This window comes from Streptomyces sp. NPDC050164, assembly GCF_044459945.1.
Taxonomy (GTDB): Bacteria; Actinomycetota; Actinomycetes; order Streptomycetales; family Streptomycetaceae; genus Streptomyces; species Streptomyces coeruleorubidus_A.
Genome location: NZ_JBITJK010000002.1, coordinates 1 through 57,538, shown reverse-complemented (window position 1 = coordinate 57,538; position 57,538 = coordinate 1). Strand labels below are relative to the sequence as shown.

General features: G+C 71.3%; 50 protein-coding genes (1 of these 50 cut by a window edge). 39 read left to right on the top strand and 11 right to left on the bottom strand.

Features of this window, described 5'->3' with window-relative positions:
• From ACIBNA_RS03040 to holA, 5 genes are all read left to right on the top strand, one after another.
• Window positions 1-2,296: the 3' portion of a ComEC/Rec2 family competence protein gene (locus ACIBNA_RS03040; protein ID WP_399163544.1), read on the top strand. The gene continues 548 nt to the left of window position 1, outside the view; 2,296 of the gene's 2,844 nt are visible here — the last part of the coding sequence; its start codon lies beyond the left edge, outside the window; it ends in the stop codon at window positions 2,294-2,296.
• Window positions 2,297-2,300: 4 nt separating this feature from the next.
• Window positions 2,301-3,140: an arylamine N-acetyltransferase gene (locus tag ACIBNA_RS03035; RefSeq protein ID WP_399163543.1), complete on the top strand. Its 840-nt coding sequence runs from the start codon at window positions 2,301-2,303 to the stop codon at window positions 3,138-3,140.
• A 256-nt stretch (window positions 3,141-3,396) separates the two neighbouring features.
• Window positions 3,397-4,278, top strand: a complete 882-nt coding sequence (locus ACIBNA_RS03030; RefSeq protein WP_399163542.1) for a YceI family protein — start codon at window positions 3,397-3,399, stop codon at window positions 4,276-4,278.
• A 42-nt stretch (window positions 4,279-4,320) separates the two neighbouring features.
• On the top strand, window positions 4,321-4,566 hold the full coding sequence (locus tag ACIBNA_RS03025; protein ID WP_399163541.1) for a hypothetical protein: 246 nt from the start codon (window positions 4,321-4,323) through the stop codon (window positions 4,564-4,566).
• Between the two features lie 45 nt (window positions 4,567-4,611).
• On the top strand, window positions 4,612-5,601 hold the full coding sequence (gene holA, locus ACIBNA_RS03020; RefSeq protein ID WP_399163540.1) for a DNA polymerase III subunit delta: 990 nt from the start codon (window positions 4,612-4,614) through the stop codon (window positions 5,599-5,601).
• A gap of 36 nt (window positions 5,602-5,637) precedes the next feature.
• Here holA and ACIBNA_RS03015 read toward each other — a convergent pair whose 3' ends face one another.
• On the bottom strand, window positions 5,638-6,063 hold the full coding sequence (locus ACIBNA_RS03015) for a VOC family protein (protein WP_399163539.1): 426 nt from the start codon (window positions 6,061-6,063) through the stop codon (window positions 5,638-5,640).
• A gap of 86 nt (window positions 6,064-6,149) precedes the next feature.
• Between ACIBNA_RS03015 and ACIBNA_RS03010 the strand changes: the two genes are divergently transcribed.
• A complete protein-coding gene (locus ACIBNA_RS03010; protein WP_399163538.1) occupies window positions 6,150-6,545 on the top strand; it encodes a nuclear transport factor 2 family protein in 396 nt (131 codons plus the stop codon).
• A 175-nt stretch (window positions 6,546-6,720) separates the two neighbouring features.
• Here ACIBNA_RS03010 and rpsT read toward each other — a convergent pair whose 3' ends face one another.
• Complete coding sequence (gene rpsT, locus ACIBNA_RS03005) at window positions 6,721-6,987, bottom strand: 30S ribosomal protein S20 (RefSeq protein WP_086849999.1); 267 nt, start codon at window positions 6,985-6,987, stop codon at window positions 6,721-6,723.
• A gap of 243 nt (window positions 6,988-7,230) precedes the next feature.
• On the opposite strand from rpsT, the gene lepA reads away from it, so the two are divergent.
• Together lepA and ACIBNA_RS02995 are read left to right on the top strand one after the other, a co-directional pair.
• Window positions 7,231-9,099, top strand: coding sequence for a translation elongation factor 4 (lepA, locus tag ACIBNA_RS03000; RefSeq protein WP_399163537.1), 1,869 nt, complete (start codon window positions 7,231-7,233; stop codon window positions 9,097-9,099).
• A 264-nt stretch (window positions 9,100-9,363) separates the two neighbouring features.
• A complete protein-coding gene (locus ACIBNA_RS02995) occupies window positions 9,364-11,238 on the top strand; it encodes an AMP-dependent synthetase/ligase (protein ID WP_399163536.1) in 1,875 nt (624 codons plus the stop codon).
• Between the two features lie 158 nt (window positions 11,239-11,396).
• On the opposite strand, the gene ACIBNA_RS02990 is transcribed toward ACIBNA_RS02995, so the two are convergent.
• Window positions 11,397-15,602 (bottom strand): HAMP domain-containing protein, encoded by a 4,206-nt coding sequence (locus tag ACIBNA_RS02990; protein WP_399163535.1) that lies wholly within the window; start codon window positions 15,600-15,602, stop codon window positions 11,397-11,399.
• A 177-nt stretch (window positions 15,603-15,779) separates the two neighbouring features.
• On the opposite strand from ACIBNA_RS02990, the gene ACIBNA_RS02985 reads away from it, so the two are divergent.
• Both ACIBNA_RS02985 and hemW read left to right on the top strand, forming a co-directional pair.
• On the top strand, window positions 15,780-18,035 hold the full coding sequence (locus tag ACIBNA_RS02985) for a SpoIIE family protein phosphatase (protein WP_399163913.1): 2,256 nt from the start codon (window positions 15,780-15,782) through the stop codon (window positions 18,033-18,035).
• Between the two features lie 27 nt (window positions 18,036-18,062).
• Window positions 18,063-19,295, top strand: a complete 1,233-nt coding sequence (hemW, locus tag ACIBNA_RS02980) for a radical SAM family heme chaperone HemW (RefSeq protein WP_399163534.1) — start codon at window positions 18,063-18,065, stop codon at window positions 19,293-19,295.
• A gap of 135 nt (window positions 19,296-19,430) precedes the next feature.
• On the opposite strand, the gene ACIBNA_RS02975 is transcribed toward hemW, so the two are convergent.
• Together ACIBNA_RS02975 and ACIBNA_RS02970 are read right to left on the bottom strand one after the other, a co-directional pair.
• Complete coding sequence (locus ACIBNA_RS02975; protein WP_399163533.1) at window positions 19,431-20,240, bottom strand: DUF3097 domain-containing protein; 810 nt, start codon at window positions 20,238-20,240, stop codon at window positions 19,431-19,433.
• Window positions 20,241-20,271: 31 nt separating this feature from the next.
• Window positions 20,272-21,003, bottom strand: coding sequence for an MBL fold metallo-hydrolase (locus tag ACIBNA_RS02970; protein ID WP_399163532.1), 732 nt, complete (start codon window positions 21,001-21,003; stop codon window positions 20,272-20,274).
• Window positions 21,004-21,174: 171 nt separating this feature from the next.
• Here ACIBNA_RS02970 and hrcA point away from each other — a divergent pair, with 171 nt between their 5' ends.
• The 10 genes from hrcA (at window position 21,175) to ACIBNA_RS02920 (ending at window position 31,968) form a co-directional block, all read left to right on the top strand.
• On the top strand, window positions 21,175-22,191 hold the full coding sequence (gene hrcA / locus ACIBNA_RS02965) for a heat-inducible transcriptional repressor HrcA (protein WP_010042039.1): 1,017 nt from the start codon (window positions 21,175-21,177) through the stop codon (window positions 22,189-22,191).
• A complete protein-coding gene (dnaJ, locus tag ACIBNA_RS02960) occupies window positions 22,191-23,327 on the top strand; it encodes a molecular chaperone DnaJ (RefSeq protein WP_274816221.1) in 1,137 nt (378 codons plus the stop codon). The genes hrcA and dnaJ overlap by 1 nt, the downstream gene beginning before the upstream one ends.
• A gap of 100 nt (window positions 23,328-23,427) precedes the next feature.
• Entirely contained in the window at window positions 23,428-24,504 is a 1,077-nt protein-coding gene (locus ACIBNA_RS02955; protein ID WP_399163531.1) for a nitronate monooxygenase, read from the top strand.
• Entirely contained in the window at window positions 24,501-25,241 is a 741-nt protein-coding gene (locus tag ACIBNA_RS02950; RefSeq protein WP_399163530.1) for a 16S rRNA (uracil(1498)-N(3))-methyltransferase, read from the top strand. Before ACIBNA_RS02955 ends, ACIBNA_RS02950 begins: the two co-directional genes overlap by 4 nt.
• A gap of 17 nt (window positions 25,242-25,258) precedes the next feature.
• Window positions 25,259-25,651, top strand: a complete 393-nt coding sequence (locus ACIBNA_RS02945) for a VOC family protein (RefSeq protein WP_399163529.1) — start codon at window positions 25,259-25,261, stop codon at window positions 25,649-25,651.
• A gap of 111 nt (window positions 25,652-25,762) precedes the next feature.
• The gene (locus ACIBNA_RS02940; RefSeq protein ID WP_399163528.1) at window positions 25,763-26,320 is read left to right on the top strand and encodes a hypothetical protein; all 558 of its coding nucleotides are present in this window, start codon (window positions 25,763-25,765) and stop codon (window positions 26,318-26,320) included.
• A 45-nt stretch (window positions 26,321-26,365) separates the two neighbouring features.
• A complete protein-coding gene (locus ACIBNA_RS02935; protein ID WP_399163527.1) occupies window positions 26,366-29,569 on the top strand; it encodes a S41 family peptidase in 3,204 nt (1,067 codons plus the stop codon).
• Window positions 29,570-29,689: 120 nt separating this feature from the next.
• A complete protein-coding gene (locus tag ACIBNA_RS02930) occupies window positions 29,690-30,043 on the top strand; it encodes a histidine triad nucleotide-binding protein (protein ID WP_399163526.1) in 354 nt (117 codons plus the stop codon).
• A 6-nt stretch (window positions 30,044-30,049) separates the two neighbouring features.
• Window positions 30,050-30,955, top strand: a complete 906-nt coding sequence (locus ACIBNA_RS02925; protein WP_399163525.1) for a ribonuclease Z — start codon at window positions 30,050-30,052, stop codon at window positions 30,953-30,955.
• 20 nt (window positions 30,956-30,975) lie between these two features.
• Window positions 30,976-31,968: an adenosine deaminase gene (locus tag ACIBNA_RS02920; protein ID WP_399163524.1), complete on the top strand. Its 993-nt coding sequence runs from the start codon at window positions 30,976-30,978 to the stop codon at window positions 31,966-31,968.
• Between the two features lie 13 nt (window positions 31,969-31,981).
• On the opposite strand, the gene ACIBNA_RS02915 is transcribed toward ACIBNA_RS02920, so the two are convergent.
• Window positions 31,982-33,295, bottom strand: a complete 1,314-nt coding sequence (locus tag ACIBNA_RS02915; protein ID WP_399163523.1) for an MFS transporter — start codon at window positions 33,293-33,295, stop codon at window positions 31,982-31,984.
• A 203-nt stretch (window positions 33,296-33,498) separates the two neighbouring features.
• Window positions 33,499-34,278: an IclR family transcriptional regulator gene (locus ACIBNA_RS02910; protein WP_399163522.1), complete on the bottom strand. Its 780-nt coding sequence runs from the start codon at window positions 34,276-34,278 to the stop codon at window positions 33,499-33,501.
• Between the two features lie 111 nt (window positions 34,279-34,389).
• Here ACIBNA_RS02910 and ACIBNA_RS02905 point away from each other — a divergent pair, with 111 nt between their 5' ends.
• The 10 genes from ACIBNA_RS02905 to era all read left to right on the top strand — a co-directional run bounded on the left by ACIBNA_RS02905 (window position 34,390) and on the right by era (window position 43,510).
• On the top strand, window positions 34,390-35,337 hold the full coding sequence (locus ACIBNA_RS02905; RefSeq protein ID WP_399163912.1) for a 5-dehydro-4-deoxyglucarate dehydratase: 948 nt from the start codon (window positions 34,390-34,392) through the stop codon (window positions 35,335-35,337).
• Window positions 35,334-36,632, top strand: a complete 1,299-nt coding sequence (locus ACIBNA_RS02900) for a glucarate dehydratase family protein (RefSeq protein WP_399163521.1) — start codon at window positions 35,334-35,336, stop codon at window positions 36,630-36,632. Before ACIBNA_RS02905 ends, ACIBNA_RS02900 begins: the two co-directional genes overlap by 4 nt.
• A gap of 139 nt (window positions 36,633-36,771) precedes the next feature.
• On the top strand, window positions 36,772-37,908 hold the full coding sequence (locus ACIBNA_RS02895; protein ID WP_399163520.1) for a carbohydrate kinase family protein: 1,137 nt from the start codon (window positions 36,772-36,774) through the stop codon (window positions 37,906-37,908).
• A gap of 220 nt (window positions 37,909-38,128) precedes the next feature.
• Window positions 38,129-39,196, top strand: coding sequence for a PhoH family protein (locus ACIBNA_RS02890; protein ID WP_399163519.1), 1,068 nt, complete (start codon window positions 38,129-38,131; stop codon window positions 39,194-39,196).
• Window positions 39,197-39,210: 14 nt separating this feature from the next.
• Window positions 39,211-39,708 carry an rRNA maturation RNase YbeY gene (gene ybeY, locus ACIBNA_RS02885; RefSeq protein ID WP_059414063.1) on the top strand — a complete coding sequence of 166 codons (498 nt, stop codon included), beginning with the start codon at window positions 39,211-39,213 and terminating at the stop codon, window positions 39,706-39,708.
• An 8-nt stretch (window positions 39,709-39,716) separates the two neighbouring features.
• On the top strand, window positions 39,717-41,027 hold the full coding sequence (locus tag ACIBNA_RS02880; RefSeq protein ID WP_399163518.1) for a hemolysin family protein: 1,311 nt from the start codon (window positions 39,717-39,719) through the stop codon (window positions 41,025-41,027).
• On the top strand, window positions 41,024-41,383 hold the full coding sequence (locus tag ACIBNA_RS02875) for an MmcQ/YjbR family DNA-binding protein (protein ID WP_399163517.1): 360 nt from the start codon (window positions 41,024-41,026) through the stop codon (window positions 41,381-41,383). The genes ACIBNA_RS02880 and ACIBNA_RS02875 overlap by 4 nt, the downstream gene beginning before the upstream one ends.
• Before the next feature lie 20 nt (window positions 41,384-41,403).
• Window positions 41,404-41,757: a cytidine deaminase gene (locus ACIBNA_RS02870; protein WP_399163516.1), complete on the top strand. Its 354-nt coding sequence runs from the start codon at window positions 41,404-41,406 to the stop codon at window positions 41,755-41,757.
• 172 nt (window positions 41,758-41,929) lie between these two features.
• On the top strand, window positions 41,930-42,406 hold the full coding sequence (locus tag ACIBNA_RS02865) for a hypothetical protein (protein WP_399163515.1): 477 nt from the start codon (window positions 41,930-41,932) through the stop codon (window positions 42,404-42,406).
• 141 nt (window positions 42,407-42,547) lie between these two features.
• On the top strand, window positions 42,548-43,510 hold the full coding sequence (gene era / locus ACIBNA_RS02860; RefSeq protein WP_399163514.1) for a GTPase Era: 963 nt from the start codon (window positions 42,548-42,550) through the stop codon (window positions 43,508-43,510).
• Between the two features lie 45 nt (window positions 43,511-43,555).
• On the opposite strand, the gene ACIBNA_RS02855 is transcribed toward era, so the two are convergent.
• Window positions 43,556-44,002, bottom strand: a complete 447-nt coding sequence (locus tag ACIBNA_RS02855; RefSeq protein WP_399163513.1) for an ATP-binding protein — start codon at window positions 44,000-44,002, stop codon at window positions 43,556-43,558.
• 249 nt (window positions 44,003-44,251) lie between these two features.
• Between ACIBNA_RS02855 and ACIBNA_RS02850 the strand changes: the two genes are divergently transcribed.
• From ACIBNA_RS02850 to ACIBNA_RS02840, 3 genes are all read left to right on the top strand, one after another.
• Window positions 44,252-45,124 (top strand): helix-turn-helix domain-containing protein, encoded by an 873-nt coding sequence (locus ACIBNA_RS02850; RefSeq protein WP_399163512.1) that lies wholly within the window; start codon window positions 44,252-44,254, stop codon window positions 45,122-45,124.
• Window positions 45,121-45,372: a DUF397 domain-containing protein gene (locus tag ACIBNA_RS02845; protein ID WP_399163511.1), complete on the top strand. Its 252-nt coding sequence runs from the start codon at window positions 45,121-45,123 to the stop codon at window positions 45,370-45,372. The genes ACIBNA_RS02850 and ACIBNA_RS02845 overlap by 4 nt, the downstream gene beginning before the upstream one ends.
• Before the next feature lie 133 nt (window positions 45,373-45,505).
• Window positions 45,506-46,318, top strand: a complete 813-nt coding sequence (locus ACIBNA_RS02840) for an SAM-dependent methyltransferase (RefSeq protein WP_399163510.1) — start codon at window positions 45,506-45,508, stop codon at window positions 46,316-46,318.
• Here the strand turns inward: ACIBNA_RS02840 and ACIBNA_RS02835 are convergent.
• Genes ACIBNA_RS02835 through ACIBNA_RS02825 form a run of 3 tightly spaced genes read right to left on the bottom strand, consistent with a single transcriptional unit; the run spans window position 46,308 to window position 49,046 of the window.
• A complete protein-coding gene (locus tag ACIBNA_RS02835; RefSeq protein WP_399163509.1) occupies window positions 46,308-47,630 on the bottom strand; it encodes a GH1 family beta-glucosidase in 1,323 nt (440 codons plus the stop codon). The two genes, ACIBNA_RS02840 and ACIBNA_RS02835, sit on opposite strands and share 11 nt — an antisense overlap.
• A gap of 58 nt (window positions 47,631-47,688) precedes the next feature.
• Window positions 47,689-47,955, bottom strand: coding sequence for a protealysin inhibitor emfourin (locus ACIBNA_RS02830; protein ID WP_399163508.1), 267 nt, complete (start codon window positions 47,953-47,955; stop codon window positions 47,689-47,691).
• A 20-nt stretch (window positions 47,956-47,975) separates the two neighbouring features.
• Entirely contained in the window at window positions 47,976-49,046 is a 1,071-nt protein-coding gene (locus tag ACIBNA_RS02825) for a M4 family metallopeptidase (RefSeq protein WP_399163507.1), read from the bottom strand.
• Window positions 49,047-49,367: 321 nt separating this feature from the next.
• On the opposite strand from ACIBNA_RS02825, the gene leuA reads away from it, so the two are divergent.
• From leuA to ACIBNA_RS02795, 6 genes are all read left to right on the top strand, one after another.
• Entirely contained in the window at window positions 49,368-51,089 is a 1,722-nt protein-coding gene (gene leuA, locus ACIBNA_RS02820; RefSeq protein ID WP_399163506.1) for a 2-isopropylmalate synthase, read from the top strand.
• Between the two features lie 186 nt (window positions 51,090-51,275).
• Window positions 51,276-51,974, top strand: a complete 699-nt coding sequence (locus tag ACIBNA_RS02815) for a TerB family tellurite resistance protein (RefSeq protein WP_399163505.1) — start codon at window positions 51,276-51,278, stop codon at window positions 51,972-51,974.
• A gap of 185 nt (window positions 51,975-52,159) precedes the next feature.
• Window positions 52,160-54,250, top strand: coding sequence for an MMPL family transporter (locus tag ACIBNA_RS02810; RefSeq protein ID WP_399163504.1), 2,091 nt, complete (start codon window positions 52,160-52,162; stop codon window positions 54,248-54,250).
• A 50-nt stretch (window positions 54,251-54,300) separates the two neighbouring features.
• Window positions 54,301-55,551, top strand: coding sequence for a sensor histidine kinase (locus ACIBNA_RS02805; protein ID WP_399163503.1), 1,251 nt, complete (start codon window positions 54,301-54,303; stop codon window positions 55,549-55,551).
• Window positions 55,548-56,210 carry a response regulator gene (locus tag ACIBNA_RS02800; RefSeq protein WP_399163502.1) on the top strand — a complete coding sequence of 221 codons (663 nt, stop codon included), beginning with the start codon at window positions 55,548-55,550 and terminating at the stop codon, window positions 56,208-56,210. The genes ACIBNA_RS02805 and ACIBNA_RS02800 overlap by 4 nt, the downstream gene beginning before the upstream one ends.
• A 53-nt stretch (window positions 56,211-56,263) precedes the next feature.
• A complete protein-coding gene (locus tag ACIBNA_RS02795) occupies window positions 56,264-57,448 on the top strand; it encodes an exo-alpha-sialidase (RefSeq protein WP_399163501.1) in 1,185 nt (394 codons plus the stop codon).
• Window positions 57,449-57,538 lie beyond the last annotated feature (90 nt).

Genomic DNA, 57,538 nt, shown 5'->3' with positions numbered 1-57,538 from the left:
CGCGACGGTGGCGACGCGGGCGCCGGTGCTGGTGATCGTCGACGTGGGGTCGGCCGGTCGTGCTGCCGACGGTGGGCGGTCGGTGTCTGCGGGTGGGGCGGCCGGGGCCGTCGGGGATGGGAGGCCCGCACCCGCGGGTGGGGCAACCGGGGCTGTCGGGGATGGGCCGTCGGTGCCCGCGGCTGGGGCGACCGGGGTTGTCCGGGATGGGAGACCTGAATCCGCGGGTGGGGCTCCCGGGGCCGTCGGGGATGGGCGGTCGTCATCCGCCACCGGGTCTGTCGAGGGTGGGAGGGCGGCCGCCGGTGGGCCCGTACGGTCGCCGTGGCTGGGGCTGCTGCCGTCGACGCGGCTGCGGGTCAGCGCGCGGCTGGCGCCCGCGATGACGGGCGGTGACCGGGTCGCGGCCGTGCTGCGGGTGCGGGGCCAGGACGAACCGGAGGTGGTGGGGGAACCCTCGGCCGCTCAGCGGGTCGCCGGGCGGTTGCGGGCCGGGCTGCGGGAGGCGACCGACGGGCTGCCGGCGGATGCCCGGGCGCTGTTGCCAGGGCTGGTCGTGGGGGACACCTCGCGGATCACCCCGGAGCTGGAGGAGGCGTTCAAGGAGACCGACCTCACGCACACGCTGGCCGTGTCCGGAGCCAACTTCACGATTCTGCTCGCCCTGCTGCTCGGGCCGCCGGGCCTGGCGCAGCACGTCGAGCGGCGGGGGCTCGCGCCCCGCCTCGGTGTCTCCCTGCGGGCGACCGCGGTGCTCGGAGGCGTGCTCTCACTCGGGTTCGTCGTCGTGTGCAGACCGGATCCGAGCGTGCTGCGGGCCGCGGCATGCGGAGCCGTCGCGCTGCTCGCCCTCGCGACCGGCCGCCGCAGGTCACTCATCCCGGCGCTGGCGACGGCGGTCCTGCTGCTGGTGCTGTACGACCCGTGGCTGGCGCGGAGTTACGGGTTTCTGCTCTCCGTCGTGGCCACCGGCGCCCTGCTCACGCTCGCGCCGCGCTGGAGCGCCGGGCTGCGTCGGCGCGGGGTGCCGCCGCGGCTCGCCGAGGCGCTGGCCGCCGCTGCCGCCGCGCAGGCCCTGTGCGCGCCCGTCGTCGCCGTGTTGTCGGCGCGGGTGAGCCTGGTGGCGGTGCCGTGCAATCTGATCGCGGAGTTCGCGATCGCGCCGGCCACCGTGCTGGGCTTCGCGGCACTGGCCACGGCACCGATGGCGATGCCGGTGGCCAAGGCCCTGGCGTGGTGCGCGCATTGGCCCGCCGAGTGGATCGCGGAGGTGGCCCGTACCGGGGCGGCACTGCCGGGAGCGGGAGTGGACTGGCCGGGCAGTTGGGCGGGTGCGGCGCTGCTCGCGGCCGTGACCCTGGTCGTGCTGCTCGTGGGGCGGCGGCTGCTCGGGCATCCCTGGTGGTGCGGGGTCTGCGGCCTGGCGCTGGTGCTGGCGGTGGTGCAGCCCCCGCCGCTGACCCGGGTGGTCACGGGCTGGCCGCCGCCCGGCTGGCGGCTGGTGATGTGCGACGTGGGGCAGGGTGACGCCATGGTGCTCGCGGCGGGCGAGGGCACCGGTGTGGTGGTGGACGCGGGACCCGATCCGCAGCTCGTCGACCACTGCCTGCGCTCACTCGGCATCACCAGGATTCCGCTGGTCGTGCTCACCCACTTCCACGCCGATCACGTGGCGGGCCTGCCCGGTGTGCTGCGCGGGCGGGCGGTGGGCGCGATCGAGACGACCGGCTTCGAAGAGCCGGCGGACCAGGCCGCGTTCGTACGGAGACAGGCGGCGGCCCGGAGGGTACCCGTGACGCGGGCCGCCGCCGGGGAGCAGCGCCGCACCGGAGAGCTGTCCTGGCAGGTGGTGTGGCCACCCCCGAGCCCGTCCCCGACCCCGCCACCGGGCTCGCATCCGCAGCTGCTCCCGGCCCACCCGGCGCCGGAGGGGCCGAACGACGCCAGCGTCGCCATGCTGGTCCGGTCGGCAGGACTGCGTCTTCTGCTCCTCGGGGACCTCGAACCCCCGGCCCAGCGGGCGCTGGCGAGATCACCGGCGGCCGAGGACCTGCAGAGCGTGGACGTGCTGAAGGTCGCCCACCACGGCTCGGCCTACCAGGACCCCGGCCTGATACGCCGGGCGGCCCCACGGCTGGCCCTGATCAGCTGCGGTGCGGACAACAGGTACGGGCATCCGGCGCCCGGCACGGTCGCGGCGCTGCGCGCCGGGGGTGCGGCGGTGCTGCGGACGGACCGGGACGGCGCACTGGCGGTCGTAGGAGGGGGCGGAGGGCTGAGGGTGGCGCGAGACTGAGGGTATGGACGCAGCACAGGTTGATGCCTATCTCCGCCGCCTGGGAGTCGAGCACCCGGCGTGGCCCACCGTCGACGTGCTCCGCGAACTGCACCTGTGCCACCTGCGGACCGTGCCGTTCGAGAACCTGTCGATCCATCTCGGCGAGGAGATCGTGCTGGAGGAGAAGCGGCTGCTGGACAAGGTGGTGGGTGCCCGGCGAGGCGGGTTCTGTTACGAACTCAACGGCGCCTTCGGGATGTTGCTCGCCGCGCTGGGGTACGACGTGGCGCTGCTCGCGGCGCGGGTGTACGGGGACGAGGAGCGGCTCGGGATCCCGTACGACCATCTCGTGCTGCGGGTGCGGACGGTGGACGGGGGTGACTGGCTGGCCGACGTCGGGTTCGGGGCGCACAGCCATCTGCCGCTGGCGTTCGGGGAGAGAGGAGAACAGCAGGACCCCGGGGGCACGTTCCGGATCGTGGAGGCGCAGCCGGACGCGGCCGGGGTGCGCGGTGGGCACGACACGGTGGAGGCGGCGGACCTGGACGTGATCCGCGACGGCAGACCGCAGTACCGCCTGGAGGTACGGCCGAGGGTGCTCGGGGACTTCGTGGCGGGTGTGTGGTGGCACAGCACGTCGCCGGTGTCGCACTTCACGCGGTCGCTGGTCTGTTCGCGGGTCACGGAGGACGGAGGGAGGATTACGCTCAGCGGCCGCAGGCTCACGGTCACCGCGGCCGACGGCAGCCGGGAGGAGCGGGAGCTGGGGACGGACGAGGAGGTGCTCGGGGTGTACCGGGAGCGGTTCGGTATCGAGCTCGGCTCGGTGCCGACGGTTCGGGGCACCGGCCGGGAGAGCTGATCCGGACAGAGGTGCAAGAGGCCGGACCAGAGGTGCAAGAGGGGAGAAAAAGGTCGATGGAGTAGCGAGGGGAGAAGGGGCAGAGGGGCCAGAAACCCCACTTGGCCCACATGGTGCTCCTCGTGCGTAGTCCCAGCACAAGTGCTGGATTCCCGTGATGTGGTCCCGTGTTGCCTCGAAAGCCTCATCGGTGGTCGAATGCCTCCTCGGTGAAGAGTGATCAAACAGCTGACTTCGAGTCGCGCGAGGTGTCCAGATGATCGGCCGCTGGCTGGGAAGCCGAACCAATCGGGTGCAACGGACGAGCCCCCTGGCGGCGGTGCCGATGCCGCCGAGCGCCGGGGTGCTGGCCTGCCGGGCGCTCGACCCCGTCAACGAACCGGTCAGACACGCGGAGTTCGCGCTCACCGACGCCATGGGGCGTCCGGTGGTCAGCGGGGGAGCGGATCCGTTCGGGTCGTTCGTGACGACGGTGCCCGCGGGGGAGTACCGGCTCGCCGTGTCGGCGGAGGGGTACACGCCGTACCGGGCGACCACGCAGGTCGCCGAGAGCTCGCTCGCGTCGCTCGGTGACGTGACGCTCCAGGTGGCCCGGCCGCCGGAGCTGCCGGAGCCCGGCGACTGGGATATCGAGTCGGCGCACTCCTCGATCGGCTTCACCGCACGGCACATCGGACTGGCACGGATCCACGGACAGTTCAAGTCCTTCGCGGGAGTCATACGGATCACCGAGCCGCTGGAGCAGTCGGCGATGCACGTGGTGATCGACGCGGCGTCCATCGACACCAACATGAGGATGCGCGACGACCACCTGCGGTCGGCGGACTTCCTGGACGTCGCGAAGTTCCCGACCCTCGAGTTCTACAGCGAACGGTTCGTGCACAAGGGCGGGAACCGGTGGGCCGTGACGGGGGCGCTGTCGCTGCACGGCGTGACGCGGACGGTCACGCTGGACACGGAGTACCTGGGGCTGGGCAACGGCATGGAGGGCGAGGTGCGGGCGGCCTGCCGGGCCACGACCGAGCTGCACCGGGACGACTTCACGGTGAGCTGGCAGACGATGCTGGCCCGTGGCATCGCGGTGGTGGGACCGAGCATCAAGGTCGACCTCGACGTGCAGGTCGTCCGCAAGAGCTGAGCCGGCGGTTCGGCCGTGGTGGGGTGTCGGACAATGACCGGCGTGAGTGATGTGCGACATGTGCTGGTGCTGCCCGACAGGGACGCGGCGGAAGAAGTGGTGCAGGCGCTCCCGGAGCGTTTCGGCGTCGTCGAGGAGCCGCAGCTCGTGCGGGACGCGCTGGCCGGCGAGGACGATGCCGAGGACGCGCAGTGGCTGGTCGTCCTGCGGGACGAGGAAGAGCGGCTGGATCCCGGGGAGCTGGACCGGTTCGCGGGGGAGTGGGACGGGTGGCGGGAGGAGCCGTAAGCCCTTCGGGACCCGTTGTCAGTGCCGCGTGGGATGCTTGTCGCGATGGCCAGGAAGACTGCGAATGACGACCCTCTCGCCCCGCTGACGCTTGCCGTGGGCCAGGAGGAGCTGCTGCTCGACCGTGCCGTGCGGGAGGTGGTGGCCGCCGCGAAGGCCGCCGACGCCGACACGGACGTACGGGACCTGTCCCCGGACCAGTTGCAGCCCGGCACGCTCGCCGAGCTGACGAGTCCCTCGCTCTTCGCGGAGCGCAAGGTCGTCGTCGTACGCAATGCGCAGGACCTGTCGGCCGACACGATCAAGGACGTGAAGGCGTATCTCGGGGCGCCCGCCGAGGAGATCACCCTGGTGCTGCTGCACGCGGGCGGGGCCAAGGGCAAGGGGCTGCTCGACGCGGCGCGCAAGGCGGGGGCGCGCGAGGTGGCCTGCCCGAAGATGACGAAGCCGGCGGACCGGCTGGCGTTCGTACGGCAGGAGTTCCGCGCGACGGGCAGGTCCGCCACTCCGGAGGCGTGCCAGGCGCTCGTCGACGCGATCGGGAGCGATCTGCGGGAGCTGGCGTCGGCGGTTTCGCAGCTGGTCGCGGATGTCGAGGGGACGATCGACGAGGCGATCGTCGGGCGGTACTACACGGGCCGGGCCGAGGCGTCGAGCTTCACGGTCGCCGACCGGGCGGTCGAGGGGCGGGCGGCGGAAGCGCTGGAGGCGTTGCGCTGGTCGCTGTCGACCGGGGTGGCGCCGGTGTTGATCACGAGTGCGCTGGCGCAGGGCGTCCGGGCGATCGGGAAGCTGTCGTCGGCGCGTGGCGGCCGGCCTGCCGATCTCGCCCGGGAGCTGGGCATGCCGCCGTGGAAGATCGACCGGGTGCGGCAGCAGATGCGGGGCTGGACTCCGGACGGGGTGGCCGTGGCGCTGCGGGCGGTGGCCGAGGCGGACGCGGGAGTGAAGGGCGGCGGGGACGATCCCGGGTACGCCCTGGAGAAGGCGGTGGTCACCATCGCGCGGGCGGCGCGGTCCAGGGGCCGGGGGTAATCCCGGCAGGACCCATAGCCCCCCATCACCCTCCGCTCACAAGACCGGCTCCCCGATCCCCAGCAGGTTCCCCTCGCTGTCATGGAACCAGGCGCCGCGTTCACCCCGGGCGCCCTTGCTCGGGTAGTTCCCCTCGATCTCGGCGATCCCGCCCTCCGTGCGGAAGCCGGGCACATCGACCTCCTCGAAGACCACGCCGCGCCGCTTCAGCTCCGCCACGGCGGCCTCGATGTCGCCGACCTCCAGTGCCATCTGGGTGAAGGTGCCGGGCGAGGCTCCCGTCGACCGGAACAGCACGAACTCCGCGCCGCCGCAGCGGTACAGCAGCCCACCGGGCCGTTCGTCGACCGGCTCCAGACCGAGTTTCTCGGAGTAGAAACGCCGCGCCCGCTCCAGATCCCGGGCGGGAAGCCTGGTCGCCACACGGGCCCCGGCCAGCACGTGCTTGTCGTCTGCGTCCATGTCTCCACTGTGCCGCCGAAGCCGTCCGGAGGGAGAATCGGGAGTGTCAGCCGTACTCGCCAAGAGACGGAGAGGTGGCGAAGGACATGGCTGAACACCCGCACGCAGCGCTGGTCCGCAAGGGATTCGAGGCCTTCTCGCGCGGTGACATGGATACCTTGCGCGGGCTGATCTCCGGGGACGCCACACACCACGTACCCGGAGATCACCCGTTGTCGGGCGACTTCAAAGGGGTGGACTCGATCATCGAGATGTACGAGCGGCTCGGCGCGGAGACCAACGGGACGGCGCGTGCCGAACTGATCGGCACCGCTGTCGACGGACGCGGCCACGCGGTCGGCATGACCCGCTTCACGGCCGAGCGCAACGGCAAGCGCCTGGACGACACCGGATGCCTCGTCTTCCGGATCGTCGGAGACAAGTTCACCGACATCGACGAGTGTGTCGAGGACATCGACAAGAACAACGAATTCTGGTCCTGAACAGGCCGAAGGCCGGGTGCCCTCCCATGGGGAACAGGAGGGCGCCCGGCCTTCGGTTCAAGCTGCTGGATCCGCGCCCGCGTGGCGAACGCAGGCCGCGCGCGGACCCGAGGGGTGCCGGACGGGAGCGGATGAGAGAGGGCCCGCTCGATTCCCTCCGGCGTCACATCAGATGTCAGCCCTTGAGCGCGGCGACCTTCTGAGCCAGCGCCGACTTCTTGTTGGCAGCCTGGTTCTTGTGGATGACGCCCTTCGAGACGGCCTTGTCGAGCTGACGCGCGGCAGCGCGCTGGTACTCGGTGGCCTTCTCGGCGTCACCCGCGGCAGCAGCCTCACGGGCCTTGCGGATCGCGGTCTTGAGGGAGGACTTGACGGCCTTGTTGCGCAGCCGCGCCTTCTCGTTGGTCTTGATCCGCTTGATCTGGGACTTGATGTTCGCCACGAATGAGCCTTCTCAGGTTCTGGCACGGGGCCGCACGGGTGCCGCACGGTCTGTACCGGGTGATTTCTTGAGGAGTGCCTCCTGCGAGAGGGCATGAGGCACAGCCCCCCACGGTACCAGCGGGCTCATTCATGGCCCAAACCCGTCCATGGTCCCCACCCGTGGGACCATGGAGGCTACGTATCGATCCGATCCGACCCGAGACCGCAGACACTGCGGACGCCTCAAGAATCAGGACCCTGCGTGCCCGCGATCCCTAGCCATGTGCCCGAGCCGAGCCGTACCGACCCGGCTCTGATCCGCAACTTCTGCATCATCGCGCACATCGACCACGGCAAGTCCACGCTCGCCGACCGGATGCTCCAGCTGACCGGAGTGGTCGAGCAGCGGCAGATGCGTGCTCAGTACCTCGACCGCATGGACATCGAGCGTGAGCGCGGCATCACGATCAAGTCCCAGGCGGTGCGGCTCCCGTGGGCCCCGTCCCACGACAAGAGCAACACGCACATCCTGAACATGATCGACACCCCGGGGCACGTCGACTTCACCTACGAGGTCTCGCGATCGCTCGCCGCCTGTGAGGGCACCATCCTCCTGGTCGACGCCGCCCAGGGCATCGAGGCGCAGACCCTCGCCAACCTGTACCTGGCGATGGAGAACGACCTCACGATCATCCCCGTGCTGAACAAGATCGACCTGCCGGCCGCGCAGCCGGAGAAGTTCGCCGAGGAGCTCGCCCACCTCATCGGGTGCGAGCCCGACGACGTGCTCAAGGTGTCCGCCAAGACCGGGCTCGGTGTCGAGGCGCTGCTGGACAAGGTCGTCGAGCAGGTCCCGGCCCCGGTCGGCGTGAAGGACGCCCCCGCGCGTGCCATGATCTTCGACTCCGTCTACGACTCCTACCGGGGCGTGGTGACGTACGTCCGTGTCATCGACGGGCAGCTCAACAAGCGCGAGCGCATCAAGATGATGTCCACGGGCGCCACGCACGAGCTGCTGGAGATCGGCACCAACTCGCCGGAGATGCTGTCGGCCGACGGCCTGGGCGTCGGCGAGGTGGGCTATCTGATCACCGGCGTGAAGGACGTCCGCCAGTCCAAGGTCGGTGACACCGTCACCAGCCAGCACAAGGGAGCCCAGGAGGCGCTCGGCGGGTACAAGGACCCCAAGCCGATGGTGTTCTCCGGCCTCTACCCCCTGGACGGCTCGGACTACCCGGAGCTGCGTGAGGCCCTCGACAAGCTCCAGCTCAACGACGCCGCGCTGGTCTACGAGCCGGAGACCTCCGCCGCCCTGGGCTTCGGCTTCCGCGTCGGTTTCCTCGGCCTGCTGCACCTGGACGTGATCCGGGAGCGGCTGGAGCGCGAGTTCGGCCTCGACCTGATCGCGACCGCCCCGAACGTGGTCTACCGCGTCCTCATGGAGGACGGCAGCGAGCACACGGTCACCAACCCGAGCGAGTTCCCCGAGGGCAAGATCTCGGAGGTCTACGAGCCGGTCGTGCGGGCCACCATCCTGGCGCCCAGCGAGTTCATCGGCTCGATCATGGAGCTGTGCCAGACCCGGCGCGGTGTCCTGCTCGGCATGGACTACCTCTCCGAGGAGCGGGTCGAGATCCGCTACACCCTCCCGCTCGCCGAGATCGTCTTCGACTTCTTCGACCAGCTGAAGTCCAAGACCCGCGGTTACGCCTCCCTCGACTACGAGCCCACCGGCGAGCAGACCTCCAGCCTGGTCAAGGTCGACATCCTGCTGCACGGCGACAAGGTCGACGCCTTCTCGGCGATCACCCACAAGGACCAGGCGTACGCCTATGGCGTGCGGCTCGTCGCCAAGCTCAAGGAGCTCATCCCGCGGCAGGCCTTCGAGGTGCCGGTCCAGGCCGCCATCGGCTCCCGGGTCATCGCCCGCGAGACCATCCGTGCCATCCGCAAGGACGTCCTCGCCAAGTGTTACGGCGGTGACATCTCCCGTAAGCGGAAGCTGCTGGAGAAGCAGAAGGAGGGCAAGAAGCGGATGAAGATGGTGGGTTCCGTGGAGGTTCCGCAAGAGGCGTTCATCGCCGTCCTGTCGAGCGATGACAGCGCGGGGTCGGGCAAGGGCAAGAAGTAGTCACGGGTTACCGCGGGTTACACCGCAAACCGGGTAGAACAGGGGCACGTCGTGCGAAAGTACGGCGGGCCCCTGTGCGTATGCGGGGTAGCTCTCTGTAGGAAGTGACAGGCCGCGGGCCCTTACGCAGCGGCCGGTCGACCTTTACTCTGATCCCTGCTCGATAGTTACTCGTGAGTTAAACAACAGCTCGCGAACAGCAGCTCGTGAGTGAAAACCAGCCGCACCTGAGCCAGCCGCACTGTCGCGGGCCCGGAGGATGTCGTGAGCGACACACAGACACTGATCGAGAACCGTCCGCCGTCCGTGGCGAGCCTCTTCCTGGAGCGCGTGGCGGCCACGCCGGACGCCGAGGCCTACCGCTATCCGGTGCCCGCGTCCTCCGGGCAGGGGCCGGACGAGTGGAAGTCACTGAGCTGGGCGCAGGCCGCCGAGCGGATCCACGCCATCGCGGCCGGGCTCATCGAGCTGGGCGTGCAGCCCGAGCAGCGCGTCGCCCTCGCTTCCAGCACCCGCATCGAGTGGATCCTCGCCGACCTCGGCATCATGTGCGCCGGCGCCGCGACGACCACGGTCTACCCGCAGACCAACGCCGAGGAATCGGCGTACATCCTGTCGGACTCCGAGAGCCGGGTGCTCATCGCGGAGAACGTCGAGCAGCTGGCCAAGGCGCAGGAGAAGCGCGCCGAGCTGACCGACCTGACCCACGTCGTGGTCGTCGACCCGGCCGGGGTCGAGACCGCCGACTGGATCCTCACCCTCGACGAGCTGGAGAAGCGCGGCGCGGCCCGGCTGGAGAAGGACCCCGACCTGATCAGGGAGCGGGTCGGCGCCATCACCAAGGACCAGCTGGCCACCCTCATCTACACCTCCGGCACCACCGGCCGCCCCAAGGGCGTGCGCCTCCCGCACGACAACTGGTCCTACATGGCGAAGGCGATCGCCGCGACCGGGCTGATCAGCAGCGAGGACGTGCAGTACCTGTGGCTGCCCCTCGCCCACGTCTTCGGCAAGGTCCTCACCTCCGGCCAGATCGAGGTCGGGCACGTCACCGCCGTGGACGGCCGCGTCGACAAGATCATCGAGAACCTGCCGGTGGTGCAGCCGACGTACATGGCGGCCGTGCCGCGCATCTTCGAGAAGGTCTACAACGGTGTCGCCGCGAAGGCCCGCGCGGGCGGCGGGGCCAAGTACAAGATCTTCCAGTGGGCCGCGGAGGTCGCCCGCGAGTACGCCAAGGTCGCCCAGGACAACTTCCGGCGTACCGGGACCGCGTCCGTGCCGTTCGGGCTGGGCGCGAAGCACAAGGTCGCGGACGCGCTGGTGTACGCCAAGATCCGGGAGGCCTTCGGGGGCAACCTGCGGGCGTGCGTCTCGGGTTCGGCGGCGCTGGCACCCGAGATCGGGTTCTTCTTCTCCGGCGCCGGCATCCACATCCTGGAGGGCTACGGCCTGACCGAGTCCTCGGCCGCGTCGTTCGTGAACCCGGGCGAGGCCTACCGCACCGGTACGGTCGGCAAGCCGCTGCCCGGCACGGAGGTGCGGATCGCCGACGACGGGGAGATCCTGCTGCGCGGCCCCGGCGTCATGGAGGGCTACCACAAGCTGCCCGAGAAGACCGCCGAGGTGCTGGAGCCGGACGGCTGGTTCCACACCGGGGACATCGGGGAGCTGTCGCCCGACGGGTATCTGCGGATCACCGACCGCAAGAAGGACCTGATCAAGACGTCGGGCGGCAAGTACATCGCGCCGGCCGAGGTCGAGGGGCAGTTCAAGGCGGTGTGCCCGTACGTGTCCAACATCCTCGTGCACGGGGCCGACCGGAACTTCTGCACGGCGCTCATCGCGCTCGACGAGGTCGCCATCACCGAGTGGGCCAAGGAGAACGGGCTGGAGGGGAAGTCGTACGCGGAGATCGTTTCCTCGCCGGTCACGGTGGAGATGGTCGACGGGTACGTGAAGCAGCTCAACGAGGGGCTTCAGCGGTGGCAGACGATCAAGAAGTTCCGGTTGCTGCCGCGGGATCTCGATGTGGAGCACGGTGAGATCACGCCGAGTCTGAAGCTGAAGCGGCCGGTCGTGGAGCGGGAGTACAAGCATCTGATCGAGGAGATGTACGAGGGGTCGCGCGAGGCGTAAGGAGGCGGCGCGGGGATTCGTCGGCGGCTGCGGGTTCGTTGTGGTTGCTCGCGCAGTTCCCCGCGCCCCCAAGAGCCTCCATCCACAGGGCGGTCAGGTTGTCCTCCATGTCGTCGACCAGGAGGATTCCGGCGCGTCCGGGTGGCCGGCCGCGCTGCTCATGTTTCCTCTTCCCCGTCCCCGGGGTTCAGCAGTTCGCAGACGACCGTCAGCAGCCGGTCGATGTCCACCGGCTTGGGCACGTAGTCGTTGGCGCCGCGGGCGATGGACTTCTCGCGGTCGCCGGGCATCGCCTTCGCGGTCAGGGCGACGATGGGCAGGTCCGCCCAGCGCGGGGTGCGGCGGATGGCGCAGATCGTCTCGTAGCCGTCCATCTCCGGCATCATGATGTCCATCAGGATCAGTTCGACGTCCGGGCTGCGCTCCAGCGTCTCGATGCCCTCGCGGCCGTTCTCCGCGTACAGCACGGTCATGCCGACGCGGCCGAGGACATGGGTGAGGGCGAAGACGTTGCGGATGTCGTCGTCGACGATCAGCACCCGCCGCCCGGCCACGATCCGGCCCGGCCTGCCGGACGTCCACGCCTCCAGCCTGGTCGGCGAGGGCCAGGCGTCGTCCGTGTCGTACGCGGCGTCGTCCGTGTCGTACGCGGCCGGGAACGGTCCCGCGGTGGCCGGCTGGAGGGGAGGGGGGAGTTCGGGGCGGTCCTCGGGGGCAGGTCCCGGTGCCGTGTGACCGGGGCTCACGACAGGCACGTACAGGGTGAACGTGGAGCCCTTGCCGGGTTCGCTCTCGGCGACGATCCGGCCGCCGAGCAGGCCCGCGATCTCCCGGCTGATGGACAGGCCGAGGCCGGTGCCGCCGTACTTGCGGTTGGTGGTGCCGTCGGCCTGCTGGAACGCCTCGAAGATCACCGGGAGTTTCTCCGGCGCGATCCCGATGCCCGTGTCGGACACGACGAAGGCGATGACGTCGGCGGTGTCCCGGACTCCCCCACTCTCGACTTCTCCCCCACTCTCGACTTCTCCCCCACTCTCGACTTCGCTCGAGCGGGGGGACCCCCATGAGCGGGGGGACCCCCATCGGTGCTCGGTGTTCCGCACCCGGTCGACCCGCAGCTCGACCTTGCCCGTCGCGGTGAACTTGATCGCGTTGGACAGGAGGTTGCGCAGGATCTGCTGGAGCCGCTGTTCGTCCGAGTACATCTCGCGCGGTACGTCCTCGCCGACCGCCAGCTCGAAGGCGAGGCCCCGGTCCAGGGTGAGGGGGCGGAACGTGGCGTGGACGTAGTCGAGCAGCTTGATCACCGGCAATCGCTTCGGGCGTACGTCCATCCGGCCCGCCTCGATCTTCGACAGGTCCAGGATGTCGTTGATCAGCTGGAGCAGGTCCGAGCCCGAGCGGTGGATCGTCGTCGCGAACTGCACCTCCTGGTCCGAGAGATGACCGTCCGGGTTGTCGGAGAGCAGCCGCGCCAGGATCAGCAGGGAGTTCAGCGGTGTGCGCAGCTCGTGCGACATGTTCGCCAGGAACTCCGACTTGTACTGGGAGGACGTGGCCAGCAGGGCGGCCTTCTCCTCCAGTTCGGCGTTGGAGCGCTGCAACTCGGCCTGCTGTTTCTGCAGTTCGTCCGAGCGTTCCTGGAGCTGCATGGCCAGGCGCTGGGACTCGCCCAGCAGGGACTCCGTGCGGGAGTTGGCGATGATCGTGTTGATGGCGACGCCGATGGTGTTGACGAACTGGTCGAAGAAGGCCAGGTGCACGTCGGAGAAGCGGGAGAAGGAGGCGAGTTCGATGACGCCGAGGAGCTTGTCCTCGAAGAGGATCGGGATGATGACGATCGTCGTGGGAGCCGCCTCGCCGAGACCGCTGTTGATCTTGATGTAGTCGGGCGGGGCGCCCTCGACCAGGATCCGCTTCTTCTCCCGGGCCGCCTGCGCCACAAGGCCGTGCACCGGGAGGGCGCCGGTCTCGACGGTCGCGTCCTGGGCGGCGCCGTATCCGGCGATGAAGGCCAGGCCCTTCGTCGGCACGGTGGTGCGCAGGGCCGCGCCGTCCTCGTCGGGGTCGGCCAGGTAGAACGCGCCGTACTGGGCGTTCACCAGCGGGGTCAGCTCGCGCAGAATCAGGTCGGCGACCTCCATCAGGTCGCGGTGGCCCTGCATCAGGGCGGCGAGGCGGGCCAGGTTGGACTCCAGCCAGTCCTTCGCGCGGGTCGTCTCGCGCAGGTTGGCCACCATCAGGTTGATGTTGTCTTTCAGCTCGGCCACCTCGCCGCGGGTCTCGACCGTGATCGAGCGGGACATGTCGCCCTGGGCCACGGCGGAGGCGACCTCGGCGATCGCGCGGACCTGGGTGGTGAGGTTCGAGGCCAGTTCGTTGACGTTCGTCGTCAGGCGCTTCCAGGTGCCGTAGACGCCCTCGACCCGGGCCTGGCCGCCGAGTTGGCCCTCGCTGCCGACCTCGCGGGCCACGCGCGTGACCTCCGAGGAGAAGGAGGACAGCGTGTCGACCATCGTGTTGATCGTGGTCTTCAGCTCCAGGATCTCGCCGCGCGCGTCCACGTCGATCTTCCGGGACAGGTCGCCCTGCGCCACGGCCGTCGCGACCTGGGCGATGTTGCGCACCTGGGAGGTGAGGTTGTCGGCCATGGAGTTGACGTTGTCCGTCAGATCCCGCCAGACGCCGGAGACGCCCAGCACCTGCGCCCGGCCGCCGAGCCGGCCGTCGGTGCCGACCTCGCGGGCGACGCGCGTGACCTCGTCGGCGAAGGCGCGCAGCTGCTCCACCATCGTGTTGACGGTGTCCTTGAGTTCGAGGATCTCGCCGCGGGCGTCGACCGTGATCTTCTTCGACAGGTCGCCGTTGGCGACGGCGGTCGTGACCTGGGCGATGTTGCGGACCTGGGAGGTCAGGTTCAGCGCCATGAAGTTGACGTTGTCGGTGAGGTCCTTCCAGACGCCGGAGACGCCCCGGACCTGGGCCTGGCCGCCGAGGTTGCCCTCGGTGCCGACCTCGCGGGCGACGCGGGTCACCTCGTCGGCGAAGGCGGAGAGCTGGTCGACCATCGTGTTGATCGTGGACTTGAGCTCCAGGATCTCGCCCTTGGCCTCCACCGTGATCTTCTTGCCGAGGTCGCCCTGGGCGACGGCGGTGGAGACCTGGGCGATGTTGCGCACCTGGGAGGTGAGGTTGTCGGCCATGAAGTTGACGTTGTCCGTGAGGTCCTTCCAGACGCCGGAGACACCCCGGACCTGAGCCCGGCCGCCGAGGTTGCCCTCGGTGCCGACCTCGCGGGCGACCCTCGTGACCTCGTCGGCGAAGGCGGAGAGCTGGTCGACCATCGTGTTGATGGTCGACTTGAGCTCCAGGATCTCGCCGCGGGCGTCGACCGTGATCTTCTGGGACAGGTCGCCGTTGGCCACGGCCGTCGTCACCTGGGCGATGTTGCGGACCTGGGAGGTCAGGTTCGACGCCATGAAGTTGACGTTGTCGGTGAGGTCCTTCCACACCCCGGACACGCCCCGGACCTGAGCCCGGCCGCCCAACTGGCCCTCGGTGCCGACCTCCCGGGCCACGCGGGTGACCTCGTCGGCGAAGGCGGAGAGCTGGTCCACCATCGTGTTCACGGTCAGCTTCAGCTCCAGCAGCTCGCCGGTCGCCTCCACCGTGACCGTGCGGGTCAGGTCGCCGCGCGCCACCGCCGTCGTGACCGCCGCGATGTCCCGCACCTGGGCCGTCAGCCGGGACGCCATCGCGTTGACGGCCTCCGTCACGTCCCGCCAGCTTCCCGAAAGCCCCTGCACCTTGGCCCGGCCGCCGAGCCGTCCCTCGGTGCCCACCTCGCGCGCAACCCGCGTCACCTCGCCGGTGAACAGGGAGAGCTGGTCCACCATCTTGTTCACGGCCCGGCCCAGGCGCCGCAGGTCGCCGCGTAACTCCCGTGTGCCGTCGTGCAGATCGACCCGCTGGGTCAGATCGCCGCCGGCCACCGCGTCCAGCACGCGCGTGGCGTTCGCCGCCGGGGCGACCAGGGCGTCGAGCAGCTGGTTCACGTCGTTGACGCGGGATGTCCACAGGCCCTGCCCCGGACTGGCCGACAGCCGCTCGTCGAGCCGGCCGTGGCGCACCAGCTCCCTCTTCACGCGCTGCACCTCGGTCGTGAAGTGAACGCTGCGGTCCATGATCTGGTTGAAGACCGCGGTGAGTTCGGCCACCATCCCGTGGCCGGTTTCCGGCACCTTCGTGAAGTCACCGTCGCGTGCTGCTGTCATGGCTGCGAGCAGGGGACGCAGATCGGATGCACGAATTTGACCGTCTTCGTGCCGGTCTTCGACCACAGGAGTAGCACTGTTCTCACTCATGGCGGCCCACTTCGGTAACTCGGCGCTTATGGGCGTGGCCAGTCTGTCACCCTGTCGGCATCGACTGTGGCGTATTCGTACGAACTGCCCGGGGAGCTGTCCATGGGGGCCATTCCGACGCAGCGGGAGACCGCTTCCCGTGCCTCAGAGGCGCCTGCCCACGCTTCGGAGATGCCTGTGCCCGTGCACGAGGGGGCTGTCTCCGAGGAGTGTGCATTGCCTTGCGAGGCGCCGGTGCCCGCTTCCGAGGGGCCGGTGCCCGCTCCCGAGGGGCCGGTGCCCGCTCCCGAGGGGCCTGCGGTCGCTTTGGAGGCGCCGATGCTCGCTTCGGAGGCGGTCGGGGGCGCTTCTGAGGAGCCCATGGCCGCTTCCGAGGCGCCCGCGAAGGAGCACGCGCGGGCGTACGCGACCCTGTCCGGCAGCTCCGTCGCGCCGGGCGCCGCCCGCGCCGTGGTGCGCGCGGCGCTCGCCGAGTGGACCGGGCTCGGCCTGCCCGGCGCAGAGCACCTCACCGACCGTCTCGCCGACGACGCCCTGCTGGTCGTCAGCGAACTCGTCACCAACGCCGTCGTGCACGCCGGCACCGACGTCGAGCTGGAGTGCCGACTGGAATGCGACGGCACGGACACGGCCGCGCTCCTCGTCGAGGTCTCCGACCACCACCCCTCACGCGCCCCGCGCGGCGGCGAGCCGGAAACGCCGCACGACACCCCGGAGTACGGGCGTGGCCTGCGGCTCGTCGGCGCCCTCTCCGAGGCCTGGGGCATCACCTACCGCACGGGCCGGAAGACCGTATGGGCGCGGTTGCCCGCCGGGGGTTGTGCGGCGGCCGAGCAGATCGAGGCGTACGCCGGGGAGCACGCGCTGGCGCGCGGGCTGCGGATGGCGGAGATCCTGGCGCCGGAGCCGCCCCACGGACAGGACGACCGGGAGGGGGACCAGGGCCGGCGGCGTGCCGGAGCCGGCGCGGCCGAGCGACAGGGTGGGCATCCCCTGCGGGACGCGCGCGATTCAAGGGACCTGCATGACCCTGGCGGCTCCCATGACCTGCGCGACTGGCACGACCTGCGGGACTGGCGGGACCGGTACGAGGACTGCGACGGCCGCGACGGACACGACGGTGCCTGGCTGGGCCGCGGTGCCCTCTCCTTCCTCGCCGAGGCCTCCGACCTCCTCGCCGGACAGCTCGACGAGGACCTGGTCGCCGCCCTCGCAGGGCAGCTGATCGTGCCCCGGCTGGCCGACTGGTGCGCGGTGTGGCTGGAGGACGAGGCCACCGGCGGCGGCTGGAGCGGCGGGGCCGGAGCGGGCGGGCCCAGGCTGGCCCGGGTCTGGCACGGCAGCGAGAACCGCATCGAGGAGCTGCGCCGGGCCCTGGAGAAGGACGCGCCGCACCCGTCCGACCCGATAGGGTCCGGGCCGGTCGACTACCCCTGGCCCGGCGAGGCGCTCGGTGACGAGCCCGGCGAACCGGGCTCGGCCCTCGCGTACCGGCTCGTCGCCGGGGGACGCCCGCTGGGCACCCTCGTCATCGGACGGTCCGGTGCCGCCGGCTTCCCCGACGAGATCACCGGCCTCGCCGAGGACCTCAGCCGCCGGGTCGCGCTCGCCATCGGCGCGGCCCGCCAGTACGCCCGCCAGGCCACCATCAGCGCCGTACTCCAGCGCGGACTGCTGCCCGGCGCCGTGGCCGAGATCCCCGGGGTGCGCAGCGCCCTCGTCTACGAGCCGTGCGACAAGGGCGGGCCCAGCGGCGACTTCTACGACCTGTTCCCGGCCGGGGACGGCCGCTGGTGCTTCGCCGTCGGCGACGTCCAGGGCAAGGGGCCGGAAGCCGCCGTCGTGATCGGCCTGGCCCGGCCCTGGCTGCGGCTGCTGGCCCGTGAGGGCTACCGGGTCGCCGACGTCCTCGACCGTCTCAACCAGCTCCTGCTCGACGACGCCACGGAGGCCGCGGACGCGGCGGCCCGCGCGCTGGTGGCCGCCGGCGCCCGCCCGACCCCGCCCGGCGACGGCCCCCAGACGCGCTTCCTGTCCCTGTTGTACGGCGAGCTGGTCCCCTTCGACGGCGGTGTCCGCTGCACCGTCGCCTCCGCCGGGCACCCGCTGCCCCTTGTGCTCGGGGCGGGCGGCGAGGTCCACACGGCCGCGCAGCCCCAGACCCTCCTGGGCGTCATCGAGGACGCCACGTACACCAGCGAGACCTTCGAGCTGCGGTCCGGTGACACGCTGCTGTGCGTCACCGACGGTGTGACCGAGCGCCGCTCCGGCTCCCGCCAGTTCGACGACGGGGACGGGCTCGCGGCGGCGCTGGCAGGGTGCGCGGGGCTGGACGCGGAGCTGATAGCCGAGCGGATCAGGCGGCTGGTGCACGACTTCGGGGCGCGGCCCCCGGCCGACGATCTGGCGCTGCTGGTGCTGAAGGCAGAGTGACCGCGCGGGTGCTGGACAATGGAACGTATGCCTTCCGCACTCCCCGACGGCGAGCCCGTCCCCGACGACGGCGCGCTGCCCGCGTCCGCGCTCGCCGGGGCCGCCGACCGCCCGCTCGGGTTCTACCTGCACGTTCCGTACTGCGCGACCCGCTGCGGCTACTGCGATTTCAACACCTACACGGCGACCGAGCTGCGCGGCACCGGTGGTGTGCTGGCCTCGCGCGACAACTACGCCGAGACGCTGGTCGACGAGGTCCGGCTGGCCCGGAAGGTGCTGGGTGACGACCCGCGTCCGGTTCGTACGGTGTTCGTGGGCGGGGGTACGCCGACGCTGCTCGATGCCGGTGACCTGGTGCGGATGCTTGCGGCCGTCCGCGACGAGTTCGGGCTCGCGGAGGACGCCGAGGTCACGACGGAGGCGAACCCGGAGTCGGTGGATCCGGCGTATCTGGCGGCCCTGCGCGAGGGGGGCTTCAACCGGATCTCGTTCGGCATGCAGAGTGCGCGGCAGCATGTGCTGAAGGTGCTGGACCGCACGCACACGCCGGGGCGGCCGGAGGCGTGTGTGGCCGAGGCTCGTGCGGCCGGGTTCGAGCATGTGAATCTCGACCTGATCTACGGCACGCCGGGGGAGTCCGACGACGACTGGCGGGCGTCGCTGGACGCGGTGCTGGGGGCCGGGCCGGACCATGTCAGCGCGTACGCCCTGATCGTCGAGGAGGGGACGCAGCTGGCACGTCGGATCCGCCGGGGTGAGGTGCCGATGACCGACGACGATGTGCATGCCGACCGGTACCTGATCGCGGACGAGATCCTCTCGGGCGCGGGCTTCGAGTGGTACGAGGTGTCGAACTGGGCGACCTCCAAGGCGGGGCGGTGCCTGCACAACGAGCTGTACTGGCGGGGGGCCGACTGGTGGGGGGCCGGGCCAGGCGCGCACAGTCATGTGGGCGGGGTGCGGTGGTGGAACGTGAAGCATCCCGGGGCGTATGCGGGGGCGCTGGCGGCGGGGCGGTCGCCTGGGGCCGGGCGTGAGGTGCTGTCGGAGGAGGACCGGCGGGTCGAGCGGATTCTGCTGGAGCTGCGACTTCGGGAAGGTGTGCCGTTGTCGTTGCTGCGGGAGGAGGGGCTTGCGGCTTCGCGGCGGGCGCTGTCGGACGGGCTTCTGCGGGAAGAGCCGTACGAATCGGGGCGGGCTGTGCTCACTCTGCGGGGGCGGTTGCTGGCGGATGCGGTGGTTCGGGACCTCGTGGACTGAGGTGCTCGGCGTTGGCGCTGCGGCCGGGTGGGTGCGCAGCCCGGCGTAGCGGGGTGCCGCTTCTTTGGGACGGGTGCCGCCCTTGGCGGCACGATTGCCCGCAGCTCAGCAGCTGAGCGCTCAGCGGCTCGGCAGCTACGCCGGCGTCGTCACGAAGTCGATCAGTTCCTCGACCCTGCCCAGAAGCTCCGGCTCCAGGTCCTTGTACGTCCGTACGCCCGACAGGATCCGCTGCCAGGCCGCCCCCGTGTTCTCCGGCCAGCCCAGTGCCCTGCACACCCCCGTCTTCCAGTCCTGGCCGCGAGGGACCCGAGGCCACGCCTCGATGCCCAGGGACGACGGTTTCACCGCCTCCCAGATGTCGATGTAGGGGTGGCCGACGACCAGGGCGTGGTCGCTCGTCACCGACTCGGCGATGCGCCACTCCTTGCTGCCCGGCACCAGGTGGTCCACCAGGACGCCGAGGCGGGCGTCGGGGCCGGGGGCGAAGGACTCGACGATGGACGGCAGGTCGTCGACGCCCTCCAGGTACTCCACGACCACGCCCTCGATGCGCAGGTCGTCGCCCCAGACCTTCTCGACCAGCTCGGCGTCGTGCCGGCCCTCGACGTAGATGCGCCCGGCGCGGGCCACGCGTGCGCGGGCGCCGGGGACGGCCACCGAACCGGAGGCCGTGCGGGTGGGGCGTGCGGGGCCGGCGTGCGAGGGGCGGACCAGCGTCACGGCCCTGCCCTCCAGGAGGAAGCCGCGCGGCTCCATGGGGAACACCCGGTGCTTGCCGAAGCGGTCCTCCAGGGTCACCGTGCCCGCCTCGCAGCGGATCACCGCGCCGCGGAAGCCGGTCCCGGCCTCCTCGACGACCAGACCCGGCTCCGCCGGAACCTCGGGCACCGGCTGCTGCGGCTTCTTCCACGGCGGGGTCAGATCGGGCGAGTACTGGCGCATTCGAATGACGATAGGGAAAGCCGGCGGGCGGTCACGGAGACACGCCGAAACGTGCCGCCAGCGAGTCCCGCTGGGTGCGGACGAACGCCGCGTCCACCACCGCTCCGTGACCGGGCACATACAGTGCGTCCCGCCCGCCCAGGTCGAGCAGCCGGTCCAGGGCGGCCGGCCAGTGCGACGGCATGGCGTCGGGGCCCGCCTGCGGCTCGCCGGACTCCTCGACCAGATCGCCGCAGAACACCACCTCCGGATCACCCGGCACCAGCACCGCCAGATCGTGCGCGGTGTGCCCGGGGCCCACGTTCGCCAGCAGCACCTGGCGCCCGCCGCCCAGGTCGAGGGTCCACTCGCCGGAGACCAGGTGGCGGGGTGGGACCAGCCGGTCCGCCGACTCCTGCGCGGTGATCTCCGCGAGGCCGTTGCGCACCGCGTCCGCCCGCAGCTCCTCGCGGTCCCGTACGCGCGTCAGCACCGCGTCCACGCCCACCGCGCCGAAGACCTCCGCGTCCGTGAACGCCGCCGCCCCGAAGACATGGTCGAAGTGGGGATGGGTCAGCGCGAGATGCGTCACACGGTGACCGGTGAGCGACCGCGCCTGCTCGCGCAACCGCGCGCCCTCGGCCGGGCTCGACCCCGCGTCGATCATGAGTACCGCGCCCTCACCGGCGACCAGCCCCGCCGTGCAGTCCCACACCGGAAGCCGGCACCGCCCCACCCCGCCGGACACCCGCTCCCACCCGAGCTCTTCCCAAGTCACCGTCATACGGCGACGCTAGCGGTGACCCCCGTCCGGGGCACGACAGCACGCGACCAGCCTTGCCGGGGGTGTACCCCGCAGCCGTACACTGGGCGGGGAATGCTGGCACTCGCACGCGCAGAGTGCCAGGCACGACAGGCAGGACACCAGGCGGACGACTTCTGGAGGTGTGCGCGAATGCTCAGTGAACGCAGGCTTCAGGTGCTGCGCGCCATCGTCCAGGACTACGTCGGCACCGAGGAGCCGGTGGGCTCCAAGGCCCTCACCGAGCGGCACAACCTCGGCGTCTCCCCGGCCACCGTCCGCAACGACATGGCGGCCCTCGAGGACGAGGGGTACATCGCCCAGCCGCACACCAGCGCCGGGCGCATCCCCACCGACAAGGGCTACCGGCTGTTCGTGGACAAGCTGGCCGGCGTCAAGCCGATGACCGCGCCCGAGCGGCGCGCGATCCAGAACTTCCTCGAGGGCGCCGTCGACCTCGACGACGTCGTGGCACGTACGGTGCGGCTGCTCGCGCAGCTCACGCGACAGGTCGCCGTCGTGCAGTACCCGTCGCTGACCCGCTCGACCGTGCGGCATGTGGAATTGCTCTCCCTCGCGCCCGCGCGCGTGATGCTCGTGCTGATCACGGACACCGGGCGGGTCGAGCAGCGCGTGGTCGACTGCCCGGCGCCCTTCGGCGAGGCCTCGCTGGCGGATCTGCGCGCGCGGCTCAACAGCCGTGTCGCGAACCGCCGTTTCACGGATGTGCCGAGTCTGGTGGAAGATCTGCCGGAGGCGTTCGAGCACGAGGACCGGGGTACGGTCTCCACGGTGCTCTCCACTCTCCTGGAGACACTCGTCGAGGAGAACGAGGAGCGGCTGATGATCGGCGGCACCGCCAATCTGACCCGCTTCGGGCATGACTTCCCCCTCACGATCCGGCCGGTGCTGGAGGCGCTGGAGGAGCAGGTCGTGCTCCTCAAGCTGCTCGGCGAGGCGAAGGATCCGGGCGTGACCGTACGTATCGGTCATGAGAACGCCCATGAAGGACTCAACTCCACGTCCGTCGTGTCGGTCGGCTACGGTTCGGGCGGCGAGGCTGTCGCCAAGCTCGGCGTGGTCGGACCGACCCGCATGGACTACCCGGGAACGATGGGAGCGGTACGCGCAGTGGCACGGTACGTCGGACAGATCCTGGCGGAGTCGTAGTGGCCACGGACTACTACGCCGTACTCGGCGTGCGCCGCGACGCGTCGCAGGAAGAGATCAAGAAGGCCTTCCGGCGGCTCGCGCGCGAGCTGCACCCGGACGTCAACCCCGATCCGAAGACCCAGGAGCGGTTCAAGGAGATCAACGCCGCCTACGAGGTGCTGTCGGACCCGCAGAAGAAGCAGGTCTACGACCTCGGCGGCGACCCGCTCTCGCAGGCCGGAGGCGGTGGCGCGGGCGGCTTCGGGGCCGGCGGCTTCGGGAACTTCTCCGACATCATGGACGCGTTCTTCGGCACGGCGTCGCAGCGCGGTCCGCGCTCGCGCACCCGCCGCGGCCAGGACGCCATGATCCGCATCGAGATAGAGCTCGACGAGGCGGCCTTCGGTACGACGAAGGACATCCAGGTCGACACGGCGGTCGTCTGCAACACCTGTAACGGTGAGGGCGCGGCGCCGGGGACCTCCGCCCAGACGTGTGACATGTGCCGCGGCCGCGGTGAGGTGTCCCAGGTCACGCGGTCCTTCCTCGGTCAGGTCATGACCTCGCGGCCCTGCCCGCAGTGCCAGGGCTTCGGCACGGTCGTCCCGACCCCCTGCCCGGAGTGTGCCGGCGACGGCCGCGTCCGCTCCCGCCGCACGCTGACCGTGAAGATCCCCGCCGGTGTCGACAACGGCACGCGCATCCAGCTCGCCGGCGAGGGCGAGGTCGGGCCAGGCGGCGGCCCCGCGGGCGACCTGTACGTCGAGATCCACGAACTGCCCCACTCGCAGTTCCAGCGGCGCGGCGACGACCTGCACTGCACGGTCACGCTCCCGATGACGGCGGCCGCCCTCGGCACGAAGGTGCCGTTGGAGACGCTGGACGGCCTGGAGGAGGTCGACATCCGGCCCGGCACCCAGTCCGGCCAGTCGATCCCGCTGCACGGCCGTGGTGTCACGCACCTGCGCGGCGGCGGACGCGGCGACCTCATCGTCCACGTCGAGGTCCAGACCCCGAGCAAGCTGGACGTCGAGCAGGAGCGCCTGCTGCGCGAGCTGGCCAAGCTGCGCGGCGAGGAGCGGCCTCAGGGGCAGTTCCAACCCGGGCAGCAGGGGTTGTTCTCGCGGTTGAAGGATGCGTTCAACGGGCGCTGACGTCGGCTCCCCCGGGGGCCGGTGGGTGGCTTTTCCTCTGGTCTATGCCACACGGCAGGCCGGTTTCGGGGTTGTTCGGAGGACGTGACAACATGCGGTCATGTCCTCCGCGCTGACCGATCTCTTCCCTCACCCGATCGTGCAGGCCCCCATGGCGGGCGGCGTCTCCGTACCGAAGCTGGCCGCCGCCGTGTGCGAGGCGGGCGGACTCGGGTTCCTCGCCGCCGGGTACAAAACCGCCGACGGGATGTACCAGGAGATCAAGCAGCTCCGCAGCCTCACCAGCAGGCCCTTCGGAGTGAACCTCTTCATGCCGCAGCCGGAGTACGCCGACCCCGCGGCCATCGACGTCTACGCCCACCAGCTGGCCGGCGAGGCCTCCTGGTACGAGGCCGAGCTCGGCGACCCCGACAGCGGCCGGGACGACGGCTACGAGACCAAGCTCGCGGTGCTGCGCGACAACCCCGTGCCGGCGGTGTCGTTCCACTTCGGCACGCCGACCCGGGAGGTCGTCGACGCCCTGCACCGGGTCGGCACCTTCGTCCTGGTCACCGCGACCACCCCCGACGAGGCCCGGGCCGTCGAGCGGGCGGGCGCGGACGCGGTCATCGCGCAGGGCGTCGAGGCCGGCGGCCACCAGGGCACGCACCGGGACATCCCCGAGACGGACGGTTCCGGCATCGGGCTGCTGTCGCTGGTCGCCCAGATCCGGGAGGCCGTGAGCATCCCGATCATCGCCGCCGGCGGCATCATGCGCGGCGGCCAGATCGCCGCGGTCCTCGCGGCGGGCGCGAGCGCGGCCCAGCTCGGCACCGCGTTCCTCGCCACCGCCGAGTCGGGGGCGAACGCCGTGCACAAGCAGGCGCTGACCAACCCCCTGTTCGTGCGCACGGAGTTGACCCGGGCCTTCTCCGGGCGCCCGGCGCGCGGCCTGGTCAACCGCTTCCTGCGCGAGCACGGCCCGTACGCGCCCGCCGCCTATCCCGAGATCCACCACCTCACCTCGCCGCTGCGCCAGGCCGCCGCCAAGGCGGGGGACGCGCAGGGCATGGCGCTGTGGGCCGGACAGGGGCACCGGATGGCGCGGGAGCTGCCCGCCGGGCAGCTGATGGAGGTGCTGGCCGGTGAACTCGCCGCGGCGCTGACCGCGCTGTCGGGCGGAGGCGGAGTCCGATGACAGCTCCGGTGTTCGTGGTCGAGCACTTCGACGCGGGCGGGGGCGGCCGCTGTGTCCTCGACGGTCCGGAGGGACGGCACGCCGTCTCCGTGAAGCGGCTGCGGCCCGGTGAGGACGTCGTCCTCACGGACGGGGCCGGGCGGTGGGCGGACGGTGTCGTGCTCGACACCGAGGGCAAGGACCGGCTGATCGTCCGGCTGGACCCGGTGACCGAGGAGCCGCCGGAGCAGCCCCGGGTGACCGTCGTCCAGGCACTGCCCAAGGGGGACCGCGGGGAGCTGGCCGTCGAGACGATGACCGAGGTCGGCGTCGACGCGATCGTGCCGTGGGCGGCGGCGCGTTGCATCACGCAGTGGAAGGGCGACCGGGGGCTGAAGGCGCTGGGCAAGTGGCGGGCGACGGCCCGGGAGGCGGGCAAGCAGTCCCGCCGGGTGCGCTTCCCGCAGGTCGCGGAGGTGGCGACGACCAAGCAGGTCGCGGCGCTCCTGGCCGGTGCCGACTTCGCCGCCGTGCTGCACGAGAGCGGGGACGAGCCGCTGGCGACGGCCGAACTGCCGTCGTCCGGTGAGATCGTGCTGGTGGTGGGGCCCGAAGGGGGCGTGGCGCCGGAGGAGTTGGCGCTGTTCGCACAAGCGGGGGCCAAGGCGTATCGCCTCGGGCGCAGTGTGCTGCGCACATCGACTGCCGGGACCGCGGCCGTGGCCGTGCTCCTGGCTCGCACCGGCCGCTGGACCTGACCTTTCTCGGAGGCACCGTGGAACTCGCACAGGTACGACTGCTCGTGACCGACTTCGCCGCCTGCTACCACTTCTACGGCGAGGTCCTCGGCCTCAAGCCGCAGTCGGGGGCGGTGGACGGGCCGTACGAGAAGTTCAGCCCCACGGTGGGATCCGCGGGGATCGCGTTGCAGGACCGCCCGATGATGGCCGAGATGCTGGACGAGCTGGGCGACACGGCGAACGGCCACCGCTCCCTGGTCGTCCTGCGTGTCGATGCCCTGGACGCGTACTGCGAGGAGATCACTCTGCGCGGCGCCACGATCCTGCACGGGCCGGTGCCCGTGACCGACCGCCTGCGCGTCGCCCACCTCAAGGACCCCGAGGGCAACTTGGTCGAGCTGCAGGAGTGGCTGCTGCTACGCGGCTGACGGCTTGTCTGGGTGCATACGCCGGGCTGCGCAACGCCCCGCCACCGCATTAACGCCGCGTGGCCATTTGCGCTCTACCGCCCCGCCCCCGACGGTGGCAGGCTGCCCTCCATGGGGGCTTTGAGGAGGATTTGGCGAAGGCCGCGCAGTCGTAGGGTGGCGGTCGCGGCGACATTCGCGGTAGTTGCCGTGGGTGGGGCCGTCGCGTGTGAACCCGGTGCCGGGATCAGCTCCGCGTCCGTCGCGTACACCACCGACGAGACTGTGACCAAGGAGCTCAACCGGCAGAAGGCGGGCGTGCGGTGGCTGACGTGCACCGCCTCCTACGGGGACAACGGCCAGGGCGGGAAGCCGTCGCCCTCGGCGAGTGAGAAGACCGTCGCCACCGTCGACTGTGAGGGTGAGACGGAGGACGGGAAGGACATCACGGTCGACGGCAAGGTCACCCACGCCGTGGACGGCGCTTGCGTGCGCGGGAACATCACCGCCAAGGTGGACGGCAAGGTGTGGTTCGAGGTCGACGGGCTCGGTAACTGCAACGCCACCAGCCCGCCGCCCGTGGGCGGTGGGCCCTCGAACGGGCAGCCCGGACCCACCGTCACCGTTACCGTCACACAGACCATCTGGTGCGATCGGTACCCGGACTGCCGCCCCGTCGAGGGGAAGTGATCCGAACCCTGTCCGCACGACGTCCTCCCTGCATAGGGTGATCGGGTGACACAGTCCGCATCGCCTGCTTACCTCCGGTTCCCCCACGTGCACGGTGACCTGGTCGCCTTCACCGCCGAGGACGACGTGTGGCTCGCTCCTCTCGACGGCGGACGGGCCTGGCGGGTCAGCGCCGACAACGTGCCGGTGACCCTCCCTCGTATCTCGCCCGACGGCACCACCGTCGCCTGGACCTCGACCCGCGACGGCGCCCCCGAGGTGCACGTCGCCCCGGTCGACGGCGGCCCCGCCAAGCGCCTGACGTACTGGGGCAGTCTGAAGACCCAGGTGCGTGGCTGGACCCCGGACGGCAAGGTACTCGCGATCAGCTCCCAGGGGCAGGCGAGTCTGCGCCGCACCTGGGCGCGTGCCGTGCCGCTCGACGGTGGCCCGGCCACCACCCTGCCGCACGGGCCGGTCGGTGACATCGCCTACGGGCCGAGTGTCCTCCTCCTGTCCGCGCCGATGGGGCGCGAGGCCGCCTGGTGGAAGCGGTATCGGGGCGGTACGGCGGGCAAGTTGTGGATCGACCGGGACGGCGACGGGGAGTTCGTCCGGCTGCACGAGGAACTCGACGGGAACATCGAGTACCCGCTGTGGGCGGGGGACCGGATCGCCTTCCTGTCCGACCACGACGGCACCGGCGCGCTGTACTCCTCCCTCGCCGACGGGTCCGACCTGCGTCGGCACACCCCGCTCGACGGCTTCTACGCCCGGCATGCCGCGACCGACGGCACCCGTGTCGTCTACTCCAGCGCCGGTGAGCTGTGGGTGCTCGATGATCTGGACGGGGCCGAGCCGCGGCGGCTGGACGTGCGGCTCGGCGGACAGCGCGTCGATCTCCAGCCGTTCCCGGTGAACGCCTCCCGCTGGTTCGGGTCGGCGTCCCCGGACCACACCGCGCGCGGCAGCGCCGTGTCCGTACGCGGCTGCGTCCACTGGGTCACCCACCGCTCCGGCCCGGCCCGCGCCCTGGCCGCGACGCCCGGGGTGCGGGCCCGGCTGCCGCGGGCGTTCCGCGCGGACGGCGAGGAGTGGGTGGTGTGGGTGACGGACGCTGAGGGCGACGACGCCCTGGAGTTCGCGCCCGCCACCGGCCTCGCCCCGGGTGTGACACCGCGCCGGCTCGCCGCCGGGCAGCTCGGCAGGGTGCTGGACCTCGCCATGGCACCGGACGGCAGCCGTGCGGCCGTGGCCTCCCACGACGGGCGCCTGCTGCTCGTCGAGAGGGAGACGGGTGAAGTGCGGGAGGTCGACCGCAGCGAGGACGGTGATGTGTCCGGGCTCGTCTTCTCGCCCGACTCCTCCTGGCTCGCCTGGTCCCACCCCGGCCCGCGGCCCCTGTGCCAGCTGAAGCTCGCCAACACCACGGACCTGTCGGTCACCGAGGCGACCCCGCTGCGCTTCCAGGACTACGCGCCGGCGTTCACGACGGACGGCAAGCACCTCGCGTTCCTGTCGACCCGCTCCTTCGACCCGGTCTACGACGAGCACGTCTTCGACCTGGCCTTCGTGGAGGGCGCCCGGCCGCATCTGATCACGCTCGCGGCCACCACGCCCTCCCCGTTCGGGCCGCAGCGGCACGGCCGGTCCTTCGAGACGCCCGACCGGGAGGAGACCCCCGACAGCGAGGGCACCCCCACCACGCGCATCGACCTCGAAGGCCTCGCCGACCGCATCGTGCCCTTCCCGGTCGAGGCCGCCCGCTACTCCAACCTGCGCGCCGCCAAGGACGGTGTCCTGTGGCTGCGCCACCCGGTCGCCGGTGTGCTCGGCGCGTCCCGGGCCACCCCGGACGACCCCGACCCCAAGTCCGAGCTGGAGCGGTACGACCTCGCCCAGCAGCGGGTCGAGCATCTCGCCGTCGACGCCGACCACTTCGAGGTCAGCGGCGACGGCAAGCGAGTGCTGCTGTGGACCGACGGGCGGCTGAAGGTCGTCCCCAGCGACCGGCGCGCCTCGAACGACGACGACAGCGACACCAACATCACCGTCGACCTGGGCCGCGTACGCCAGTTCGTCGACCCGGCCGCCGAGTGGCGGCAGATGTTCGACGAGAACGGCCGCATCATGCGGGACCACTTCTGGCGGCCGGACATGAGCGGCGTCGACTGGGCCGGCGTCCTCGACCGCTACCGTCCGGTCGTCGACCGGCTCGCCACCCACGACGACCTGGTCGACCTGCTGTGGGAGGTGCAGGGCGAACTCGGCACCTCGCACGCCTACGTCACCCCGCGCGGCGGATTCGGCGGCGGTCCCCGCCAGGGCCTGCTCGGCGCCGACATCTCCCGCCACGAGGACGGCAGTTGGCGCGTCGACCGCATCCTGCCCTCCGAGACCTCCGACCCGGACGCCCGCAGCCCGCTGGCCGCGCCCGGCGTCGCCGTACGCCCCGGGGACGCCGTCCTCGCGATCGCCGGACAGCCGGTCGACCCGGTGGCGGGACCCGGCCCGCTGCTGATCGGCACGGCGGGCAAGCCGGTCGAGCTGACCATCTCCCCGTCCGGCGGTGGCGACCCGCGGCACGCCGTCGTCGTCCCGGTCGCGGACGAGGAGCCGCTGCGGTACCACGCCTGGGTCGCCGACCGGCGCGCCTACGTCCACGAGAAGTCCGGCGGCCGCCTCGGATACCTGCACGTCCCGGACATGCAGGCGCCCGGCTGGGCCCAGATCCACCGCGACCTGCGCGTCGAGGTCGCCCGTGAGGGTCTGGTTGTCGACGTCCGCGAGAACCGCGGCGGCCACACCTCCCAGCTGGTCGTCGAGAAACTCGCCCGCCGCATCGTCGGCTGGGCCGTTCCCCGCGGCATGCGCCCCTACAGCTACCCCCAGGACGCCCCCCGCGGCCCCGTCGTGGCCGTCGCCAACGAGTTCTCCGGCTCCGACGGCGACATCGTCAACGCCGCGATCAAGGCCCTCGGCCTGGGCCCGGTCGTCGGCACCCGCACCTGGGGCGGCGTCATCGGCATCGACAGCCGGTACCGGTTGGTGGACGGCACCCGGGTCACCCAACCCAAGTACGCCTTCTGGCTGGAGGGCTACGAGTGGGGAGTGGAGAACTACGGGGTGGATCCCGACGTGGAGGTCCTCCAGCGCCCCCAGGATTACGTGGCGGGCAGGGACGCCCAACTGGACGAGGCGATCCGTATCGCGCTGGAGAACCTGGAGAACAGTCCCGCGAAAACGCCCCCTGCTGTGCCGACCGATTAGGGGCGCGGGACTGTGTCGATGTGCGGCTCCGCCACAGGGGCGCGACGAGCCCAAACGCACCCGCACCCGACGACGATACGATGCCCGAGTCGGACCGCACGGCCCAACCCCGGAGGGAAAATGGCAGGGGAACCCCAGGACGACTGCCTGTTCTGCAAGATCGTCGCCGGAACCATCCCGGCGACGATCGTCCGCCAGACGGACACCACCGTCGCGTTCCGCGACATCAACCCCCAGGCCCCCACCCACGTCCTGATCATCCCCAAGGCGCACCACGAGAACGCCGCCGCACTCGCCGCAGCCGACCCGGCCCTTACCGCGGACGTGCTCCGCGAGGCCCAGGCCGTCGCCGACGAGGAGAAGCTGGACAGCTACCGCCTGGTGTTCAACACCGGCAGCGGCGCCGGCCAGACGGTCTGGCACGTGCACGGTCACGTGCTCGGCGGCCGCGGCCTCGACTGGCCTCCGGGGTAATCCGCCTTGTCCGTACGCGAACTCGTGGTGCTCGGCACCGCCAGCCAGGTCCCGACCCGCCACCGCAACCACAACGGCTACCTGCTCCGCTGGGACGGCGAGGGCATCCTGTTCGACCCCGGCGAGGGCACGCAGCGCCAGATGGTCCGTGCCGGGGTCGCCGCGCACGACCTGAACCGGCTCTGCGTCACGCACTTCCACGGCGACCACGCACTGGGCCTGCCCGGGGTCATCCAGCGCATCAACCTCGACCAGGTGCCGCACGAGATCACCGCCCACTACCCGAAGTCCGGGCAGCGCTTCTACGAGCGGCTCCAGTTCGCCACGCCCTACCGCGCGACCGTCTTCATCACCGAGGCCCCGGCCGACGGGGACGGCGTCCTCGCGGTCACGCCGTCGTACACGCTGGACACCCGCAGGCTGTCGCACTCGGTCGAGTCGTACGGCTACCGGATCGTCGAGCACGACGGCCGCCGCATGCTGCCCGAGCGGCTCGCCGCGCACGGCATCAAGGGGCCGGACATCGGCCGGCTCCAGCGCGAGGGGTCGCTCGGCGGGGTCTCGCTCGACGACGTCAGCGAGGTGCGGCGCGGGCAGCGGTTCGCGTTCGTCATGGACACCCGGCTGTGCGACGGGGTGTACGCGCTCGCCGAGGGCTGCGACATGCTCGTCATCGAGTCGACCTTCCTCGACGAGGACGAGCAACTCGCCGTGGAACACGGCCATCTGACGGCAGGTCAGGCCGCGCGGGTGGCCCGGGACGGCGGTGTGCGGCACCTCGTGCTGACCCACTTCAGCCAGCGCTACCACGACCCCGAGGAGTTCGAGCGGCAGGCGCGGGCGGCGGGGTACGAGGGGGAGCTGACCGTGGCGCACGATCTGTTGAGGGTGCCGGTTCCAAAGCGTCAGTGAAACGCCCGTACGATGAATTGATGTCCCTCCCCAAAGCCGAACTGCACCTTCATATCGAAGGCACCCTGGAACCGGAACTCGCCTTCGAGCTCGCCGCGCGGGGTGGCCTCACGCTGCCGTATGCGGACACGGACGAGCTGCGCGAGGCCTACCGGTTCGAGGACCTCCAGTCGTTCCTGAACCTGTACTACGAGCTCATGGCCGTCCTGCGCACCGAGCGGGACTTCGAGGACCTCGCGAACGCCTACCTCGAACGCGCGGCCGCCCAGGGCGTGCGGCACGCGGAGATCTTCTTCGACCCGCAGGCCCACACCAGCCGCGGGCTGGAACTCGGCACGGTCGTCGAGGGGCTGTGGCGGGCGCTCGGCGACAGCGAGTCACAGCACGGCGTCTCGACCCGGCTGATCATGTGCTTCCTGCGCGACGAGTCCGCCGAGTCGGCCCTGGCGACCCTTCAGGCGGCCAAGCCGTACCTGGACCGGATCACCGGCGTCGGCCTCGACTCGGCCGAGGTCGGGCATCCGCCCGCGAAGTTCCGCGAGGTGTACGAGGCCGCTGCCGCGCTCGGCCTCAGGCGGGTCGCGCACGCCGGTGAGGAGGGGCCGCCGGAGTACATCACCGAGGCCCTGGACGTCCTCGGCGTCGAGCGGGTCGACCACGGGCTGCGCTGCGTGGAGGCCCCGGAGCTGATGAAGCGGCTGGTGCGGGAGCGGGTGCCGCTGACGCTGTGTCCCCTGTCGAACGTCCGGCTGCGTACCGTCGACACCCTCGCCGACCATCCGCTGCCCGCCATGCTGGACGCCGGCCTCATGTGCACGGTCAACTCGGACGACCCGGCCTACTTCGGCGGGTACGCCGGTGACAACTTCGACGCCGTGCGCGACACCCTCGGCCTGGGCGAGGAGCGGCTGCGCGAGCTCGCCCGCAACTCCTTCCTCGCCTCGTTCCTGGAGGACGACGAGGAGTTGCGGGCGCGGTATCTCGCCGAGGTGGAGGCCTACGAGTTCCGCTGAGGAACCCGCGGTCTCACAGGGCCTCCGACCCGGCCTTGCCGTAGGCGCGCTGGGCCGGGACGGCCGGGGTGTCCAGGGGGATCTCCACCACCGGCTGTTCCGGAGCGCCGATCTCGGGGACCGCGCCGGTGCGGGTGCCCGTGGTGGCGGCGACCAGGGCGGCCGGGTGGCCGCCCCGGCGGCGGATCGCCCCGGCAAGCAGCGGGCGTCCGCTCGTGTGCAGGGCGACGGCGGTCATCGGCAGGGCGACCACCAGCAGACCGGCGGCCAGGATCGCGCCCATGACCGGGAACCCGGCCTGCGCCGACAGCACACTGCCGGTGAGCGGCCCGGCGGCCGTGCCCAGCGAGGACGCCGAGCCGACGAGCACGGCCCAGCGGCCACGCGGGTCCAGCGAGGCGGCGAGCCCGATCAGGTACGACAGCACCACCGGATACAGGGTGTTCCAGGCGATCTCGCCGGTCGCGAAGCTCACCAGGTCGGTCGCGGAGGCGCTGAGCACGATGCAGCCGGCGATGAGGACCGTGCCCGCCCCGATCGGCACCGCGCGTCCCAGCCGCGCCCCGAGCGCGCCGGCCGCGAGGACCCCGGTCAGTCCGGCGCCCAGCGCCACGGCGAAGACGGCGCCGACGGTGGCCTCGCCGAGGTGGGCCTGGGTCAGTCCGATCTGTCCGCTCACGCCCCACAGGGAGTTCTGGGCGAGCGACCAGCACACCATGGCGGCGGCCAGCACCAGGCCCGAACGGGCGTGTGGCAGCCGGGCCTTGTGGTGCCGCGTGGGCGCGGCGGGCGTACCGGCGGGCAGGCGGCCGGTCAGCGGCCACACGGCCAGGGCCGTCAGAGCGATCGCGGCCAGGGGCAGACCGTGCCCCGGACCGAGGTGCGGGACCGTCAGATAGACGGCGCCCGCGAGGGCGGAGACGGTGAGCAGACCGGCCGTGGAGGCCCGGTGCGGATCCCGCTGGGCGGCGATGAGGGTGGCGGCGACGGTGGTGGCCGTGCCGGAGCCGAACCCGCCGAGGACCGCGCCTGTGACGACGGCCGGGACGGCGGTGGTCAGTGCGGCAACGCCGTAGCCGAGCAGGGCCAGCGCGAGCCCGAGCCGGGCGAGGGTGCGGGCTCCGATCCGTTCGACCCGTGAGGCCAGGGCGAATCCGGCGGTCGCCGAACTCAGCAGCAGAGCGCTGCCGATGGCGCCGGCCTGGGTGGCGGAGAGCGGAAGGCCCGAGTCGAGTCTGCCGACGGTGGTCGGCAGCAGATACGGGGCGAGGTACCCGGCCGTGAAAAGGGCGACGAGGGGCCAGGGGGTGGTGCGGGGGGCGAACACGGGCGTTCCCAGGGCATGCGAAAGGAGCGGTGGAGGAGGGGGATTGGGCGACGACCGTCGACGGACAGGAACGCGCGGGCAATTTGTATCAAGCAAGTAGTCGTACGAGTTAACCCGGGAGGTGTGATGTGGCGCACGTTGCGTTTGGTGCGGTGAAGTCCGGGTAAACAAGCGCCTTTCGCAAGGCGTCGTGGGCGTTCTCGCTAACGCCAGTGCACCGACCCGGCCCCTGGAACCGTCGCCTCCACCTTCGCCCGGATCTCCCGCATCACGGCGACGATCCGCTCCTCGTGCTCCGGCGTGAGCCGGGCCACCGGCACCGAGCAGCTGATCGCGTCCAGCGCCGGGGTGTCGTAGCGCAGCGCGAACCCGAAGCCGACGATGCCGGTCACGCCCTCCTCCCGGTCCACGGACCAGCCGCGGTACCGGACCCGGGCGAGGTCGGCCGCGAGGGACTCCCGGCTGGTGTGCGAGTTCGGGGTCAGCGCCTCGTACGGCCCCTCGGGCAGTTCCGCGTCCGGGCGTTCCGCCAGCAGGGCCTTGCCCAGGGCCCCGACGTGCGCGGGCAGGTGCCGCCCCACCCGGCTGATCGTGCGCAGGTACTCGTGCGACTCCCGCGTCGCCAGATACGCCACGTCCCGGCCGTCCAGCCGCCCCATGTGGATCGTCTCGCCGAGCGCCTCGGACGCCTCGTCGAGATACGGCCGTACGACCCGGACCCGCGGGTCGGAGTCGAGGTAGCTGGTGCCGGTGAGCAGGGCGTGGATGCCGATGCCGTACAGGGAGCCGGTGACGTCGGTGCGGACCCAGCCGCGCGAGATCAGGGTCTGGAGCAGCGCGTACATCGAGCTGCGCGGCACGGCGAGTTCGTCGGCCAGCTCCTGCAGTCGTGCCGGGCGGTCGCCGCGCGCCGCGAGGAGTTCCAGCAGTTCGACCGTGCGGGCCGCGGACTTCACTTCGCGGACGCCCCCTGTGTCTGGCATGTGCCGATCGTAATCGGGCCGCCCCGTGCGGTTGACGTTCCCGTACCCAACCATCATTCTCATACATAAATGACGTCTACATAAGGAGATGGCGAGGGGATGGCCGAGGAGATGACCGTGAGCGCTGGACCGGGTGCGGTCGCGCACCGGCTGCGGGAGGGCATGGCCGGCGGCGTGCTGTCGTTCCCGCTGACCAGCTTCCGCGACGACGGCACCCTCGACCCGGACGGCTTCCGCGCCTACGTCGCGGACCGGCTCGCCACCGCGCCCGGCGCCGTCTTCCCCGCCTGCGGCACCGGCGAGTTCTTCTCGCTCGACGAGGACGAGTACCGGCAGGTCGTCACCATCACCGTCGAGGAGGCGGCGGGCCGCGTACCGGTCGTGGCCGGGACCGGGTACGGCTGGGCGCAGGCCGTCCGGTTCGCGCGCATCGCCGAGGACGCCGGCGCCGACGCGCTCCTCGTGCTGCCGCACTACCTCGTCGCCGCCCCGCAGGACGGACTGGTCGCCCAGCTGGAACAGATCGCCGCCCGCACCCGGCTGCCCCTGGTCGCCTACCAGCGCGGACAGGTCGCGTTCACCGCCGAGTCGCTCAGGCGCATCGCGGCCCTGCCGGGCGTCATCGGCCTCAAGGACGGCCACAGCGACCTCGACCGGCTCCAGCGCCTGACCCTTGCCGCGCCCGAGGACTTCCTGTTCTTCAACGGCGCAGCCACCGCCGAGATCCAGGCCCGCGCCTACGCCGCCGTCGGCGTCCCCGCCTACTCCTCCGCCGTCCACGCCTTCGCCCCCGAGATCGCCGACGCCTTCTTCGCCGCCCTGCGCGACGGCAACCACGGCACCGTCGACAAGCTGCTGCGCGGCTTCTACGTCCCGCTCGTCGAACTGCGCGACCGCGTCCCCGGGTACGCCGTGTCGCTGGTGAAGGCGGCGGCCCGGCTGCGCGGCCACCCGGTGGGCCCCGTACGCGCCCCGCTCACCGACCCCTCGCCCGCCGACCTGGCCGCCCTCACCGCCCTCCTCACCGCGGGACTCGACCTCGTAGGAGCCGCTCCGTGAACCTCGCCATCACCGACGTACGGCTGACGCCGATCCTGGTCGCGGACCCGCCGCTGCTGAACACGCAGGGCGTGCACCAGCCCTACACGCCCCGGCTGATCGTCGAGGTCGTCACGGCGGACGGGGTGACGGGCGTGGGGGAGACCTACGGCGACACCAAGTACCTTGAGCTGGCCCGGCCCTTCGCCGAGCGGCTGAAGGGACGCCAGGTCAGCGACCTGAACGGGCTGTTCACGGTCGCGGACCGGGTCGCGGTGGACGCCTCCCGGGTCGAGAACGCCGTCGACGTCGGCGGGCTGCGCGGCGTCCAGACCGCCGACAAGCTGCGTCTTTCCGTCGTCTCCGCCTTCGAGGTCGCCTGCCTCGACGCCCTCGGCAAGACCCTCGGGCTGCCCGTGCACGCGCTGCTCGGCGGCAAGGTGCGCGACGCCGTCGAGTACAGCGCGTACCTGTTCTACAAGTGGGCCGAGCACCCGGAGGGCGTCGCCTGCGAGAAGGACGACTGGGGGGCCGCCGTCGACCCGGCCGGAGTGGTGGCACAGGCCCGCCGGTTCACCGAGCGGTACGGCTTCACCTCCTTCAAGCTCAAGGGCGGTGTCTTCCCGCCCGACGAGGAGATCGCGGCCGTCCGGGCGCTCGCCGAGGCGTTCCCCGGGCACCCGCTGCGCCTCGACCCCAACGGCGCCTGGTCCCTGGAGACCTCGCTGAAGGTGGCGCGCGAACTCGGGGACGTCCTGGAGTACCTGGAGGACCCGACCCTCGGCACCGCCGCCATGGCCGAGGTCGCCGAGCGGACCGGGGTGCCGCTCGCCACCAACATGTGCGTGACGACCTTCGCCGAGATCAAGGAGGCGTTCACCAGGGGCGCGGGCGGCGCTGTCCAGGTGGTGCTCTCCGACCACCACTACTGGGGCGGGCTGCGCAACACCCAGCAGCTCGCCGCCGTCTGCCGCACCTTCGGCGTCGGCGTGTCGATGCACTCCAACACCCACCTGGGCATCTCGCTCGCCGCGATGACCCACGTGGCGGCCACCGTCCCGAACCTCCACCACGCCTGCGACTCCCACTACCCCTGGCAGTCGGAGGACGTGCTCACCGAGCGGCTCGGCTTCGAGGGCGGCAAGGTGACCGTGTCCGACGCGCCCGGGCTCGGCGTGGAGCTCGACCGTGAGCGACTGGCCGTACTGCACCGGCGGTGGCTGGACGACGACGGTGCGCTGCGGGACCGCGACGACGCGGCGGCCATGCGGGTCGCCGACCCGGAGTGGGGGACGCCCTCGGTGCCCCGCTGGTAGTACCGGCTCACCGGTCGCCCAGGGGGCGCGCGGGGGCCGGCGCGAGCTGACGGAACGGGTGGGTCCGGCGTGATCGGCGTCACGTTGTCGGTGGTGTGGTGCACACTGGCCTGGTCCGCACCACGTCAGGGAGCGCATCGTGATCGCGTCCACCGCCCCGGCAGGAAAGGGCCCGGCCGGAAAGGGATCGCACCGCCAGAGCCAGGTCGATCCCCTCGCCCCGCTGCGCGCGCCGGACGACCCGCCCTGGGACGTCTATCTCACCGGCACCGTCTTCCTCGACATCATCTTCACCGGGCTCGACTCCGCCCCGGTGCGCGGGACCGAGTCCTGGGCGCGCGGGATGGGGTCGAGCCCCGGCGGCGTCGCCAACATGGCCACCGCGCTGGCCCGCCTCGGCCTCAGGACGTCCCTCGCGGCGGCCTTCGGCGACGACCACTACGGCGACTACTGCTGGGACGCCCTGGAGCACGGCGAGGGCATCGACCTCTCCCCGTCGCGCACGGTGCCCGGCTGGCACTCCCCGGTGACGGTCTCCATGGCCTACGAGGGGGAGCGCACGATGGTCTCGCACGGCCACGAGCCGCCCCCGGAGGAGCCCGCCCCCGAGTGCCCGCCCCGCTCGCGTGCCGCCGTCGCCTCCCTCGCCCCCGGCGTGAGCGCGCCCTGGATCGCCCAGGCCGCGAGCAAGGGCACGCGGGTCTTCGGCGACGTCGGCTGGGACGACACGGGTGCCTGGGACCTGGCGGCGCTGCCCGACCTGCGGCACTGCGAGGCCTTCCTGCCGAACGCCGAGGAGGCCATGCGGTACACGGGCGCGGACTGCCCAAGGGCGGCGGCGCACGCGCTGACCGACTACGTGCCGCTCGCAGTGGTCACGCTCGGGGCGGACGGGGCGTACGCGGTGGACCGGCGTACGGGGGAGACGGCGGAGGTGCCCGCGATCGAGGTCGAGGCGCTCGATCCGACGGGGGCGGGGGACGTGTTCGTCGCCGGGTTCGTCACCGGCACGCTGGCTCACTGGCCGCTGGCGGACCGGCTGGCCTTCGCCGGGCTGACCGCGGCGCTGTCGGTGCAGGAGTTCGGGGGGTCGTTGTCGGCGCCGGGGTGGTCGGAGATCGCGGCGTGGTGGCGGCGGGTGCAGTCGGTGGAGGGGCAGGATCCGGCGGCGTTGCGGCGGTACGGGTTCCTGGCGGGGCTTGTGTCGGAGGAGTTGGTCAGGCCCTGGCCCTTGCGGCGGGCCGTGCCGACGATCGGGTTCCGGCGCTCGGCGTGACCGTCCCGGCCGACCAGGGGGCTCCGCCCCGGGGCCCGTGGCCTATGCCCACCCACCACCCGAAAGCACCCGGCCAAGAGCCGCTGTCGCCCCCGGTTGCAAACCCCACCCCAAAACCCCTACGGCGTTGTCAGTCCCCCGTCGTACCCTGGGAATCGCGAGGCCGCCCTCAGCTACGCGGCCGTGAAGAGGAGGAACCGCAGGCCTTCAGCGCCGGCCCATGACACAGACACCCACAGCTCACACCCCCGCGCAGGAGCAGGCGAGAGCACAGTTCACCGTCCCCGCCCAGCACCCCATGGTGACCGTGCTGGGGTCCGGCGACGCCCTCCTGCGCGTGATCGAGAAGGCCTTCCCGGCGGCCGACATCCACGTCCGGGGCAACGAGATCAGCGCGGTCGGCGACCCTGTGGACGTCGCCCTCATCGCCCGCGTGTTCGACGAGATGATGCTGGTGCTCCGCACCGGACAGCCGATGACGGAGGACGCAGTGGAACGCTCGATCGCCATGCTCAAGGCGAGCGAGAACGGGGAGAGCGACGGCCAGGAGACCCCGGCCCAGGTGCTCACGCAGAACATCCTGTCCTCGCGAGGCCGCACGATCCGCCCCAAGACGCTCAACCAGAAGCGTTACGTGGACGCGATCGACAAGCACACGATCGTCTTCGGCATCGGCCCGGCGGGTACCGGCAAGACCTACCTGGCGATGGCCAAGGCGGTGCAGGCCCTGCAGTCCAAGCAGGTCAACCGCATCATCCTGACCCGCCCGGCGGTCGAGGCGGGAGAGCGGCTCGGATTCCTCCCGGGCACGCTCTACGAGAAGATCGACCCGTACCTGCGCCCGCTCTACGACGCGCTGCACGACATGCTCGACCCGGACTCGATCCCGCGGCTGATGGCGGCGGGCACGATCGAGGTCGCGCCGCTGGCGTACATGAGGGGTCGCACCCTTAATGACGCCTTCATCATCTTGGACGAGGCCCAGAACACCAGCCCCGAGCAGATGAAGATGTTCCTCACCCGCCTCGGCTTCGACTCGAAGATCGTGATCACGGGTGACGTGACGCAGGTCGACCTCCCGGACGGGACGAAGAGCGGTCTGCGCCAGGTGCAGGACATCCTGGACGGCGTCGAGGACGTCCACTTCTCTCGCCTGTCGTCCCACGATGTGGTCCGGCACAAGCTGGTGGGCCGTATCGTCGACGCGTACGAGCAGTACGACACCGAGCACGGCACCCAGAACGGCGCCCACAAGGGCCGCGGCAAGTCCGGGCACAAGGGGAAGTAGACAAGCACAGCACCATGTCGATCGACGTCAACAACGAGTCCGGTACCGAGGTCGACGAGCAGGCGATCCTCGACATCGCCCGCTATGCGCTGGCGCGGATGCGCATCCACCCGCTCTCCGAGCTCTCGGTGATCGTGGTGGACGCCGCCGCCATGGAGCAGCTGCACATCCAGTGGATGGACCTGCCGGGCCCCACGGATGTCATGTCCTTCCCGATGGACGAGCTGCGCCCGCCGTCCAAGGACGACGACGAGCCGCCGCAGGGGCTGCTCGGCGACATCGTGCTGTGCCCCGAGGTCGCGGAGAAGCAGGGCAAGGAAGCGGACACGCAGCACTCCATGGACGAGGAGCTCCAGCTGCTCACCGTCCACGGCGTGCTGCACCTGCTGGGCTACGACCACGAGGAACCGGACGAGAAGGCCGAGATGTTCGGCCTCCAGGCGGCCATCGTGGACGGCTGGCGCGCGGAGCGGGGCCTGACCGGCCCGTCCCCGGCGCCGACGGTCTCGTAGCGCTGCCGATGAGTCCGCAACTCGCCCTGGGTGCGGTCGCCCTGGTCGTCGTGGCCTGGCTCTTCGCCTGCGCGGAGGCGGGCCTCGCGCGCGTCTCCAGCTTCCGTGCCGAGGAGGCCGTGCGCTCCGGCCGCCGGGGCAGCGCCAAGCTGTCCAAGGTCGCCGCCGACCCGACCCGCTATCTGAACGTGGCGCTGCTGGTGCGCGTCGCCTGCGAGATGGCCGCCGCCGCGCTGATCACGTACGGCTGCCTGATGGAGTTCGACAACACGACCGAGGCCCTCCTGATCGCCATCGCGGTCATGGTCCTCGTGTCGTACGTCGCCGTCGGCGTCTCCCCGCGCACCATCGGCCGCCAGCACCCGCTGAACACGGCGACGCTCTCGGCGTACGTCCTGGTGCCGCTGGCCCGGATCATGGGCCCGATCCCGTCGCTGCTGATCCTCATCGGTAACGCGCTCACCCCCGGCAAGGGCTTCCGCCGGGGTCCCTTCGCCTCCGAGGCGGAGCTGCGCGCGCTGGTCGACCTCGCCGAGAAGGAGTCGCTCATCGAGGACGACGAGCGCCGCATGGTGCACTCGGTCTTCGAGCTGGGCGACACCCTCGTCCGCGAGGTCATGGTCCCGCGCACGGACCTGGTGGTCATCGAGCGCTTCAAGACCATCCGCCAGGCCCTCACCCTCGCCCTGCGCTCCGGCTTCTCCCGGATCCCGGTGACCGGCGAGAGCGAGGACGACATCGTCGGGATTGTGTATCTGAAGGACCTGGTCCGCAAGACGCACATCAGCCGCGAGGCCGAGTCCGAGCAGGTGTCCACGGCGATGCGCCCGGCGTTCTTCGTGCCCGACACCAAGAACGCGGGCGACCTGCTGCGCGAGATGCAGAAGGAACGCAACCACGTCGCCGTCGCCGTCGACGAGTACGGCGGCACCGCCGGCATCGTCACCATCGAGGACATCCTCGAGGAGATCGTCGGCGAGATCACCGACGAGTACGACCGCGAACTGCCGCCGGTGGAGGACCTCGGCAAGGACCGCTACCGGGTCACCGCCCGCCTGGACATCGGCGACCTGGGCGAGCTGTACGGCCTGGAGGCGTTCGACGACGAGGACGTCGAGACGGTCGGCGGACTGCTGGCGAAGGCGCTGGGCCGGGTCCCGATCGCCGGTGCGTCGTCCGTCGTGGAACTCCCCGACGGCCGGGAACTGCGCCTGACCGCGGAGGCCGCGGCCGGCCGCCGCAACAAGATCGTGACGGTGCTGGCGGAGCCGGTGGACCCGGCGGACCCTCCCCGGGACGAGGAGGAGAAGCCGCAATGACCCCGCAGGAACTGCGCGCGTTCTGCCTGTCCTTCAACGCGGCGGTCGAGGACTTCCCGTTCAGCCCCGAGATCTCGGTCTTCAAGGTCCAGGGCAAGCTGTTCGCCTTGTCGCACCTCGACGCGCGTCCCCTGAAGGTCAACCTCAAGTGCGACCCGGACGACGCGATCCGGCTGCGCCGCGAGCACGATGGCCTGATCGTCCCGGGCTGGCACATGAACAAGCGCCACTGGAACACGGTCACGGCCGACGACGACCTCCCGGACCGGCTGGTCAGGGAACTCATCGAGGACTCGTACGACCTCGTCGTCGCGGGCCTGCCGCGGGCGGACCGCCTGCGCCTCGACCGCTCGTGACGCTTACGTATGCTCGGATCATGACCGACAGCAGCGCGCTCGACCCCGAGGACCGCAAGATCGTCACCCTGGCCCGCTCCGCGCGGGCCCGCAACGGCGTGCCCGAGGGGGCGGCCGTGCGGGACGAGACTGGACGTACGTATGTCGCGGGGACCGTGGCCCTCGATTCCCTGAAGCTCAGTGCCCTTCAGACGGCGGTGGCGATGGCAGTGGCCTCGGGTGCGAAGTCCCTGGAGGCCGCGGCCGTGGTGACGGAGGCGGAGACCGTGTCCGACGAGGACCGGGCGGCGGTACGGGATCTCGGTGGCGCGCGGACGCCGGTGTGGGTGGCCGGGCCCGACGGGACGGTGCGGACCACCGTGACCGCCGGCTGAAGTCTGCTGTAACCGGCGGTAATTAGGCGCGAATTCAACCTTGCCGCCGTCTGCCCCACGCGCATCAATGGGATCCGTATATTCCGACGGACCGTCAGGTTCGGCGCTCGCGTGACGTGCCCGCACTCACCTGCCGAGCGTCCCCCCCACACGGAAACGGAGCCGGAATCCCATGAGACGCAAGCGAATCGGAGCAGGCGCGGCCCTGGCGGCCGGGGCCCTCGCGGTCACCGGGCTCGCCTTCGCCCCCGCCGCACTCGCCGTCACCCCCCAGACGGCGACGATCAGCGCCGACTGCGGCACCTTCGGCAGTGGCGAGGCCACGCTCACGGCCAGCCAGGACGGCACCGCCGCCACCCTCACCGTCAAGTCATCCGCGATCACCGCGCCGATCGCCCTCGGCGAGGACTCGATCGCGTCCACGCTCACCCTGGTGAAGACCGGCGGCGGCACCGTCGACTTCACCGGCACTCAGAACCCGGCGATGGCCGCCGGCGCCCCCGTCGAGGTCGGCCCCCTCAGCGGCACCGTGGCCTCCGGCGACAGCCTGGAGGCCTTCGGCGGCTCGCTGAAGATGACCGTCTTCGGCATCACGATCACCTGCACGGCGACCGGGCCGCAGTCGCCGGGCCCGTTCGTGTTCGACTGATCCCCGGCGGGCCGGGCGCGCCCCGCAGCGCGTCCGGCCCGCGCTCGGCTGTCCGCGCCCGAGGCCGCTGCGGGGGCTCGGAACGGGTTCACCGGCCGGCGTTCGGGCGCCTGTGCGGCAGGGCTCCGTGGATCAGGGAGAATGGGCGCCATGAGCGTTCGTACCCAGTCACCCGAAGAGCCGGCCGAAGCTGTCCACAGGGCTGGCTTCGCCTGCTTCGTGGGCCGTCCCAACGCGGGCAAGTCCACCCTCACGAATGCTCTGGTCGGCCAGAAGGTGGCGATCACGGCGAACCAGCCGCAGACGACGCGGCACACCGTGCGGGGCATCGTGCACCGCCCCGACGCCCAGCTGATCCTGGTCGACACCCCGGGGCTGCACAAGCCGCGCACACTGCTGGGCGAGCGGCTGAACGACATCGTGCGCACGACGTGGGCCGAGGTCGACGTGATCGGCTTCTGCCTGCCGGCGAACGAGAAGCTCGGCCCCGGCGACCGCTTCATCGCGAAGGAACTGGCGTCCATCCGCAAGACGCCGAAGATCGCGATCGTCACGAAGACCGACCTGGTGGACGGCAAGACGCTCGCCGAGCAGCTCATCGCGATCGATCAGCTCGGCAAGGAGCTGGGCTTCGAGTGGGCCGAGATCGTCCCGGTGTCGGCGGTCGGGGACAAGCAGGTGAGCCTGCTGGCCGACCTGATCGTCCCCCTCCTGCCGGAGGGCCCGGCGCTCTACCCCGAGGGCGACCTGACCGACGAGCCCGAGCAGGTCATGATCGCGGAGCTGATCCGGGAGGCCGCGCTGGAGGGCGTCCGCGACGAGCTCCCGCACTCCATCGCCGTCGTCGTCGAGGAGATGCTCCCCCGCGAGGACCGCCCCGCCGACAAGCCCCTCCTCGACATCCACGCCTTCGTCTACATCGAGCGCCCCAGCCAGAAGGGCATCATCATCGGCCCCAAGGGCAAGCGCCTGAAGGAGGTCGGCATCAAGTCCCGCAAGCAGATCGAGGCACTGCTGGGCACGCCGGTGTTCCTGGACCTGCACGTGAAGGTCGCCAAGGACTGGCAGCGGGATCCGAGGCAGCTGCGCAAGCTCGGGTTCTGAGGGGCCCGGGCGGGTCATAGCGCCGTCGTGAGGTTCCCGGGCGCGTCATAACGCCGACGCCAGGCTCGCCCACACCGCGTTGCCGCCGGTGCGGGGCGAGCGGGTGACTCCCCAGCTGTCGGCTATCTCGCGCACGAGCAGCAGACCGCGGCCGCCCTCGTCGTCGAGACCGGGGCAGCAGTCGGGGATGCCGCGGCCCGTGAGGTCGCCGTCGTGCACCTCCAGCCGGAAGCGCTCGTCCGTCACCCGGCCGACGCCGCACAGGATCCGCTCGCCGGCCGTGTGCAGGACGGCGTTGGTCACCAACTCGGACACCAGCAGGACGGCGTTCGCGCACACCTCGTCGGGCACCTGCCACGAGACCAGCCGCGCCTGCGTGGCATGGCGGGCGACTCTCACGCTGGTCCGGTGGGGCGGCAGCTCCAGCCAGTGGGTGCGGCCCGGGCGCACCGCGTCCAGGAACCGGGGGGTGGAAGTCGTGTGGGGGGACACGGCGGTCGCCTTCCGTGGGGGGGCGGGCGCAGTCAAGGAAGGGGCGAGACGCGAAACGGACCGGCCGGAAAGGGGAGTTCGGGGTTCCGGCGCCGTGTTCACACAAGTAACTATGCTCGCAAAGCAGTTCACGCTGCAACCATCTGCCTGATAATTTCAGAAGGCGGGTATCGCTGCTCTGGTCGCTTGGCGGATTGATCAAGTCCCTGTCAGGCTTGCGCCGGTGACGACCCCCCCAGGAGGTACGGCGTGAACGACGGGCGATCAGGCACCGGCGCCGGCGCGCCCACCGTTCTCCGCATGATCCTGGGACGCCGACTCCAGGAGGCACGGCAGACCGCGGGCCTGTCCCTCGACGACGCGGCCAAGGCCCTGCGCGTTACGCCGCTGACCATCCGCCGCCTGGAGAAGGCCGAGGTCGGCCTGAAGATCCTCTACGTCGAGAAGCTGCTCCAGACATACGGGGCGGGGCAGCAGGAGATCGACGAGTTCGTCACCCTGGCCGAGCGGGCCAACGAGCCCGGCTGGTGGCACCCGTACCGCGATGTGATGCCGTCCTGGTTCACCGCCTACGTGAGCCTGGAGACCGGCGCCAGAACACTGCGCACCTATGAGCCGCAGTACGTCACGGGCCTGCTCCAGACCCCCGGGTACGCGCGAGCCGTGCTGCGCGGGGGCTTCCCGAACGACGACGAGGAGGACCTCCAGCGGCGCGTGGAGCTGCGGCTGCGCCGCCAGAGCCTGCTCACCAAGCCGGAAGCGCCCACTCTGTGGGTGGTGATGGAGGAGGCCGTGCTGCACCGGGTGGTGGGCGGCCCCGAGGTGATGCGCGAGCAGATCGACCGGCTCCTGGAGGCGTCCGAGCTGGAGCACGTCAGCGTCGACATCGTGCCGTTCGACGCGGGCGCCCACGTCGGGGCGTGCGCGCCCTTCACCTACTTCCGGTTCGAGGAGCGGGAGCTGCCCGACATCGTCTACAGCGAGATCCTCTCCGCGTCCGTCTACCTCGACCAGCGCGCCGACGTCGTGGCCCATCTGGAGGCCCACAACCGGCTGTCGCTGAAGACCTCGTCCGCGGACAGCAAGGAGCTGTTGAACCGTATGCGGAAGGAGTACTCATGACCATCACCGAGGGCGCCGTCTACAACGGGATGCCCGCGTCGGACCTCGGGGAACAGGGCTGGGAACGTCCGTGGAGCGGCCCCAACGGGGGCCAGTGCGTGGAGACGAAGCAGCTCGCCGACGGCCGCGTGGCGGTACGGCAGTCCGCCGATCCCGCCGGTCCCGCGCTGATCTACACGCCCGAGGAGATCACCGCGTTCGTCGCGGGGGTCAAGCAGGGCCTCGCCGACCATCTGACGGCCAACTGAAGATCCGCTCTCACGGCCAACTGAAGATCCGCTCTCAGCCCCCCCACTGAAGCCTCACCGGACCGCTCTCCCCCCTCTGAAGCCCCACTGAACCGCACTCGCACCACCACCCCCCACGAGAGGCACCCCCCCCATGACCCAGTCGCAGGCCGCGCGGGACATCGACACCAGCAGGCCGCACTCCGCCCGCATGTACGACTACTACCTCGGCGGCAAGGACCACTTCGAGGTCGACAAGCAGGCGGCCGAGCGAGTCGCCGCGGCCTACCCCGCCATCTTCGTCTGCGCCCGCGAGAACCGGGCCTTCATGCACCGGGCCACCCGCGTCCTCGCCCGCGAGCACGGCATCCGCCAGTGGCTGGACATCGGCACCGGCATCCCCACCGAGCCCAACCTGCACCAGGTCGCCCAGTCCGTGGTCCCCGACGCCCGGGTGGTCTACGCCGACAACGACCCCCTCGTCCTCAAGTACGCCGAGCGCCTGATGCGCAGCTCGGCCGAGGGCCGCACGACGTACATAGAGGCGGACGTCAACGACCCCCAGGCGCTCCTGAACGCCCCCGAACTGACCGAGGTCCTGGACCTCAGCCGCCCGGTCGCGCTCTCCCTCAACGCCCTGATGCACTTCGTCACCGACGCCCAGGACCCCTACGGCATCGTGCGCCGCCTGCTGGACGCCCTGCCCTCGGGCAGCGCCCTGGCACTGAGCCACTGCACGCCCGACTTCGACCCGTCCACCTGGCAGAAGGTCACCGACATCTACACCACGGCCGGCACCCCGGTGCAGTTCCGCTCCCGGGAGGACGTCGCCCGCTTCTTCGACGGCCTGGAGCTGCTCGACCCCGGCGTCACCGTCGGGCACCGCTGGCGGCCCGACTCCACCGACGGCGACGCCCCGACGGACGCCGAGGTCAGCCTGTGGACCGGGGTGGGCATCAAGCCGTAGTCCCCTGGACTCGCAGCACTTCCCGGTACCAGCGGTACGACGACTTCGGGGTCCGCTGAAGGGTCTCGAAGTCGACGTGCACCAGACCGAAGCGGCGGGCGTAGCCCTCCGCCCACTCGAAGTTGTCGAGCAGGGACCACACGAAGTAGCCGCGCACGTCGACGCCCGCCTCCAGCGCCCGGTGCAGAGCCCGGATGTGGCCGTCCAGATAGGCGATGCGGTCCTGGTCGTCGACGCCCGGGTACGAGCAGCCGTTCTCGGTGATGACGACGGGCGGGAGCCGGTCGCCGTAGCGGTCGTGGAAGGTGGTCAGGAGCTCGGTCAGGCCCTCGGGCACGACCGGCCAGCCGAAGTCGGTGACCGGGTGACCGGTGATCTCCCGGACGGCGAAGGGGAGTTCGGCGGGCATGGCGACGCCGCCGAAGGTGATGTCGGTGCCCTGCGGGGCACCCACCCGCGTCGGCGCGTAGTAGTTGACGCCGTACCAGTCGACCGGCTCGGCGATCACCTTCAGGTCGGCCTCGACGTCGCCGGGCATCAGCTCGCCGATGCCGTCCGGGTACCGGCCCAGCAGCACCGGGTCCGCGAACAGGCGGTTCAGGAGTACGTCGTAGAACTCGGCCGCCGCCATGTCCTCCGCCTCGGTCGACGCCGCCCAGGTCGGGCCGTGCGAGTTGGCGATGCCGATGTCCGTGGCGCCCGAGGCGCGCAGGGCCGCTGCGGCCAGGCCGTGGGCCAGCAACTGGTGGTGGGCGGCCGGGAGCGCGTCGAACAGCAACTGCCTGCCCGGCGCGTGCACGCCCAGGGCGTGGCCCAGCAGGGTGTGCTCGGCGGGCTCGTTGAGGGTGATCCACTTCGTCACCCGGTCCCCGAGGCGGCCGGCGACCAGCGAGACGTGGTCGGCGAAGCGCGCGGCCGTGTCCCTCTGAAGCCAGTCGAGGTCCGCCGGCAGATCCCAGTGGAACAGGGTCGGCACCGGGCGGACGCCCGCCGCGCACAGGTCGTCCACCAGCCGGTCGTAAAAATCCAGGCCCTTGTCCGACCGCACCCGGGGCCACGAGACGGAGAAGCGGTAGGCGTTCACGCCGAGGCCGGCCAGCAGTGCCACGTCCTCGCGGTGGCGGTGGTAGTGGTCGCAGGCCACCGCCGCCGTCGAGCCGTCCTTCACCCGGCCCGGCTCCGCCGTGAAGGCATCCCACACGGACGGCTCGCGCTCGTCCGCCGCGCCCTCGATCTGATGCGCCGAGGTCGACACGCCCCAGAGGAAGCCGGCCGGGAAGCGGGGGATCGGATTGCCTGCGTCAGTCGCCATGCGCTGGATCATCCGTACCGCCGGTAACGGAAGTCAACAGGCCGCCGTGGAGGAGCTGTTACGCACCCTCCTTCAGCACCCGCGAGATCAGCTTCCGTTGCTCGTCCGTCAGTCGCGGGTCCGCCGCGTACACCGTCTTCCCGTCCACGGTGAGCTGGTAGCTGAACCCGTCCGGAACCCCGATCGGCGGCGTGCTCCGGCCGTCGGCGACCGCCTGCTCGGCCAGTGCGTGCCATTCGGGGGCATCGGGGCGGCCGGAGGTGTCCACCTCGGCATGCCGCTCGATGCCCGCGAACCCGCCCGTGCGCCTCACCTGAATACGCATGGCACCTGTCTAGTACGGAACTACAGGGTCCGCACCCCGACCCGCTCCCAGGCCTTCGACACGGCGTCCAGTTCCTCCCCGTCGCCGTACCGCTCCCGTGCGGCCTTGACGGTGAGCGTGGCGAAGTCGGCGAACATCGCCTGCTCCTTCAGCTCGCCGCCGGTCAGCACGTCGTACCAGATCAGCCCCGCACGCTCCCAGGCGTGGCCGCCGAGGGCCGTGGCCGCCAGGTAGAAGGCGTGGTTCGGGATGCCCGAGTTGATGTGGACGCCGCCGTTGTCGCGGCCGGTGCGGACGAAGTCGTCCATCGTCGCCGGCTGCGGGTCCTTGCCCAGGACGTCGTCGTCGTACGCCGTGCCCGGCTCCTTCATGGAGCGCAGGGCCTTGCCCGTCACCCGCGGGGCGAGCAGGCCCGCGCCGATCAGCCAGTCGGCCTCGGCGGCGGTCTGGCCGAGCGTGTACTGCTTGATGAGCGAGCCGAAGACGTCCGACACGGACTCGTTCAGCGCGCCGGGCTGGCCGAAGTAGGTGAGGTTGGCCGTGTACTGCGTGACGCCGTGGACCAGTTCGTGGCCGATGACGTCGATCGGGATGGTGAAGTCGAGGAAGATCTCCCCGTCCCCGTCGCCGAACACCATCTGCTCGCCGTTCCAGAAGGCGTTGTTGTACTCGCGGTCGTAGTGCACGGTCGCGTCCAGCGGAAGGCCGTTGCCGTCGATCGAGTCGCGCCGGTACGCCTGCAGGAGCAGCTCGAAGGTGGCGCCGAGGCCGGCGTAGGCGCGGTTGACGGTGGCGTCCTTGCCGGGCTTGTCGCCCTCGCCCCGCACCTTGTGCCCGGGCAGGTCCGTGCCGTGCCGGGCGTCGTAGACCGTGCGGTGCGGCCTGGCGGGCTCGGCCCCGGCGGGCGGGGCCACGGACGGGGCGCCGACGACCGTGGTCAGCCGGCGGTGGGTGCGCTCCAGGGCGTCGCGCTCCAGGGTCCGGCGGGCGGGCCCGGCGAGCGCGGGCTCCTCGGCCTGGGCGAGCTTGTCGAGGACATGGGGTGGAACGATGGTGCAGAAGACGGGCTCGAAGCCCCCGTGAGTCGTCATGCCCGGCACCTTTGCACTGAGTGACGATGCTGTCACTAGTAGGCACCATGATTGGTGAAATACCGGGACAAGGGCCTTCACGCTCCGTGGCGAAGTGGTATAGCGCACTTTTTGTCCCGTATGTGCGTCCGGTCCCGCATACTGATACGGACCCGCGCACCCGGAGGGCCTCGGCTAGCATGCTGCGCATCATGCGTTTCGGGCTGCTTCTCCTTAGCTGCCGCGGCGAGGGCCTGTAGTCGAGGCCGACTCCCTCCCCGCGGAGCTTGGTGCTGCGTCGTCGGCCGTCCTTCCGGACACCTCCTGAGGAGCCCCCGCATCATGGCGAACCGCCAGCAGCCCAGTTCCATGCCGATCCACAAGTACGGCCGCTACGAGCAGGTCGACATCCCGGACCGGACCTGGCCGAACAACCGCATCACCACCGCCCCCCGCTGGCTCTCCACCGACCTGCGTGACGGCAACCAGGCCCTGATCGACCCCATGTCGCCCGCCCGCAAGCGCGCGATGTTCGACCTGCTGGTCAAGATGGGCTACAAGGAGATCGAGGTCGGCTTCCCGGCCTCCGGCCAGACCGACTTCGACTTCGTGCGCTCCATCATCGAGGAGCCCGGGGCCATCCCCGACGACGTCACCATCTCCGTACTGACCCAGGCCCGCGAGGACCTGATCGAGCGGACCGTTGAGTCGCTGAAGGGCGCCAAGCGCGCGACCGTCCACCTCTACAACGCCACCGCCCCCGTCTTCCGCCGGGTCGTCTTCCGGGGCTCCAAGGACGACATCAAGCAGATCGCCGTCGACGGCACGCGGCTGGTCATGGAGTACGCGGACAAGCTGCTGGGCCCGGAGACGGAGTTCGGCTACCAGTACTCGCCGGAGATCTTCACCGACACCGAGCTGGACTTCGCGCTGGAGGTCTGCGAGGCGGTCATGGACGTCTGGCAGCCCGGCCCGGGTCGCGAGATCATCCTCAACCTGCCCGCCACGGTGGAGCGTTCCACCCCGTCGACCCACGCGGACCGATTCGAGTGGATGGGCCGCAACCTCTCCCGCCGCGAGCACGTCTGCCTGTCGATCCACCCGCACAACGACCGCGGCACGGCCGTCGCCGCCGCCGAGCTGGCCCTCATGGCCGGCGCCGACCGCGTCGAGGGCTGCCTGTTCGGCCAGGGCGAGCGCACCGGCAACGTCGACCTGGTCACCCTGGGCATGAACCTCTTCTCCCAGGGCGTCGACCCGCAGATCGACTTCTCCGACATCGACGAGATCCGTCGCACGTGGGAGTACTGCAACCAGATGGAGGTCCACCCGCGCCACCCGTACGTGGGCGACCTGGTCTACACGTCCTTCTCCGGCTCCCACCAGGACGCCATCAACAAGGGCTTCGACGCGATGGAGGCCGACGCGAAGGCCAAGGGCGTCACGGTCGACGACATCGAGTGGGCCGTTCCCTACCTGCCGATCGACCCCAAGGACGTCGGCCGCTCCTACGAGGCGGTCATCCGGGTCAACTCGCAGTCCGGCAAGGGCGGTATCGCGTACGTCCTGAAGAACGACCACAAGCTGGAACTGCCCCGCCGGATGCAGATCGAGTTCTCGAAGATCATCCAGGCGAAGACGGACGCCGAGGGCGGCGAGGTCACGCCGAAGGACATCTGGGCGGCCTTCGAGGACGAGTACCTGCCCAACCCCGAGAACCCGTGGGGCCGGATCCAGGTCAAGAACAACCAGTCGACGACCGACACCGACGGCGTGGACACGCTGACGGTGGAGGCCACGGTCGACGGCCAGGACACCGTCCTGTCCGGCTCCGGCAACGGCCCGATCTCGGCCTTCTTCGACGCGCTCCAGTCCGTCGGCATCGACGTACGCCTGCTGGACTACCAGGAGCACACGATGAGCGAGGGCGCCTCCGCGCAGGCCGCCTCCTACATCGAATGCGCGATCGACGACAAGATCCTGTGGGGGATCGGAATCGACGCGAACACCACGCGCGCCTCGCTGAAGGCGGTCGTCTCGGCCGTCAACCGCGCGGCTCGCTGACCAGCCGTAGCGGGGGTTCATGGGCTCTGTCCGCCAATGTCCGGCGGGCGGAGCCCTGTCACTTATCGGCCAATCCCTGTGAGGGTCACGGAAAGGTCTCCTCCGGGGTACTGACTCCTCCTCATGGATGTGGCTAACATCACGCAAGCGCGGCGACGCTGCCGTGCGGCGTGACGGAGGTGCGACGTGCTGCCAGGACGGGGACGAAACGGCCATGCCGCCAGGTTTTCCAGCATCCTGGGCACCCGTACCGCGTGGACGCCCGCCGGTGACGGGGAGTTCTTCTGCCCCGGCTGCGGAGGCGACCGCAACTACCAGCGGCTGACCGGACAGCGCCGCTTCACCCTGCTCGGCCTGCCCGTGCTGCCGCGCGGCGAGACCGGACCGGTCGTGGAGTGCGCCGCCTGCCGCCGACACTTCGGCACGGACGTCCTCGACCATCCGACCACCACCCGCTTCTCCGCGATGCTCCGCGACGCCGTGCACACCGTCGCCCTCGCCGTGCTGGCCGCGGGCGGCGCCGGTTCCCGTACGGCGCTGGAGGCCGCGGTGCTCGCTGTGCGCGCGGCCGGCTTCGACGACTGCACGGAGGAGCAGCTGGCCGCCCTCGTGGAGGCGCTGGAGGCGGACACCGGCCGGATCACCGGGGAGCCGTGCGGCGCGGGGCTGGCCATAGAGCTGCACGAGGCGCTGGACCCGCTCACCCCGCACCTCGCCACGGTCGGCCGCGAATCGATCCTGCTCCAGGGGGCGCGCATCGCCCTGGCGGACGGGCCGTACACACCGGCCGAGCGGGACGTGCTCGCGACGGTGGGGGCGGCGCTCACCATCTGCTCGGACGACGTGACGCGGGTGCTCGCGGCGGCGGCACGTACGCCGTCGTAGAGCGGCGCCCCTGCCGGGCACCCCTCGGGTGTTACTCCACGGGCGTTACTCCCCGGGGAGTAATCCGCCGCCCGTACCGCCCTGTGCAGTAGCCCCCGACTCGGCCTCGGGCCCGACGAATCCGCCCCCGTGCGCCGGGAGTCTGGAGTCCGTTCCAGACACCCGGACCGGAGGGAGCACGAACAGTGGGGGACACAAGGAAAACCGCACGGCGGCGAGCCGTGCCCTGGGCGGTGGTCGGGCTGTGGCTCGCCGCCCTCGTGCTGGTCGGGCCGCTCGCCGGGAAGTTCGCCGGCATCCAGCAGAACCGCGCCGTCGACTACCTGCCCGACAGCGCCGACTCCACGCAGGTGGCGCGGATCCAGGACCGGCTCCCGGGAGGCGAGTCGACCGACCTGGTGCTCGTGTACCACCGGGACGGCGGTCTGACCGACGCCGACCGGCGCACGGCCGCCGAGCAGGTCGCCGAGGTGCGCGGCGCCTACGACCTGACCGGCGAGCCGCGGGGCGTGCCGTCCGAGGACGGCTCCACCCTGATGTACCCGGTGTCGAGCACCCAGCCGGGCCAGGACGAGGAGGCCCGGAACGCCTTCGTGGACGGCGTACGGGAGGTCGCCGAGGGCAGCGGCGGACTGAGCGTCGAGGTCGGCGGGCCCGGGGCGCTGAACACCGACATGGGCAAGGTGTTCGAGACGATCGACGGCACCCTGCTGCTGGCCACGCTCGCCGTCGTCACCGTCCTGCTGATCCTGATCTACCGCAGCCCGTTCCTGTGGCTGGTACCGCTCGCGGTCGCGGGCGTCGCCGCCGCCACCGCCATGGCCGCCGGGTACGGACTCCACGAACTGTTCGACGTCACCGTCACCGGCCAGAGCGGCGGCGTGATGACCGTGCTCGTCCTCGGCGCCGGCACCGACTACGCGCTGCTGCTCATCGCCCGCTACCGCGAGGAACTACGGCGCCACGAGCGGCCGTACGACGCCATGCGCACCGCCCTGCGCGGCTGCGGACCGGCCATCCTCGCCTCCTCCGGGACCGTCGCGGCCGGGCTGCTGTGCCTGCTCGCCGCCGATCTCAACAGCAGCAGCGGCATGGGGCCGGTCGGCACGGTCGGGGTGCTCGCGGCGCTGGTCGCCATGACGACCCTGCTGCCCGCCGTGCTGGTGCTGCTCGGGCGGCGGGTCTTCTGGCCGCTGATCCCCGCCTTCGGCAGCGAGCCCAAGGCCCGCCGGTCGCTGTTCGCCGCGATGGGGACTTCGGCGACGCGCCGGCCCGTCACCGTCCTGGCCGGCGGGGCCCTGCTGCTCGGCGCCCTCGCGCTCGGCACGCTGAACCTGTCCGGGAGCATCAAGCAGGAGGACTCCTTCACGGACCGGCCCGAGTCGATCACCGCGATGCAGACGCTGGCGCGGGAGTATCCGGAGCGCAGCAGCCGGCCGGTGACCGTCATCGCCCCCGACGAGCGGGCCGACGCGGTGCTGGACCGGGCCCGTACGACCGAGGGTGTCGCCGAGGTGGCCCCGGGGCGCAGCGGCTCGGGGTGGACCGAGATCGCGGTCTTCACGACTGCCTCGCCCGAGACTCCGGCCGAGACCCGGACCATCGAGGCCCTGCGCGCCGGGCTCGACCCCACGGGCGCCTACGTCGGCGGGCCCAGCGCGCAGCAGATCGACCTGGCCGACAGCGAGTCCCGGGACCGGAAGGTGATCGTGCCGCTGGTGCTGGCCGCGGTGTTCGTCATCCTGGTCGGTCTGTTGCGGAGTCTCGTCGCGCCGTTGCTGCTGTTGGCGGCCGTGTTGGCGGTGTGGGGTGCGGCCCTCGGCATCGGGGGCCTGGTGTTCGAGCCGGTGTTCGGCTTCTCGGGCAACGACCCCGGACTCGGGCTGCTGTCCTTCGTCTTCCTGGTCGCCCTCGGGGTGGACTACGGGATCTTCCTCATGCATCGAATGCGGGAGGAGTCGGTGAAGGGTGCGGAACCGGAGGCTGCCGCGCTCACCGCTCTGCGGACGACCGGTGGGGTCATCGCCTCGGCGGGGGTGGTGCTCGCGGCGACGTTTGCGGTGCTGACGACGCTGCCGATGGTGGGGCTGGTGGAACTCGGCTTCGTCATCGCGGTGGGCGTGCTGCTGGACACGTTCCTGGTGCGTACGTACCTGGTGACCACGGCGAGTGTGCTGCTCAAGCGGCGGATGTGGTGGCCGGGGAGGCTCTCCCGCGCGACGGAGCGGACGGCCCCGCCCCAGGAGCGGAAGCCCTTGGCCGCGAACGCCCCCTGACCGACCGACGGCGCCCCTCCTCTCCCGGAGGGGCGCCTTCCTGGCCCAGGATGATGCCCGTGCAGGCACCCAACACACCGTCGGCGACCTGGTCGCGGCCCGCGGAGCGGATCATGGCCGCGATCAACCGTGACCCCCTGACCGCCCCGCACGCCATCCGCAACGACGCGCTGCTCGCCGTTCTGACGGCCACGCCGGCCGTCGTCCTCGCGCTGTTCATCGACGACGGCCGCAGGCCCGACGCGCTCGGCTGGGCCCTGCTGCTGGTCTCCCACGTGCCGCTGGTGTGGCGCCGCCGCCGCCCGGTGCTCGTCCTGCTCGCCGTGGTGGCCTGCGTCTTCCCCTACCACTTCCTCGACTACCCGCACACCGCGGCCACCCAGGCCGCGTACGTCGCCCTGTACACCGTCGCCGTCACCGGCCGGCCGCTGCGCACCGTCCTGGTCGGCATCGGCGTCATCGCCTTGTCGGTGAGCGTGATGCTCACCATCAGCGCCCACGAGGCGCTGGGGCTGCTGAAGGCATCCGGTTGGGTCGTCGCCGTGCTGTTCCTCGGCGTCGACGTGCGCTTCTACCGCCAGTACGTCGCCTCCATCGTGGAACGCGCCGAACGCGCCGAACGCACCCGCGAGGAGGAGGCCCGGCGGCGGGTCGCCGAGGAGCGGCTGCGGATCGCCCGGGACCTGCACGACCTGCTCGCGCACAGCATCACCCTCATCGGCGTGCAGACCTCGGTCGCCGCCCACGTGCTGTCCGCCGACCCCGAGCGGCTCGACCGGGAGACCGTGGCCAAGGCGCTGGACGACATCGCCGAGACCTGCCGCAGCACCCGCGGGGAACTCCGTACGACGCTGGAGGTACTGCGCGAGCACGGTTCTGCGGACGCCCGCGGTCCGCTGCCAGGTCTCGACGGTCTGCCCGATCTGGCGGAGGCCGCGCGGCTCGCCGGCGCCCGGGTCGAGCAGACCGTACGGATACGGCAGGCGCCGCCCGCCGTCGGTGCCGCCGCCTACCGCATCGTGCAGGAGGCGCTGACCAACGCGGTACGGCACGCGGGACCAGAACCGGGCGTCCGTGTCGACCTGGTGGAACGGGAGGGCGCCCTGCACCTGTCGGTCAGCGACGACGGCACGGGACCGGCCCCGGGCGGCACCCCGGGCTTCGGACTCGTCGGAATGCGCGAGCGGGCGCGCAGCGTGGGTGGCACACTCGACGCCGGTCCGGGTGCGGACGGCGGCTTCGAGGTGACCGCCGTACTGCCGCTGACGAAGACGGGGACCACGGGGGAGGGGACCGGATGACCATCCGAGTGCTGCTCGCGGACGATCAGACGCTGGTGCGCGAGGCGTTCGCGATGCTCGTGGAGTCGGCCCGGGACATGGAGGTCGTCGGCCAGGCCGCCACCGGTCGGCAGGCCGTGCGACTGGCCCGCAGTGAGCGGGCCGACCTCGTGGTGATGGACATCCGCATGCCCGACCTGGACGGCATCGAGGCGACCCGGCTCATCGCGGCCGACGAGGACCTCGTGGGCGTCCGTGTCCTGGTCCTCACCACGTACGACACCGACGAGAACATCGTGGACGCCCTGCGCGCCGGCGCCTCCGGGTTCCTGGTGAAGGACACCAGGCCGGCCGAACTCCTCGACGCCATTCGTACCGTCGCTGCCGGGGAGTCCCTGCTGTCGCCCGGGCCCACGGCACGGCTGATCGAGCGGTTCCTGCGCAGCCCCTCGGCACCGGAGACCGGCGGGCCGGAGTGCCTGTCCGGCCGTGAGCGGGAGGTGCTGTCGCTGGTCGCGCGCGGCCTCAACAACACCGAGATAGCCGATGCCTTGGGCCTGAGCCCGCTGACCGCGAAGACCCACGTCAGCCGCATCATGGGCAAGCTGGCGGCCCGGGACCGGGCGCAGTTGGTCATCGTCGCGTACGAGTCGGGGCTGGTGACGCCGGGGAGCATCTGACGGACAGGCACGGTCCGACGCTCCTCACACTCCGTCATGCGTTCAGGAGAAGCATGAGACTCCTCAGTCGCACACTCCTCGTCACCACCGTCCTCCTCGCCCCGCTCACCGCCACGACCCCCGCCTCGGCCACCCCCGGCTGCACGTCCTCCGTCCCGTACGTCTCGGGCGAGGGCGGCTACGACACGTACCGCATCCCGGCCACGGTCACGACCGCCAAGGGCACCGTCCTCGCCTTCGCCGAGGGCAGACGCGGCGGTGCGGGCGACACCGGCGACATCGATGTCGTCCTCCGGCGCTCCGCGGACGGCGGCTGCACCTGGGGCCCGCTCACCGTCGTGGCCGCCGGGGACGGCGACACCCGGGGCAACCCGGCACCCGTCCTCGACCCGCGCACCGGCGCCGTCGTGCTCCTCACCTCCTACAACAGCGGTGAGGTGACGGAGGCCCAGATCATGCGCGGCCAGGTCACGCCCGAGCAGAGCCGCCGGGTGTTCGTGCAGCGCAGCCGGGACGACGGCCGGCACTTCACCCCGCCCCGCGAGATCACCGCGCAGGTGAAGGACCCGTCCTGGCGCTGGTACGCGACCGGCCCCGGCCATGCGATCGCCCTCACCCGGGGCCCGTACGCCGGCCGTCTGGTCGTCCCCGCCAACCACTCGGCGTCCCCGCCGGCCGGCTCCCCGGACACCGGCCAGGAACCCCGCTACTACGGCGCCCACGCGCTCCTCAGCGACGACGGCGGCAGGACCTGGCGGCCGGGCTTCGTCGACGACTCCTACGAGGGAACCCACAACGCCAACGAGTCCACAGCGGCCCAACTGCCGGACGGCAGGGTGTACTTCAACGCCCGGGACCAGCACGGCACCAGTGCGGGCAACCGTCTCGACGGTCATTCGAGCGACGGCGGCGCGTCCCTCGACCGCCCGTACACCGTGCAGCCCACCCTGAACGAGGTCCCGGTCGTGCAAGGCAGCGTCCTGCAACTTCCCGGCCGCAGCGGGCCCTTGCTGTTCTCCGGCCCGTCCGTTCCCACCGCCCGCCGGGCGATGGCCGTCTGGCGCAGCACGGACGGCGGCGCCACCTTCACCAAGGCGCTGACGCTCTCCCAGCAGCCGGCGGCCTACTCCGACCTGGTGCCGCTCGGCCGGAAGACGGTGGGGATCCTCTACGAGACGGGTGCCCGAGGGGCCTACGAGACGATCGAGTTCCGCCGCCTCCCGGCCGACGGGCTCTAGACCCGGATTTCGCACATGGGGTTTGAGGTGTCCAGCCAGCGTGGGCGGGTTTCATCGATGCCGAGTAGTTCGAGGAGGTGGGCTTGAACG

What these genes read in the sequence shown, in the direction of transcription:
- ACIBNA_RS02835 (WP_399163509.1), bottom strand. Translation starts at nt 47,630, where the DNA reads ATGGCGACTGACGCAGGCAATCCGATCCCCCGCTTCCCGGCCGGCTTC.
- ACIBNA_RS02930 (WP_399163526.1), top strand. Translation starts at nt 29,690, where the DNA reads ATGGCAGGGGAACCCCAGGACGACTGCCTGTTCTGCAAGATCGTCGCC.
- hemW (WP_399163534.1), top strand. Translation starts at nt 18,063, where the DNA reads ATGCCTTCCGCACTCCCCGACGGCGAGCCCGTCCCCGACGACGGCGCG.
- hrcA (WP_010042039.1), top strand. Translation starts at nt 21,175, where the DNA reads ATGCTCAGTGAACGCAGGCTTCAGGTGCTGCGCGCCATCGTCCAGGAC.
- ACIBNA_RS02970 (WP_399163532.1), bottom strand. Translation starts at nt 21,003, where the DNA reads ATGACGGTGACTTGGGAAGAGCTCGGGTGGGAGCGGGTGTCCGGCGGG.
- ybeY (WP_059414063.1), top strand. Translation starts at nt 39,211, where the DNA reads ATGTCGATCGACGTCAACAACGAGTCCGGTACCGAGGTCGACGAGCAG.
- ACIBNA_RS02800 (WP_399163502.1), top strand. Translation starts at nt 55,548, where the DNA reads ATGACCATCCGAGTGCTGCTCGCGGACGATCAGACGCTGGTGCGCGAG.
- ACIBNA_RS02865 (WP_399163515.1), top strand. Translation starts at nt 41,930, where the DNA reads ATGAGACGCAAGCGAATCGGAGCAGGCGCGGCCCTGGCGGCCGGGGCC.
- ACIBNA_RS02845 (WP_399163511.1), top strand. Translation starts at nt 45,121, where the DNA reads ATGACCATCACCGAGGGCGCCGTCTACAACGGGATGCCCGCGTCGGAC.
- ACIBNA_RS02825 (WP_399163507.1), bottom strand. Translation starts at nt 49,046, where the DNA reads ATGACGACTCACGGGGGCTTCGAGCCCGTCTTCTGCACCATCGTTCCA.
- ACIBNA_RS02875 (WP_399163517.1), top strand. Translation starts at nt 41,024, where the DNA reads ATGACCCCGCAGGAACTGCGCGCGTTCTGCCTGTCCTTCAACGCGGCG.
- ACIBNA_RS03015 (WP_399163539.1), bottom strand. Translation starts at nt 6,063, where the DNA reads ATGGACGCAGACGACAAGCACGTGCTGGCCGGGGCCCGTGTGGCGACC.
- ACIBNA_RS03010 (WP_399163538.1), top strand. Translation starts at nt 6,150, where the DNA reads ATGGCTGAACACCCGCACGCAGCGCTGGTCCGCAAGGGATTCGAGGCC.
- ACIBNA_RS02975 (WP_399163533.1), bottom strand. Translation starts at nt 20,240, where the DNA reads ATGCGCCAGTACTCGCCCGATCTGACCCCGCCGTGGAAGAAGCCGCAG.
- ACIBNA_RS02890 (WP_399163519.1), top strand. Translation starts at nt 38,129, where the DNA reads ATGACACAGACACCCACAGCTCACACCCCCGCGCAGGAGCAGGCGAGA.
- ACIBNA_RS02830 (WP_399163508.1), bottom strand. Translation starts at nt 47,955, where the DNA reads ATGCGTATTCAGGTGAGGCGCACGGGCGGGTTCGCGGGCATCGAGCGG.
- holA (WP_399163540.1), top strand. Translation starts at nt 4,612, where the DNA reads ATGGCCAGGAAGACTGCGAATGACGACCCTCTCGCCCCGCTGACGCTT.
- era (WP_399163514.1), top strand. Translation starts at nt 42,548, where the DNA reads ATGGGCGCCATGAGCGTTCGTACCCAGTCACCCGAAGAGCCGGCCGAA.
- ACIBNA_RS02920 (WP_399163524.1), top strand. Translation starts at nt 30,976, where the DNA reads ATGTCCCTCCCCAAAGCCGAACTGCACCTTCATATCGAAGGCACCCTG.
- ACIBNA_RS02880 (WP_399163518.1), top strand. Translation starts at nt 39,717, where the DNA reads ATGAGTCCGCAACTCGCCCTGGGTGCGGTCGCCCTGGTCGTCGTGGCC.
- ACIBNA_RS02840 (WP_399163510.1), top strand. Translation starts at nt 45,506, where the DNA reads ATGACCCAGTCGCAGGCCGCGCGGGACATCGACACCAGCAGGCCGCAC.
- ACIBNA_RS03035 (WP_399163543.1), top strand. Translation starts at nt 2,301, where the DNA reads ATGGACGCAGCACAGGTTGATGCCTATCTCCGCCGCCTGGGAGTCGAG.
- ACIBNA_RS02795 (WP_399163501.1), top strand. Translation starts at nt 56,264, where the DNA reads ATGAGACTCCTCAGTCGCACACTCCTCGTCACCACCGTCCTCCTCGCC.
- ACIBNA_RS02940 (WP_399163528.1), top strand. Translation starts at nt 25,763, where the DNA reads ATGGGGGCTTTGAGGAGGATTTGGCGAAGGCCGCGCAGTCGTAGGGTG.
- ACIBNA_RS02910 (WP_399163522.1), bottom strand. Translation starts at nt 34,278, where the DNA reads ATGCCAGACACAGGGGGCGTCCGCGAAGTGAAGTCCGCGGCCCGCACG.
- ACIBNA_RS02990 (WP_399163535.1), bottom strand. Translation starts at nt 15,602, where the DNA reads ATGAGTGAGAACAGTGCTACTCCTGTGGTCGAAGACCGGCACGAAGAC.
- ACIBNA_RS03030 (WP_399163542.1), top strand. Translation starts at nt 3,397, where the DNA reads ATGATCGGCCGCTGGCTGGGAAGCCGAACCAATCGGGTGCAACGGACG.
- ACIBNA_RS02805 (WP_399163503.1), top strand. Translation starts at nt 54,301, where the DNA reads ATGATGCCCGTGCAGGCACCCAACACACCGTCGGCGACCTGGTCGCGG.
- leuA (WP_399163506.1), top strand. Translation starts at nt 49,368, where the DNA reads ATGGCGAACCGCCAGCAGCCCAGTTCCATGCCGATCCACAAGTACGGC.
- ACIBNA_RS02950 (WP_399163530.1), top strand. Translation starts at nt 24,501, where the DNA reads ATGACAGCTCCGGTGTTCGTGGTCGAGCACTTCGACGCGGGCGGGGGC.
- ACIBNA_RS02955 (WP_399163531.1), top strand. Translation starts at nt 23,428, where the DNA reads ATGTCCTCCGCGCTGACCGATCTCTTCCCTCACCCGATCGTGCAGGCC.
- ACIBNA_RS02905 (WP_399163912.1), top strand. Translation starts at nt 34,390, where the DNA reads ATGACCGTGAGCGCTGGACCGGGTGCGGTCGCGCACCGGCTGCGGGAG.
- ACIBNA_RS02870 (WP_399163516.1), top strand. Translation starts at nt 41,404, where the DNA reads ATGACCGACAGCAGCGCGCTCGACCCCGAGGACCGCAAGATCGTCACC.